This window comes from Streptomyces sp. NPDC102462 (assembly GCF_044765425.1).
Classification (GTDB): domain Bacteria; phylum Actinomycetota; class Actinomycetes; order Streptomycetales; family Streptomycetaceae; genus Streptomyces.
The window spans coordinates 48849-105784 of sequence record NZ_JBIWKB010000033.1 but is presented as its reverse complement, the minus strand read 5'-3'; the positions used below and the strand labels follow the sequence as shown (position 1 = coordinate 105784).

Annotated in this window: 49 protein-coding genes and 1 pseudogene (1 of these 50 only partly in view); 20 read left to right on the top strand and 30 right to left on the bottom strand. The window is 72.8% G+C overall.

Features of this window, described 5'->3' with window-relative positions:
• The 7 genes from ACIRFL_RS26500 to ACIRFL_RS26470 all read right to left on the bottom strand — a co-directional run.
• On the bottom strand, positions 1-612 hold the 5' portion of the coding sequence (locus ACIRFL_RS26500; protein ID WP_404033102.1) for a phosphotransferase family protein. The gene continues 333 nt to the left of window position 1, outside the view; 612 of the gene's 945 nt are visible here — the first part of the coding sequence; the start codon lies at positions 610-612; the stop codon falls past the left edge of the window.
• A gap of 63 nt (positions 613-675) precedes the next feature.
• On the bottom strand, positions 676-1803 hold the full coding sequence (locus ACIRFL_RS26495) for an aminopeptidase P family protein (RefSeq protein ID WP_404033099.1): 1128 nt from the start codon (positions 1801-1803) through the stop codon (positions 676-678).
• 164 nt (positions 1804-1967) lie between these two features.
• On the bottom strand, positions 1968-2531 hold the full coding sequence (locus tag ACIRFL_RS26490; protein ID WP_404033097.1) for a PDZ domain-containing protein: 564 nt from the start codon (positions 2529-2531) through the stop codon (positions 1968-1970).
• A 158-nt stretch (positions 2532-2689) separates the two neighbouring features.
• Positions 2690-2815 (bottom strand): hypothetical protein, encoded by a 126-nt coding sequence (locus ACIRFL_RS26485; protein ID WP_404033094.1) that lies wholly within the window; start codon positions 2813-2815, stop codon positions 2690-2692.
• Between the two features lie 239 nt (positions 2816-3054).
• A complete protein-coding gene (gene cyc2, locus ACIRFL_RS26480; protein WP_404033091.1) occupies positions 3055-5214 on the bottom strand; it encodes a germacradienol/geosmin synthase Cyc2 in 2160 nt (719 codons plus the stop codon).
• 741 nt (positions 5215-5955) lie between these two features.
• Positions 5956-6663 (bottom strand): alpha/beta fold hydrolase, encoded by a 708-nt coding sequence (locus ACIRFL_RS26475; protein ID WP_404033089.1) that lies wholly within the window; start codon positions 6661-6663, stop codon positions 5956-5958.
• A gap of 120 nt (positions 6664-6783) precedes the next feature.
• Positions 6784-6984 carry a hypothetical protein gene (locus tag ACIRFL_RS26470; protein WP_404033086.1) on the bottom strand — a complete coding sequence of 67 codons (201 nt, stop codon included), beginning with the start codon at positions 6982-6984 and terminating at the stop codon, positions 6784-6786.
• Positions 6985-7758: 774 nt separating this feature from the next.
• Between ACIRFL_RS26470 and ACIRFL_RS26465 the strand changes: the two genes are divergently transcribed.
• The gene (locus ACIRFL_RS26465; protein WP_404033083.1) at positions 7759-8514 is read left to right on the top strand and encodes a DUF5919 domain-containing protein; all 756 of its coding nucleotides are present in this window, start codon (positions 7759-7761) and stop codon (positions 8512-8514) included.
• Positions 8507-8974 (top strand): NUDIX domain-containing protein, encoded by a 468-nt coding sequence (locus tag ACIRFL_RS26460; RefSeq protein WP_404033080.1) that lies wholly within the window; start codon positions 8507-8509, stop codon positions 8972-8974. The genes ACIRFL_RS26465 and ACIRFL_RS26460 overlap by 8 nt, the downstream gene beginning before the upstream one ends.
• Positions 8975-9072: 98 nt before the next feature.
• Here ACIRFL_RS26460 and treZ read toward each other — a convergent pair whose 3' ends face one another.
• Positions 9073-10818, bottom strand: coding sequence for a malto-oligosyltrehalose trehalohydrolase (treZ, locus tag ACIRFL_RS26455; RefSeq protein WP_404033077.1), 1746 nt, complete (start codon positions 10816-10818; stop codon positions 9073-9075).
• A gap of 185 nt (positions 10819-11003) precedes the next feature.
• On the opposite strand from treZ, the gene ACIRFL_RS26450 reads away from it, so the two are divergent.
• Complete coding sequence (locus ACIRFL_RS26450; RefSeq protein ID WP_404033075.1) at positions 11004-11555, top strand: FHA domain-containing protein; 552 nt, start codon at positions 11004-11006, stop codon at positions 11553-11555.
• An 89-nt stretch (positions 11556-11644) separates the two neighbouring features.
• Here ACIRFL_RS26450 and ACIRFL_RS26445 read toward each other — a convergent pair whose 3' ends face one another.
• The 3 genes from ACIRFL_RS26445 to glgX all read right to left on the bottom strand — a co-directional run bounded on the left by ACIRFL_RS26445 (position 11645) and on the right by glgX (position 18023).
• Entirely contained in the window at positions 11645-12895 is a 1251-nt protein-coding gene (locus ACIRFL_RS26445) for a M14 family zinc carboxypeptidase (RefSeq protein WP_404033072.1), read from the bottom strand.
• Between the two features lie 488 nt (positions 12896-13383).
• Entirely contained in the window at positions 13384-15762 is a 2379-nt protein-coding gene (gene treY / locus ACIRFL_RS26440; RefSeq protein ID WP_404033069.1) for a malto-oligosyltrehalose synthase, read from the bottom strand.
• Between the two features lie 152 nt (positions 15763-15914).
• Positions 15915-18023: a glycogen debranching protein GlgX gene (glgX, locus tag ACIRFL_RS26435; RefSeq protein WP_404033066.1), complete on the bottom strand. Its 2109-nt coding sequence runs from the start codon at positions 18021-18023 to the stop codon at positions 15915-15917.
• A gap of 199 nt (positions 18024-18222) precedes the next feature.
• On the opposite strand from glgX, the gene ACIRFL_RS26430 reads away from it, so the two are divergent.
• The 4 genes from ACIRFL_RS26430 (at position 18223) to ACIRFL_RS26415 (ending at position 22816) form a co-directional block, all read left to right on the top strand.
• Positions 18223-19068, top strand: a complete 846-nt coding sequence (locus ACIRFL_RS26430) for a Tat pathway signal sequence domain protein (protein WP_404033063.1) — start codon at positions 18223-18225, stop codon at positions 19066-19068.
• A gap of 97 nt (positions 19069-19165) precedes the next feature.
• Positions 19166-20485: a copper amine oxidase gene (locus ACIRFL_RS26425; RefSeq protein ID WP_404033060.1), complete on the top strand. Its 1320-nt coding sequence runs from the start codon at positions 19166-19168 to the stop codon at positions 20483-20485.
• Between the two features lie 103 nt (positions 20486-20588).
• Positions 20589-21830 carry an SAV2148 family HEPN domain-containing protein gene (locus tag ACIRFL_RS26420; RefSeq protein ID WP_404033057.1) on the top strand — a complete coding sequence of 414 codons (1242 nt, stop codon included), beginning with the start codon at positions 20589-20591 and terminating at the stop codon, positions 21828-21830.
• Between the two features lie 272 nt (positions 21831-22102).
• Entirely contained in the window at positions 22103-22816 is a 714-nt protein-coding gene (locus tag ACIRFL_RS26415) for an exonuclease domain-containing protein (RefSeq protein ID WP_404033054.1), read from the top strand.
• 45 nt (positions 22817-22861) lie between these two features.
• On the opposite strand, the gene ACIRFL_RS26410 is transcribed toward ACIRFL_RS26415, so the two are convergent.
• Positions 22862-23725 (bottom strand): phosphotransferase enzyme family protein, encoded by an 864-nt coding sequence (locus tag ACIRFL_RS26410; RefSeq protein ID WP_404033051.1) that lies wholly within the window; start codon positions 23723-23725, stop codon positions 22862-22864.
• Between the two features lie 163 nt (positions 23726-23888).
• Here ACIRFL_RS26410 and ACIRFL_RS26405 point away from each other — a divergent pair, with 163 nt between their 5' ends.
• The 4 genes from ACIRFL_RS26405 (at position 23889) to mgt (ending at position 28497) form a co-directional block, all read left to right on the top strand.
• Positions 23889-24812: a carbohydrate ABC transporter permease gene (locus ACIRFL_RS26405; protein WP_404033048.1), complete on the top strand. Its 924-nt coding sequence runs from the start codon at positions 23889-23891 to the stop codon at positions 24810-24812.
• Positions 24809-25642, top strand: coding sequence for a carbohydrate ABC transporter permease (locus ACIRFL_RS26400; RefSeq protein WP_404033045.1), 834 nt, complete (start codon positions 24809-24811; stop codon positions 25640-25642). Before ACIRFL_RS26405 ends, ACIRFL_RS26400 begins: the two co-directional genes overlap by 4 nt.
• Positions 25642-26919 (top strand): ABC transporter substrate-binding protein, encoded by a 1278-nt coding sequence (locus ACIRFL_RS26395; RefSeq protein ID WP_404033042.1) that lies wholly within the window; start codon positions 25642-25644, stop codon positions 26917-26919. Before ACIRFL_RS26400 ends, ACIRFL_RS26395 begins: the two co-directional genes overlap by 1 nt.
• Positions 26920-27285: 366 nt before the next feature.
• Positions 27286-28497, top strand: a complete 1212-nt coding sequence (gene mgt, locus ACIRFL_RS26390) for a macrolide-inactivating glycosyltransferase (RefSeq protein ID WP_404033040.1) — start codon at positions 27286-27288, stop codon at positions 28495-28497.
• 315 nt (positions 28498-28812) lie between these two features.
• Here mgt and ACIRFL_RS26385 read toward each other — a convergent pair whose 3' ends face one another.
• A complete protein-coding gene (locus tag ACIRFL_RS26385; RefSeq protein WP_404033037.1) occupies positions 28813-31056 on the bottom strand; it encodes an MMPL family transporter in 2244 nt (747 codons plus the stop codon).
• 241 nt (positions 31057-31297) lie between these two features.
• On the opposite strand from ACIRFL_RS26385, the gene ACIRFL_RS26380 reads away from it, so the two are divergent.
• The 3 genes from ACIRFL_RS26380 (at position 31298) to ACIRFL_RS26370 (ending at position 33553) form a co-directional block, all read left to right on the top strand.
• Positions 31298-31846: a DUF1697 domain-containing protein gene (locus tag ACIRFL_RS26380; protein WP_404033034.1), complete on the top strand. Its 549-nt coding sequence runs from the start codon at positions 31298-31300 to the stop codon at positions 31844-31846.
• A 112-nt stretch (positions 31847-31958) separates the two neighbouring features.
• A complete protein-coding gene (locus ACIRFL_RS26375; RefSeq protein ID WP_404033031.1) occupies positions 31959-32567 on the top strand; it encodes a TIGR03086 family metal-binding protein in 609 nt (202 codons plus the stop codon).
• Positions 32568-32650: 83 nt separating this feature from the next.
• Positions 32651-33553 (top strand): sigma-70 family RNA polymerase sigma factor, encoded by a 903-nt coding sequence (locus ACIRFL_RS26370; protein WP_404033116.1) that lies wholly within the window; start codon positions 32651-32653, stop codon positions 33551-33553.
• A gap of 65 nt (positions 33554-33618) precedes the next feature.
• On the opposite strand, the gene ACIRFL_RS26365 is transcribed toward ACIRFL_RS26370, so the two are convergent.
• The 15 genes from ACIRFL_RS26365 to ACIRFL_RS26295 all read right to left on the bottom strand — a co-directional run bounded on the left by ACIRFL_RS26365 (position 33619) and on the right by ACIRFL_RS26295 (position 48593).
• Complete coding sequence (locus tag ACIRFL_RS26365; protein WP_404033028.1) at positions 33619-34443, bottom strand: sirohydrochlorin chelatase; 825 nt, start codon at positions 34441-34443, stop codon at positions 33619-33621.
• Between the two features lie 8 nt (positions 34444-34451).
• Positions 34452-35342, bottom strand: coding sequence for an ABC transporter permease (locus tag ACIRFL_RS26360; protein WP_404033025.1), 891 nt, complete (start codon positions 35340-35342; stop codon positions 34452-34454).
• Entirely contained in the window at positions 35329-36108 is a 780-nt protein-coding gene (locus tag ACIRFL_RS26355) for an ABC transporter ATP-binding protein (RefSeq protein ID WP_404033022.1), read from the bottom strand. Before ACIRFL_RS26355 ends, ACIRFL_RS26360 begins: the two co-directional genes overlap by 14 nt.
• Positions 36109-36141: 33 nt before the next feature.
• The gene (locus ACIRFL_RS26350; RefSeq protein ID WP_404033019.1) at positions 36142-37254 is read right to left on the bottom strand and encodes an aliphatic sulfonate ABC transporter substrate-binding protein; all 1113 of its coding nucleotides are present in this window, start codon (positions 37252-37254) and stop codon (positions 36142-36144) included.
• Between the two features lie 222 nt (positions 37255-37476).
• A complete protein-coding gene (locus tag ACIRFL_RS26345; RefSeq protein ID WP_404033016.1) occupies positions 37477-38811 on the bottom strand; it encodes a sulfate adenylyltransferase subunit 1 in 1335 nt (444 codons plus the stop codon).
• Between the two features lies 1 nt (position 38812).
• The gene (gene cysD, locus ACIRFL_RS26340; protein WP_404033013.1) at positions 38813-39748 is read right to left on the bottom strand and encodes a sulfate adenylyltransferase subunit CysD; all 936 of its coding nucleotides are present in this window, start codon (positions 39746-39748) and stop codon (positions 38813-38815) included.
• Entirely contained in the window at positions 39745-40281 is a 537-nt protein-coding gene (cysC, locus tag ACIRFL_RS26335; protein WP_404033113.1) for an adenylyl-sulfate kinase, read from the bottom strand. The genes cysD and cysC overlap by 4 nt, the downstream gene beginning before the upstream one ends.
• 26 nt (positions 40282-40307) lie before the next feature.
• Positions 40308-41018: a phosphoadenylyl-sulfate reductase gene (locus ACIRFL_RS26330; protein WP_404033011.1), complete on the bottom strand. Its 711-nt coding sequence runs from the start codon at positions 41016-41018 to the stop codon at positions 40308-40310.
• Positions 41015-41251 carry a hypothetical protein gene (locus tag ACIRFL_RS26325; protein WP_404033123.1) on the bottom strand — a complete coding sequence of 79 codons (237 nt, stop codon included), beginning with the start codon at positions 41249-41251 and terminating at the stop codon, positions 41015-41017. Before ACIRFL_RS26325 ends, ACIRFL_RS26330 begins: the two co-directional genes overlap by 4 nt.
• Positions 41248-42945 carry a nitrite/sulfite reductase gene (locus ACIRFL_RS26320; RefSeq protein ID WP_404033008.1) on the bottom strand — a complete coding sequence of 566 codons (1698 nt, stop codon included), beginning with the start codon at positions 42943-42945 and terminating at the stop codon, positions 41248-41250. Before ACIRFL_RS26320 ends, ACIRFL_RS26325 begins: the two co-directional genes overlap by 4 nt.
• 126 nt (positions 42946-43071) lie before the next feature.
• A complete protein-coding gene (locus tag ACIRFL_RS26315; RefSeq protein ID WP_309486338.1) occupies positions 43072-43155 on the bottom strand; it encodes a putative leader peptide in 84 nt (27 codons plus the stop codon).
• Positions 43156-43282: 127 nt separating this feature from the next.
• Positions 43283-43855: a GNAT family N-acetyltransferase gene (locus tag ACIRFL_RS26310; RefSeq protein WP_404033006.1), complete on the bottom strand. Its 573-nt coding sequence runs from the start codon at positions 43853-43855 to the stop codon at positions 43283-43285.
• A 17-nt stretch (positions 43856-43872) separates the two neighbouring features.
• Positions 43873-45207 carry a hypothetical protein gene (locus ACIRFL_RS26305; protein ID WP_404033003.1) on the bottom strand — a complete coding sequence of 445 codons (1335 nt, stop codon included), beginning with the start codon at positions 45205-45207 and terminating at the stop codon, positions 43873-43875.
• Between the two features lie 186 nt (positions 45208-45393).
• A complete protein-coding gene (locus tag ACIRFL_RS26300; RefSeq protein WP_404033001.1) occupies positions 45394-46671 on the bottom strand; it encodes a GAF domain-containing protein in 1278 nt (425 codons plus the stop codon).
• Between the two features lie 284 nt (positions 46672-46955).
• On the bottom strand, positions 46956-48593 hold the full coding sequence (locus tag ACIRFL_RS26295; protein WP_404032998.1) for an acyl-CoA dehydrogenase family protein: 1638 nt from the start codon (positions 48591-48593) through the stop codon (positions 46956-46958).
• 141 nt (positions 48594-48734) lie between these two features.
• On the opposite strand from ACIRFL_RS26295, the gene ACIRFL_RS26290 reads away from it, so the two are divergent.
• From ACIRFL_RS26290 to ACIRFL_RS26280, 3 genes and pseudogenes are all read left to right on the top strand, one after another.
• Entirely contained in the window at positions 48735-49889 is a 1155-nt protein-coding gene (locus ACIRFL_RS26290) for a YihY/virulence factor BrkB family protein (RefSeq protein ID WP_404032995.1), read from the top strand.
• A gap of 164 nt (positions 49890-50053) precedes the next feature.
• Positions 50054-50989, top strand: coding sequence for an AraC family transcriptional regulator (locus ACIRFL_RS26285; RefSeq protein ID WP_404032992.1), 936 nt, complete (start codon positions 50054-50056; stop codon positions 50987-50989).
• Positions 50990-50999: 10 nt separating this feature from the next.
• Positions 51000-51674: pseudogene (locus ACIRFL_RS26280) on the top strand (helix-turn-helix domain-containing protein); the annotation flags it as partial.
• 174 nt (positions 51675-51848) lie between these two features.
• Here ACIRFL_RS26280 and ACIRFL_RS26275 read toward each other — a convergent pair.
• Entirely contained in the window at positions 51849-52247 is a 399-nt protein-coding gene (locus ACIRFL_RS26275) for a VOC family protein (protein WP_404032989.1), read from the bottom strand.
• Positions 52248-52446: 199 nt separating this feature from the next.
• Here ACIRFL_RS26275 and ACIRFL_RS26270 point away from each other — a divergent pair, with 199 nt between their 5' ends.
• Together ACIRFL_RS26270 and ACIRFL_RS26265 are read left to right on the top strand one after the other, a co-directional pair.
• On the top strand, positions 52447-53310 hold the full coding sequence (locus ACIRFL_RS26270) for an oxaloacetate decarboxylase (RefSeq protein WP_404032987.1): 864 nt from the start codon (positions 52447-52449) through the stop codon (positions 53308-53310).
• On the top strand, positions 53307-53564 hold the full coding sequence (locus ACIRFL_RS26265) for a hypothetical protein (protein WP_404032984.1): 258 nt from the start codon (positions 53307-53309) through the stop codon (positions 53562-53564). Before ACIRFL_RS26270 ends, ACIRFL_RS26265 begins: the two co-directional genes overlap by 4 nt.
• 183 nt (positions 53565-53747) lie before the next feature.
• On the opposite strand, the gene ACIRFL_RS26260 is transcribed toward ACIRFL_RS26265, so the two are convergent.
• On the bottom strand, positions 53748-54788 hold the full coding sequence (locus ACIRFL_RS26260; RefSeq protein WP_404033111.1) for a LacI family DNA-binding transcriptional regulator: 1041 nt from the start codon (positions 54786-54788) through the stop codon (positions 53748-53750).
• A 317-nt stretch (positions 54789-55105) separates the two neighbouring features.
• Here ACIRFL_RS26260 and ACIRFL_RS26255 point away from each other — a divergent pair, with 317 nt between their 5' ends.
• Positions 55106-56674, top strand: a complete 1569-nt coding sequence (locus tag ACIRFL_RS26255) for a carboxylesterase/lipase family protein (protein ID WP_404032981.1) — start codon at positions 55106-55108, stop codon at positions 56672-56674.
• Positions 56675-56936: the final 262 nt, after the last annotated feature.

Below are 56936 nucleotides of genomic sequence, written 5' to 3'. Positions count from 1 at the left end.
CAGGTGCTCGCCCTTGAGGTCGTGGTGGACGAGGACGGCGGTGCCGGACTGGGCGGTGAGCTGCGCCGCGCCGGCCCGGGTGAGCTGCCGCAGCAGCACGGGATCGAACTCGTCGGCGGCGCCCAGGCGTTCGGCGGCGGGCACGGCCATCCGGCGCAGCGCCTCCAGCGAGCGCGGCGCGGCGCGCGGCACGCCGAGGTTCTGGGCCTGCCGCAGAGGCACCTCGCGCAGGCCGGTGAGCAGCCCGGCGAGGTCGGCCTCGCCGAGGGCGGACACGTCGCGGTCCTCCGCGAAGCCGCCGGGCAGTCGGGTGTCGAGGGTGTACGTCAGTCCCGGCGCCCACTCGCCGTGCGCCACGCTGACCGGGACGCCGACCGGCAGGTGCGGGCGCACGAGGTCGCGCACGCGCAGTTCGCGCCGCTGCCGGGCGGAGGCGTCCCGGTCGGGGGCGAGCCGCAGCACATAGCCACTGCCGACCCACCACGTGGCGTGCTCGCCGCCCTCGGCCACGGGCCGCACCTCGGGTCCTGCGGCGCCGGCCGCGCCCTCCTGGACGAGCGCGCGGATCAGCCGGCGGACGGTGTCCGTGCTGGGGGTCGGTGCCTGGGTCATGATCGCGCCGTTGTCGTCCGGGTGTCGTCGAGGGGTTCTCTCCTGCTCGCGGGGGCGGTGCCCTCACTCCACTATGACCATCTCGCGGGTGGTGTCGTTGAGCCGGCGCCCACCGTCCGCGGTCACGGTGACGATGTCCTCGATGCGCACGCCGAACCGGCCGGGCAGGTAGACGCCGGGTTCCACGGAGAAGCACATGCCGGGCACGAGGGGCTGCTCCTCGCCCTCGATCATGTACGGCGGCTCGTGCGTGGTGACGCCGATGCCGTGCCCGGTGCGGTGGATGAAGTACTCGCCGTACCCGGCGTCCTCGATCACCGCGCGGGCCGCGCGGTCGATCTCCTGGCAGGCGACGCCGGGCCGTACCGCGCGAAAGCCCGCCTCCTGGGCGGCGCGCACGATGTCGTGGACCGCGCGTTCCTCGTCGGTGGGCTCCCCCACGTGGACCGTGCGCGTGGTGTCGGAGCCGTAGCCGTCCTTCAGGCCGCCGAAGTCGAGGACGACCATGTCGCCGCGGCGGATGACGCGGTCGCCGACCTCGTGGTGCGGGTCGGCGCCGTTCGGCCCTGAGCCGACGATGGTGAAGTCGACCTGGGAGTGCCCGAACCTCCGCAGCAGATCGGCGAGGTCGCCGCCCACCTCGGACTCGCGGCGGCCGGCGAAGGGTGCCTTGCGGATCTCCTCGAACGCCGCGTCGGCCGCCGCTCCCGCCGCCGCCAGCAGCTCCAGTTCCGCGGCGTCCTTGACGGCGCGGAGCATCGGCAGGGCGTCGGTGAGGGCGGCGTAGGAGGTGCCGGGCAGCGTCTTCTGCAGGCCGAGCAGGTGCATCGCCCAGGCGTTGTCGCTGACGCCGAACCGGCCGCTCGGGGCGAGCAGGTCACCGGCCACGGCGTAGGGGTCCGCGCCGTCCCTCCAGTCGCGCAGGGCCAGCGCGGGCGCGCCGGGCGCCTGCCGGGCGTCCGGGGCCTCCAGAGCGGGCACGACGAGCACCGGGTCGCGGCCTTGGGCCAGCACCAGCAGGGTGAGCCGTTCGGTGACGGCGGTGGGCGCGTAGCCGGTGAGCCACACCAGGTCGGGGCCCGGCGCCACCAGCAGTCCGGCGAGTCCCGCGTCGGCCGCGGAGCGCGCCGCGCGTTCCATGCGGGCCCGGTAGTCGTCGGCGGTGAAGGGAGCGGGCGGGCTACCGGACATCGGGGCCTCCGGGTACGCGTGCGCGGGCAGGGTGGACAACCACGGGAAGCATCCTGCCCGGACCCGGAGGGCGACGCGAGCCGTTACCGGCTCGCGTCGCGGTGACGGCGGTGTGCCGGCGCCGGCCGGCCTCCCCGCTGCCGTCGGCGGGCCGCTCGCGGCGGTCAGGTGACGACACCGGGTACGGCGGTCATCTGCCGGTAGCCGCCGCCGTGGTGGCGCACGCCGAGGGTGACCTGCTCCCCCGGGCGGGCGCGGGAGACGGCCCGGGCGAGGTCGGCGGCCGTGCCGATGCGGCTCTGCCCGAACTGGAGGATCACGTCGCCGCGTGCCAGGCCCGCCGCCTGGCCGGGGCCGGGGTCATGGACGGCGATGATCTGCGCGCCCCCTTGCTCGGCGTCCACGGCCTCGACCCCGAGGGTCGCGCCGGCCGGTGCCCCGGGCCCCGGAGCGGTGGCGGGGGTGACCGGGTTCGACGACGGGTGCGGGTGCGGCGCCTGCCGCTGGAGCTGGGCCAGCTTGCCGGTGCCGACCGCGGTGGCGCCGACCGCGCCGAGTCCGACGCCGGACAGCACCAGCACCGTGCCGGCGAACAGTCCGAACAGCATGGCTCTGAGCCGCCTGCCGCGTCGTCGCGCGGCGTGCGGGCGCGGGCCGGAACCGGGCGCGGGTCGGGCCGGCCGCTGCTGACCGGGCACTGGCTTGGTACGCAACGCAGTCTGTTCCATGGATCGCCTCCGGCAGATGCTCTACCCGGCGGGCTCGGACGCGACGAGCCACGAACGAGTGAGACTGCCGGAGGGACGAGCGCGGAAGGGTCATGCGGGCCGCTCGGGCAGGCCCGTGCCGGACAGCCGGCGCGTGCGGCTCCGCGGGGCGTGCCCCTCTACGCCGGTTCCCTGCGGTGTACGACCGGGGGCCCGGTGAGCGGTACGGCGACCGTGCCGGGCAGCCCGGCGGCCGCCGGGCCGGGCAGCGGGCTCAGGCCGTGGCCCGCGGTGAGAGCGCGCACGTCGGTGCCTTCGTAGCACAGGGCCGGCCGGAAGGCGCCGCCTCCGTCGGCAGTGCGGGCCGAGCCGAGTCCGTGATCGGCTCGGCCCGTACGGTCGGGCGGTGCTTCTGCGCGTGCGGCCGCCCGGCACCCGGACAGGCCCGCGTGCGCACGGGCCCCGCTTCACCGGTCGCGGACGAGGACGGCCACGTCCGCGCCGCGAGCCGCGCGGGACCGCGCGCGTCGGGTGGTGGCGGGCTTCAGGCGACGGGCAGGGCGGGGGCCGGTGGCCGGTCGGGCAGGAAGCGGTGGGCGCGGCGGGCCAGATAGCCGGACTTGTACCGGTCGACCGTGCGGTGCCAGTTCAGGATGCCGGCCAGCCAGTTCCGCAGGTCGGCCACGTATCCGTCGAGCGCCCGGCCTGCCTCGTCCGACAGGCCGAAGTCCGCCCGCACGACGGGGAGTTCGTTCGCGATGACGTGCTGGAACTGCGCCATGCGCTGGGTCATCAGATCGTGTACGACGCCCAGCGCGGCCGGGTAGTCGACGCCGAAGAAGTTCTGCACGACGAGGACGGCGTTGTGGATCTCGCCCTCGTACTCGATCTCCTTCTGGTACGAGAAGACGTCGTTGAGGAGGCACGCGTAGTCGACGGCGGCGTTCTCCATCGAGCGCACCGGGCCGCTGCGGTAGACCTCCGGCGGGATCGCCGGGCCCTGGCCCATCCGGCACAGGCTGAGGGTGAGGTCGGCTCCGAAGGTGGCCCGCCGCATCTCCAGGTAGTCGACCGGGTCGGGGATGCGGTTCTGCGCCTGGTTGGCGAGTTCCCACAGCCAGCTCTCGGTCATCACGTCGACGGACGCCTTCACGGCGCGCCGCTGTTCGGCGGTCATGCCGGCCGTCGTGCGCGCCCACAGGTCGATCAGGCCGCGCTCCAGTCCGTTCACCGGGGCGGGGGCCTGCGCGCCGTCCAGGGGCATGCACGCCGACAGCCGCGCCGTGGTGACCCGGGCGGCGGCCAGGTCCCGGCGGTGGCCGAACAGCAGCGGGTAGTAGTCGTCGCCGTAGGTCCCCCAGGCGAGCCAGGCGGAGCCGAGGTCAAGGGCCTCGGGCGTGGCGTCCGGGTCGAGTCCCGCGGCGCACAGCGCGAGGTCGGAGGCGGCGAACCGGTCCTCGTCCCAGACGCCCTCGGCCAGCATGCCCATGCGGTGCGTCCAGGCGGTGAGCCGGCCGCGGGCGGCGTCGAGGTGGGGGCTCAGCTCCACCTGGAAGGGCATGTGGAAGTCGGGCAGCAGGGACGGGCCGACCTTCTGGAACGGCGTGTGGGAGTAGGCGCGCAGCCGTTCGGCCGCGGCGGACGCGAGCAGCGCGCCGATGTCCGCCGCGCCGGTGCCGGGTCCGGCCGGCACCTGCCACGGGGAGCGGGTGGCGGCGCCCTCGTTCATGTAGCGGCTGGAGCGCAGATGCCATTCGTGGCCGCCGGACTGCCAGTCCTGGAGGCCCTTCGTGTAGGCCGCCACCGCCGCCACCTGGTCCGGGGTGAGGCCCTTGTCCAGGGCGAGCGCGGGCACTTCGGTGAGCGCGGTGTGCTCGAACTGGTGCAGGCGGGAGGTGAGGATGTCGTTGACGGTGTCGGCGGCCTCCTGTGTGGTGCAGTCGAAGAAGGTCTCCAGGACGAGCACGCCGTTGCTGTTCTCGCCCTCGTCCTCCACCTCGCGCTGGTAGGAGAACAGGTCGTTGCGCAGGTGTACGGCGTCGGCGAAGGTCTCCATGAGCACGCGCAGCGGCCGTGAGCCCGCGACGACGGCGGGTACCTCCGCGGTCGCGTACTCCACGAGCCCCGCCGACCAGGGGGCGCCGCCCACCTTGCGGCGCATCTCGATGTACTCGACGGGGTTGGCGATCCGCCCCTCGTTGATGTTGGACAGCTCCCACAGGGACTCGTTGAGCAGGTGCTCGGTGGCGACGGCGAACCGTGCGCGCCAGTCGGCCGACATCGACGGCACCGTGCGCGCCCACAGGTCGGCGAGGCCCGCCTCGACGGGGTTGTCCGGCTCCGGCACGGGGGCCGTCACGTCGAGCGGCATGAACAGCGGCAGCCGGTCGAGGTGGGCCTTGCCCGCGGTGCGGTCCTGGCTGCGCTTGTACTTCTCCAGGAAGTGGTCGTCGAAGAAGAACACCCACACGTACCAGTCGGTGATCAGCGAGAGGGCCGGGGCGTCGCAGTCGGGGTGCGTGTAGGCGCACAGCAGACCGTAGTCGTGCGCCTCCAGGTCGGCCTGGTCCCAGACCCCGGAGCCCTCCAGCATGCCCATCTCGCGCGCCCACGCGGTCGAGTGGGCACGGGCCTCGTCGACATGCGGGTTCAGCCGCGCGGGGTACGGCATGTAGAAGTGCGGGAGTTCGAAGGGCTGCGTCATGGCCGGGCCCTACCCGCGCCCTCCACCCCCCATCCACCCCCCGACACATGATCCCACCATCGCGTGAACCCCACCCGAACACCGGGACCTTCACAGTACGGAGCTGTCCGCGCGGAGTTGCCGGTGCACGCCGGCGTGGTCCGGCCGCTCAAGGACGCGACGGCCAACTCGTCGTACGCCGACGGGCGCTCGCCCGGGAACCGGCCCGCACCCTGCTCACCGGCGCGCTGCGAGCGGCCCGGGACGGGGACGGCACGGTCGCCGTCGACGAGTACGCGCTGCTCGGCCTCGCGGTCCTGAGGGGCGTACCGGCGGGCGACCGCCGACTGCTGCTGCGCCGGAGTCGCGCGTCAGTCGACCGCGGCGACTGGGGTCCGGTCCACCCGGCCGGTAGTCGCCTGGGCCAACCGCACGAGTGGAGCGGCCGACCCCGGACAATTCTGCGAGGGCGGCGTGCGGGAGCTGAGTCCGCAGGCGGACCAGCGCGACCAGCACTCCGTCGGTGAACACCAGCTCGTGCTTGCGGCCGGCCCCAGCGGCAGGGTGACGCTTCCCTCCCCGACGCTGATGCAATGCCGATTCACGCCGGGCCTCCACGGCCCGGCCAACTCCTCGATCAAACACACATGTGCAGGCGAGACGCCGGTGAACGCAGGATGGGACAAAGCCGCACAGGCCCACTTCCTGGTCACACTCGAAGAACTCGTACGGCAACCCCCACGTCACGGTCTGTGACCGTGCTCACGCTTGGCGGGCAGGACAGAAGGTCTCCCCCAGGAACGCCGAAACCGCCTCGGTGAACGCCTCCGGCGCTGCGTGGTGAATCAGGTGTCCGACCGGGATGGTGACCACTCGCCCCACAGGGATGCGACGGGCGAGCTCGGCGACACCGTCCTGGGGAACATGACTGTGTGGGCCGCCGGCGAGCACGAGGGTCTCGGCGGTGATCTGGCCGAGTCGCTCCAGCCACCTGGGATCGGGCTGGTCGATCTGCCGCCTGACGGCCAGCACCATCTCCCAGTCGAAGGTCAGAGGGCCGTCCGGCCTGGCCGGCGTGCTCGGCTCCCGGGGACGGGGGACCGGCACATCCTCCAGAACGAGCCGACGCACCCGCTGCGGATGGTCCTCCGCGAGCAGGTAGGCCACGACCCCGCCCATGGAGTGCCCGATCAGATCCACTGGTCCAAGTCCCAGCGCGTCCAGGAGCCGGAGCACATCGGCCTGCATGAGTTCGAGTGAGTAGTCCCCCGGCCAGTCGCTTCGGCCGTGACCGCGAAGATCGAGGGCATACACCCTTCGACTCCGGGCGAGGGCAGGCAGAACCACCTGCCAGTCGGTGGCATCCTCGCCCAGCGCGTGCAACAGGACGAGTGGCGGAGCATCCGGAGGACCCGACACCTGATAAGCCAGCCGGACTTCGCCCACGTCGACCGAGCGTTGATCAATCATGTCCGGAGGATATGCGGACGGGTCCTGCCGGAGATTGGCATTCACCAGCAGCCGAACCACCACCCTCAGTCAGCAACTCAGGTTCTCAGCCACACGGTTCTGGCCCAGGTGGCGGAGTCTTCATACGGCCGTGAGCTGTGCGACCCGGGTGAACTCTTCCTCCAGGCGGTCGTGGCCGAGGGCTGCGAACTCGCGGTCGAGGTCCGCCGGTGTCACTCCGCGGAGTTCCACCATGGTGCGGGCGGCCCGGACCCAGGGCGCCCACTGCGAGCCGTACTTCACCTGCTCCATGTGGCACCCGGGGATGGGCTGGAGCGTCACGGGGTGATGGAGGGGACCGACGACTCCCCAGGCGGGCACGCGTCTCGCCCATGCCGCTACGAACCGCCCACCGCGTAGGGCGTGGCAGAGCTGGATGGAGATCCCGGCGCAGGGCACGCATACCGGCGGGCTCGTCGTACGCTCGCCTTCCCGGACCGCACCGCAGGAGTCCCGCAGGAGAAACAGGTGCGGGCCGTGTGGGTCCGGCGGCATGCGGGAGCAGACCTGGCACATCATGTTCAGCATCGCCCTACGCTGCCGGTACGGATGGACGTTCCGGAGTTGTGGGCTGCCCCGGCGCCGCTTGGGCCGCAGGGCGTACCTAGCCCACAGCACACCGAAACTGTCCCGGTCGTACGGCGTCTCATCCACGTACCCGATCCCCGGGACCACGCGGCGACGGGTGATCGGACACGACAGGAGCCGTTCCTCACTCCATCCGGCGATGTAGGGGACGACGCCTGGCGGTGGGGGAGGCAACACGATCGAGAACCTTCCTATGTCGAGACGAGAGTGGTGGGCCCGCCGGCCCCGCTGGGGAGAGTCGGGAGCGGGAAGCGGGCGGGAGTCTCGGGGGCTCCGGTCACTCCCTGGGGCGCGTGCGGAGCCGGTCCGATCGGTGGCCACGCCCCCGGACCGTCGCCACGGTCGCGGGGGCCTGTCGGTGACTCACCACACTTCCGCCTCTGGCGGCGCGTTCCTACTTCGTTCCGTGAACGTTAGGTACGGAGTACGCCTACCGTGAGAAGCGTGCCTAACGTCCCAGGGGTACTTGTGAATGAAGCGCTGAGTCGTGCGATGCTTCGGGCGCGCATGACAGATCGTCAATTAGCGGAAAAGTGCGGCGTCGACATCAAGACGGTCGGCCGATGGATCACCGAGGGCGGACGGGTTCCCCGTGCCCGCCATCGATGGGCCATCTGCGAGGCACTTGGGGAGGACGAGGTGATGCTGTGGCCAGCCGCCACAAAGAAGGCGATCAAGGTCGGTCCCGACCGTGAGGTCGTTTCCGTCTATCCGTACCGGTCAAGCTGCCCGGCTTCCCTATGGCGGTCGTTGATCGCCAAAGCCGGGCGAGAGTTGACCTTCGCCGGTTACACCAACTACTTCCTGTGGCTCGAACAGGCCCGGTTCGGCGCTGCGTTGCGACGCAAGGCCGCTCAGGGGTGTCGGGTTCGTTTCCTGCTCGGTGACCCTGACAGTGATCTCACGCGGTCCCGCGAGCGGGACGAAGGTGTTGCGCTTACGCTCTCGACGCGTATCCGCGTGACCCTGGCCGAATTGGAGAAGATCAGAAGCCAACCGGGCATCGCCGCAAGGTTCAGTGATGGGCACGCGTACCTGTCAGTGTTCCGCTTCGATGACGACATGATCGTCACGCCGTTGCTGACGCACAGCGTCGGCCACGATGCTCCTACGCTGCATCTGCGCCGCCATCAGGACGACGGCATGTTTGATCGCTTTGCTGCGCACACCGAGGAACTGTGGAAGCGGGGCACCCCGGTATGGGCGGAGGAGAGGCATGAGTAGGCGCGACTACGAGGACGACCCGAACGCCCCGGCCGCGAACAGCTTGGTTCCGGCTGCCTCCGTCGTCGTTGTCGACGGCTCCGGGCGCATTCTGCTCCAGCGTCGGCGCGACAACGGCATGTGGGCACTTCCCGGTGGCGCCATGGACATCGGTGAGTCGCTGCCGGACTGCGCGATCCGGGAGACCCGCGAGGAAACCGGGCTTGACGTTGAGATCACCGGCATCGTCGGGACCTACACCAACCCCCGTCACGTCTACGCCTACGATGACGGCGAGGTCCGGCAGGAGTTCTCCGTCTGCTTCCTGGCTCGGCCCGTGGCCGGGCAGTTGGCCGTGTCCGAGGAATCCACCGATGTCCGCTGGTTCGAGCCCGAGGCGGTTGACGCGCTCCCCATGGTCGCCGGCATCCGGAAGCGGGTGAACGACTGGCGTGACGGCACTATGCCCGCAGCCCGATAGCCGGGCCGAGCGGCCAAGCCGCGCGGCGCGCCCGCAAGGCGCGCCCTTGAAACCAGTAGGGAAAAGTTACCGGCCCGGCGCCCCCGCGGGGTGGTCTGTCAGCCCTGGGTCAGTACGGCGCATGACTGGCCGGGGAGGTGCAGGGTGCCGTCCGGGCCCGGGGGTCGGGTCGGGGTCCAGGCGGCCAGTACCTGGGCGCCGCGGGCGCCCAGCGGGATCGCCGCGGGTTCGGGACCGAGGTTCACGGCGACCCGGACGTCACCGCGGCGGAAGGCGAGCCAGCGTGCCTCCTCGTCGTACGCCACCTTGGTGTCGGCGAGGTCGGGATCGGTGAGGTCCGGCTGCTCCCGGCGCAGCGCGATGAGCCGGCGGTACCAGGCCAGCACGCGCGCGTGTGGCTCGCGTTCCGGTTCCGACCAGTCCAGGCAGGAACGCTCGCGGGTCGCCGGGTCCTGCGGGTCGGGCACCTCGTCCTCGGCCCAGCCGTGCGCCGCGAACTCCCGTCGCCTGCCCCGCCGTACGGCCTCCGCCAGCGCGGGATCGGTGTGGTCGGTGAAGAACTGCCACGGCGTGAGCGCCGCCCACTCCTCGCCCATGAACAGCATCGGCGTGAACGGCGCGGTCAGCGTCAGCGTGGCCGCGCAGGCCAGCAGACCCGCAGGGAGGGCGGCCGACAGCCGGTCGCCCTGGGCCCGGTTGCCGACCTGGTCGTGGGTCTGGGCGTAGCCGAGCAGCCGGTGCCCGGCCACGCGGGTGCGGTCCAGCGGCCGGCCGTGGTGCCGGCCCCGGAAGCTCGCATACGTGCCGTCGTGGAAGAAACCACCCGTCAGGGTCTTGGCGAGGGCGGCGAACGGGGCTCGCGCGAAGTCGGCGTAGTAGCCCTGGGACTCGCCGGTCAGCGCGGTGTGCAGGGCGTGGTGGAAGTCGTCGTTCCACTGCGCGTGCACACCGAGCCCGTGCTCCGCGCGCGGGGTGATGAGCCGCGGGTCGTTGCGGTCGGACTCGGCGATCAGGAACAGCGGCCGGCCCAGCTCGGCGGCGAGGCCGTCCACGGCCGCGGACAGCTCCTCCAGGAAGTGCAGCGCACGCGTGTCCCGCAGTGCGTGCACCGCGTCCAGCCGCAGCCCGTCGATCCGGTAGTCGCGCAGCCAGGCCAGCGCGCTGCCCACCAGATAGCGGCGCACCTCGTCGGAGCCGGGAGCGTCGAGGTTCACGGCCGCGCCCCAGGGCGTGTGATGGGTCTCGGTGAAGTACGGACCGAACGCGGGGAGATGGTTGCCGGCCGGGCCCAGATGGTTGTGCACGACGTCCAGGACCACGCCGAGCCCGAGTTCATGCGCCCGGTCGACGAACCGTTTCAGTGCCTCGGGTCCGCCGTACGGCTCGTGCACCGCCCACGGCGACACGCCCTCGTAACCCCAGCCGTGCCGCCCGGGAAAGGGACACAGCGGCATCAACTCCACGTGGGTCACGCCCAGTTCCGCCAGATGCCCGAGCCGCCCGGCCGCCGCGTCCAGGGTGCCCTCGGGGGTGTACGTCCCCACGTGCAGCTCGTACAGCACGGCGCCCGGCAGCGCGCGGCCCGCCCACGGGGCCCGCCACGCGTACCGCGCGTGGTCCACGACGGCGCTCGGCCCGTCCGGTCCCTCCGGCTGGCGGCGGGAGCGGGGGTCGGGCAGCACCGGGCCGTCGTCCAGCGCGTACCCGTACCGCGCGCCGTCGTCCGCCGCCGCCTGGACCGACCACCACCCCGCCCGGTCCGGATCGCGTTCCAACGCGCGCGTTGTGCCCTCCACATGGAGCGTCACCCGGTCTGCCAGCGGTGCCCACACCTCGAACTGCACGGACGGTTCCCCTTCGTCTGCTCACCGTGATGTAGCCCGTCCATGGTGCCGTGGGCGGGGTGGATCCGCTTTTGAATCTTGGCTTTTCCAGGCGCATGTCGCCCGAAGTACGCGCGCGTGGCGGGCACTTTCCCCGCACCGGGGTCTCCTGGACACCCGGGGTTCACTGTCCGACAATCACCAGCGTGACGTCGTCCTTCGAGCACCACACGTATCCAGCGCGGCTGTCCGACGCCGAGCGCGACAAGGCGTTGAAGGTGCTGCGCGACGGTGTCGTAGCAGGCCGGCTGTCGCACGACACGTTCGTGCGCCGCATGGGGCTGGCGCTCGCCGCGCGGCGGCCCGAAGAACTCGCCGTGCTCACGGCCGACCTGCCCCGGGAGGGCGGCCTCATCCGCGGCGTCCTCGGCGCCGTCGAGGCGGTCTCCGGGTTCACCGTACGGCTGCGCAGGGCCTGGCACGCGGAGCGGCTGCCCAAGCTGCTGCTGCCCCACCCGGCGGCCGGCCACCCGCTGCGCATCGGCCGTGACCCGGCCAACGGGCTGCGGCTGAACCATGAGACAGTCTCCCGGGTGCACGCCGAACTCAGCCGGCAGGGCGGCATGTGGGTGCTCAGGGACCTCGGCTCGACCAACGGCACGAGCGTGAACGGGCGCCGGGTGCTCGGTGCCGTCGTGGTCCGCGCGGGCGACCAGGTCTCGTTCGGCCGGGTGGCCTTCCGGCTCGCGGCGGGCTGAACGGGCCGGGGCGGGCTCATACGCCCCGGACTTGCCCGAGCGCCGTTCGCCTTGGGCTTCAGGCGCCCCGGGCCTCACATCCCCCGGCTTCACATGTCCCGGTCGCGTGCGTGGTGGGCCGCTGCCAGCACCGTGCGCGACTGGTGTTCCACCTGGTGCTCCAGGGGCACCCAACGAGCGCGGAAACGTTGCGCGAAGGCGTCGCACCAGACCGCGACGAGGTGTTCGAGGCCGGGCGCGGCACGGTCGTCGGCGGCCCGGAGCACCCGCAGCAGCATGGCCGCGGCCCGCAGCGGCAGCCGCCGCCCGAACGCGTCCACGCTCCCGACGTACGCCATCGTCGTGTCGACCGGCGGCGTGTCGATCCAGTCCGCGGCCAGCCCCGGGATCAGCTCAAGCGCCCACCGGGCGGACCGCAGCAGCGGACCCCCGGTGCCGTCCAGCCGCGGCAGCGCCTCGGCCAGCACCCGCTCCACCTGGAGCGCGTCCCGCCGCAACCGGTGCGCCAGCCGGCGTATCGCCGCCGCCGGGGCGGGATGCGGCGCCGGGTCGTCCACCAGGTCGCTCGCCCACATCGGCACCTCCACCACGGCCGTCAGACCGCCGTACCGGTGCGCGTGGTACCAGGTGCTGCGCCGCGCGTCGTCCGGCATGCTCGGGTACGCGGCACCGGAGTCCGGCCCCGGCATCACCCGCACCCCGGGTCCCGAGGCGGGCCACCCGGCCGCGTCCGAGGCGCCCGTCTCCACCGGTATGCGCAGCTCCGCGGCGGACTTGGCGAACGGCTCGGCGAGCCCGGGCACGTCCCTGGTCAACTGCACCCAACTGCCGCCCAGATCGGTGCCGTGCAGCGTCACCTGGAGATAGGGCCGCAGCTCGTCGATCACCCCGGTCAGGGTCCGGGTCTCGGGCGGCAGCCGGTCCGGCGGCAGTGCGGCGGGCGACCACTCCGGCTGCTCGGGCCCGGCGGGGCGGTAGAAGCCGAGGTGGTAGTCGAGCAGGCTGCGCGGCGCGGGCGCCACATGCAGACTGGCCCCGTCGGGGTCCGCGCACAGCAGGAAGTGCCAGGAGGTGGCGGATCGCAACTGCCGCTCGTACAGCACCCGTTCGGCGAGGGCGAGGAGGGTGGAGCCACCGGTCGGCTCGTTGGCGTGGGCACCCGCCACCACCAGGACGGCCCGTCGGGCATGCCCCACGGAGAGCAGGTGCAGGGGTCTGCCCGCGCTGGAGACACCCACCTGTCGCAGCGCGCACAGGCCTGGCCGCTCCCTGGCCAACGTCCGTGCGACCGCGGTGAGTTCGGAAACGCTGGGGTAATGCAGCTCCGGCAGCAGACCCACCCCCGACTTGTCCGCCTGACTTCGCCATCCCCAGTGCCGCACGCCGGGAAGCAACTGTCAAGCAGGACGCGGCGGAGCCACCGAGTCCGGGTTCGCCTCCGGTGCGTGCCGCGCCCGCCGAGTGCCGGGAGCCGGACGCGGGCCGCCTCCGGGAGTGGCACCGGGGTGGCACCGGTGCGGTACGCGTCTGGCCGCGCGGAGCCGGTGGGTGACCCGCGGCTGCCGCGCCAAGCGTGCCGCACCCGACGGGCCGCACACCCGGCCGCCCGCCCGAACGCGTCACCCGACGGGCCGCACCACCCGGCCGCCCGCCCGAACCCGTCGCCCGGCCCCGAACGCGTCGCCCGCCCGAACGCGTCACCTGCCCGAACGCGTCGCCCGCCGTGCCGCTCAGGCGCCACGCGGGGCCCGCGCCGAGGGGCAGCCCCCGAGACGAGGCCGCCCTGCCGCCTGTGACAACCCGTGTCTTCCTGCCGTTGGTGCTCGGGTCAGTCCATCGCCGCGGCTCGCTCCAGCAGGGCCACCGGGCGGGGGCCGAACAGTTCGGGCACGCGCGCGTGCCCGGTGAACGTGCGGTCCGGGTCCAGCACGTCCGCCCAGCGGCCCGGCGGGAGCGCGAGCCGCGTGTCGCGCCAGCCGCCCGCCTCCGCGAGCCGCAGCGACAGCCGCGTCACCGCGGTCACCACCTCCCCGGACCGCGCGAACGCCAGGCAGTGCGCCGCGGCCGGGCCCTCCGCGGTCAGCGCCGCGTACGTCCCCGCCGCCCCGAACACGTCCGGCCGGCGTGCGCGCAGCCGCAGCGCCGCCGCCGTCACCGCGGCCTTCTCCCCGGACCCGCCCGCCGCCCCGGTCGGGAACCGCACCGGCCGCCGGTTGTCCGGGTCCACCAGCGCCCGGTACTCGTCCTGCGTGCCCTGGTACAGGTCCGGCACCCCGGGCATCGTCAGATGGACCAGGGCGGCGCCGAGGACATTGGCCCGTACGTGCGCCGCCAGCGCGTCCCGGAAGGCGGCCACGCGCTCGCCGGGCGGCCCGCACGGCCCGGCCGCGACGAACTCCGTGACCGCCTCCTCGTACGCCGTCTCCCGCTCCGTCCAGCTCGTGTGCAGGCCCGCCTCGCGCGCGTGCTTCAGCAGCGCCCGCCCGACCCGCTCCGGGTCCGCCGGGCCCAGCCCGAACACCGTCTGCCAGGCCGCCCAGGCGAGCTGCGCGTCCGGCGCCGCGCCGTCGCGACGCACTTCGGCGAGGACGTCCGCCCACCGCGACGGGCACTCGGTGAGCACGGCCAGCGCGGCCCGCACGTCGGCGCTGCGCTTGGTGTCGTGGGTCGACAGCACGGTCCCGGTGCCCGGCCAGTCGCGCTGCACGCGCGCGCAGTACGCGTGGAAGTCCTGCGGGGACACGGCCGGGCCGCCCGGGTCGCCGCCGACCTCGGTCGCGGACAACAGCGGCACGTACCGGTAGAACGCGGTGTCCTCCACGGACTTGGCGCGCAAAGCCGACGCGGTCTGCGCGAACCGCGTACGGAACTCCGCGAGGGCCGGGCCGGCACCGGGCGTGCCGTCCCCGTCCGGCCGCAGCAGCAGGCCGCGTACGACGTCCACCGCCTCGCCCTCCTCGGGCACGGCGAAGGCGCGCCGGGCCTCGGCGGCGGCCCCCTCGGTGATCACGCGTGCCGCGTCTTCGCAGGCGTAGGGCCGGTACACCCGCAGCCGGACGAGCAGTTCCCGCAGCGCGGTGCGCAGCGCCCAGGGCGCCCGGTCGCGCAGGGCGGGGTCCGGCGAGGCGGCGCACAGCCGGCTCACCACCCGGGTCAGCCGGTCCGCCTCGGCGGCCAGCTCATGGGTGAGCACCTGGTGGGCGGCCCGCCGCACCGTGGCCTCCCAGTCGCCGCCCCGGTCCGCGCGCGGTGCCGCGAGGCGCCGGTAGTGGCCGAGCAGTTCCTGCGCGCCCGCCGGATCCGTGAACACGCCGTCGACGTGCCGGAGGGCGTCGTAGCCGGTGGTGCCGGCGACGGGCCAGGCGGCGGGCAGATGCTCCCCGGCGGCCAGGATCTTCTCGACGACGGTCCAGCGCCCGCCGGTCGCCTCGTGCAGCCGCCGCAGATAGCCGTCGGGGTCGGCGAGGCCGTCGGGGTGGTCGACGCGCAGCCCGTCGATCACGCCCTCGCGCAGCAGCTGGAGGATCTTCGCATGGGTGGCCGTGAACACCTCCGGGTCCTCCACCCGCACGCCGATGAGTTCGGAGATGCTGAAGAAGCGCCGGTAGTTGAGTTCTGTACGGGCCAGCCGCCACCACACCGGCCGGTACCACTGGGCGTCCAGCAGCAGCGGCAGCGGCAGGTCTTCCGTGCCCTCGCGCAGCGGGAAGGCGTGGTCGTGGTAGCGCAGCACGTCGCCGTCGACCACCAGGTGCTCGGCCTCCGCGCCGAGCGGGCCGCCGAGGACCGGCAGCAGCAGCTGCCCGCCCTGCGCCTCCCAGTCGATGTCGAACCAGCGCGCGTACGGCGACTTGGGGCCCTTGCGCAGTACCTCCCACAGGGCGCGGTTGTGCCGCGGGGCCATCGCCATGTGGTTGGGCACGATGTCCACCACGAGCCCGAGCCCGTGCTGCCGCGCGGTGCGCGCGAGCGCCCGCAGGCCCCGCTCACCGCCCAGCTCGTCCCGTACGCGCGCGTGGTCCACCACGTCGTAGCCGTGCGTGGAGCCGGGCACGGCCTCCAGGACGGGGGACAGATGCAGGTGCGACACGCCGAGCGAGGCCAGATGGGGCACGGCGGCCTCGGCCGCCGCGAACGGGAACTCGGGCTGCACCTGGAGCCGGTAGGTGGCCGTGGGCACCACCGGCCCGGGACGCTCGTCTGCCATGCGGACATCCGTCATGCAGACCTGTGTACCCGTCCCATCCCTTTTCGTGTCACGGTCCCCCCACACGCACTCACGCGCGCGTGGAAGGCTTCGGCCTGCGGCGCCAGGCCGGGCGGGGCGTCCACACGCACCCGCGCGCGGCCGGTGCCCGGCTAGGCCGGGCGTTGCAGCACCGTGAGGCTGCGGTCCGGGAGGGTGAGGCGGGTGCCCGCGGCCACCTTCGGGCCGGGCTGCGGCGGTACGCCGTCCGGGTGGGACGTGTCGACGGTGATCTGCCACTGCCGGCCGTGATCGACCGGCACGACGAAGTCCAGGGTGTCCGGTGAGGCGTTGAACATCAGCAGGAAGGAGTCGTCGGCGATGTGCTCCCCGCGCGGGCCCGGCTCGGAGATCGCGTTGCCGTTGAGGAACACCGTCAGCGCCGAGGCCTGTGCGAAGTCCCAGTCCCGCTGGGTCATCTCGTGGCCCTCGGGGGTGAACCAGGCGATGTCGGACAGGTCGTCGTGGGTGCCCTCGACCGGCCGGCCGTGGAAGAAGCGGCGCCTGCGGAAGGCCGGGTGGTCCTTGCGCAGCCACACCATCGCCCGCATGAAGTCGAGCAGTTCGTGGCCGTCCTCGGGCCACTGCACCCAGGACAGCTCGTTGTCCTGGCAGTAGGCGTTGTTGTTGCCGCGCTGCGTGCGCGCGAACTCGTCGCCGTGGCTGATCATCGGCACGCCCTGGGACAGCATCAGCGTGGCCGTGAAGTTGCGCATCTGGCGGGCCCGCAGTTCCCGCACGCCCGGGTCGTCGCTCTCGCCCTCCACCCCGCAGTTCCAGGACCGGTTGTGGCTCTCCCCGTCCCGGTTGTCCTCGCCGTTGGCCTCGTTGTGCTTGTGCTCGTACGACACCAGGTCGCGCAGTGTGAAACCGTCGTGGCAGGTCACGAAGTTGATCGAGGCGAGCGGGCGCCGTCCGTCGTCCTGGTACAGGTCGGACGACCCGGTCAGCCGGGAGGCGAACTCGGCGAGCGCGCGCGGCTCGCCCCGCCACAGGTCCCGCACGGTGTCGCGGTACTTGCCGTTCCACTCGGTCCACAGCGGCGGGAAGTTGCCCACCTGGTAGCCGCCCTCGCCCACGTCCCACGGCTCGGCGATCAGCTTCACCTGGGAGACCACCGGGTCCTGCTGGACCAGGTCGAAGAACGACGACAGCCGGTCCACCTCGTGGAACTGGCGCGCCAGGGTGGCCGCGAGGTCGAACCGGAAGCCGTCCACGTGCATCTCGGTGACCCAGTACCGCAGCGAGTCCATGATCATCTGCAGGACGTGCGGGGACCGCATCAGCAGCGAGTTCCCGGTGCCGGTGGTGTCCGTGTAGTAGCGCGGGTCCTCCGCGAGACGGTAGTAGCTCGGGTTGTCGATGCCCCGGAAGGACAGCGTCGGACCCAGGTGATTGCCCTCCGCCGTGTGGTTGTAGACCACGTCGAGGATGACCTCGATCCCGGCCTCGTGCAGCGCACGGACCGCCGACTTGAACTCCAGGACCTGCTGTCCCCGGTCGCCCCAGGAGGCGTACGCGTTGTGCGGGGCGAAAAAGCCGATCGTGTTGTAGCCCCAGTAGTTGCTCAGGCCCAGGTCGGCGAGGCGGTGGTCGTCGACGAACTGGTGCACCGGCATCAGCTCGAGGGCCGTCACCCCGAGCCCCGTCAGATGGTCGATCACCGCCGGGTGCGCGAGCCCCGCGTAGGTGCCGCGCAGTTCCTCGGGCAGCGCCGGGTGCCGCATGGTCAGGCCCTTGACATGGGCCTCGTAGATCACCGTGTGGTGGTACTCGGTGCGCGGCCTGCGGTCGTCGCCCCAGTCGAAGTACGGGTTGACCACGACGGACGTCATGGTGTGCGGTGCCGAGTCCAGGTCGTTGCGCTCGTCCGGCGCGCCGAAGTGGTAGCCGTAGACCTCCTCGCCCCAGTCGACGCTGCCGCTGACCGCCTTGGCGTACGGGTCGAGCAGCAGCTTCGCCGAGTTGCAGCGCAGCCCGCGCCCCGGGTCGTACGGCCCGTGCACCCGGAACCCGTACCGCTGCCCCGGCATCACGCCGGGCAGATACGCGTGCCGCACGAACGCGTCGCTCTCGCGCAGTTCCACCGCCGTCTCCGAGCCGTCGTCGTGCAGCAGACACAGCTCCACTCGGTCCGCGGCCTCGGTGAAGACCGCGAAATTGGTCCCGGCGCCGTCGTAGGTGGCGCCGAGCGGATATGCCTCTCCAGGCCAGACCTGCATGGATACGACTCTTGCAGGTGTGCCGTGCCGCCGGGGGCGCCTTGGCCCCGAGTCGCGGCACAAAGTGAGGGAACCCGCCGCCACTTGGGTCCCTCTTACCGGGCGACCAAGGCACACGAGCGACGCATGTGACGCCGTGTGCGAAACCAGTGGGGCAGACACGTACTCCCGGGACCACAGGGGGAGTAGGGGGAAAGAAGTGCGCGAGACAGTGCACAGACATCTGGGCAAGGTGGTGGCCGGCGCGGCCATAGCGGTGGCGGCGACCGCCGCGATGATCGGGATCACCCTGCCGGGCACGGCGGGAGCCGAGGGGGCGGGCGACGGCGCGGCCGGCGGCCGGACCACGGGGCAGGCCGCGCCCGGACAGACCGCGCCCGGACAGACCGCGCCCGGGCAGGACGGGGCGGTCGCGCCGGGCGTGGTCGAGCAGGCGCCCGAGCAGGGCGCGCGGGGCAGGGGGACCGACCCGCTCACCGACGACGAGATCGCCCGGGTCGAACGGATCGCCCTGGACCGGCAGCACCTCGGTACCGCGCAGGACGTCGAGGGCGAGCGCGGCCCGCAGCGCCTCACCGTCGACCTCGCCGACCCGGACGCCGCCGAGGTCGACGACCCGGCCGCGCCGCGCCGCGCGGACGTGACGTACTACGACTACCGGGACGACACCCTCGTCACCAGGACCGTCGACCTGGACGCCGGGAAGGTGGTGCGCACCGGCGTCCAGCACGGCGTCCAGCCGCCGCTGAGCCGTGCCGAGAACGCCGAGGCGGCCCGGCTGCTGATCGCCGACCCGCTGGGCGCGGGCCTGCGCGCCGACTACCGGGACGCCACCGGCCGGGAACTCACCTCCCCGGACCAGCTGCTGCTCAACGGGGCGGTCTACCGTGCCGCGCCGGGCGCCCAGCCCGCGGCCCTTGACCGGTGCGGAGAGCACCGCTGCGTACGGCTGTTCCCGAAGGTCGTCAACGGGCCCTGGATCGACACCCGTCACCTGGTGGTCGACCTGAGCGCGCGCAAGGTCGCCGCGCTCGACCGCGGCTGAGCCGCGGCCCGCCCGGCGCCCCGGACGCCTCCGTGAACCCCGGTACCTCCCGAATCCCGGTACCTCCCGCACCTTCCTGCAAGGGAGTCATTCCTTCATGCGTGTGAACAGAATCAGCCGTGCCCGCACACGGGCGGCCGTCGGACTGTCCGTGGCCGCGCTGGTCGCCGGTGCCACCACCGGCACGGGCCCGGCCGTCGCCCAGCCGCGCACCGCGGCGCCGGCCGCAGCCGAGTGCAGCGCCGCCTACCGCATCGAGCAGAAACTCGCCGGCGGCACCACCTGGCGGATGTGCTGGCGCTACGACAGCAAGGCCGGACTGGTCCTCGACGACGTCTCCTACCAGCCCAAGGGCGAGACCAAGCCGATCAAGGTGCTGAACAGCGCCCGGCTGGGACAGATCCACGTCCCCTACGACGACGGCAGCGTCGAGTACGACGACCTGACGGGCTTCGGCTTCGCGCAGGGCCTGATGAACCTGGCGCCCGGCGAATGCCCCGGCGGCACCATCAAGACCGTCAAGGTGCCGGACGCCTGGGACCCTCGGCACCCGGACGTCAAGGGCCTGTGCACCACCACCCGCACCCGCGGCCACGCCTACCGCATGCAGGGCGACAGCGCGACCAAGGTCTACCAGGCCCAGGGCAAGGACCTGCTGGTCTACACGGTCAACCAGGTCGGCTGGTACGAGTACATCTCCGAGTGGCGCTTCCAGGACGACGGCACGATCACCATGAACGTCGGCGCGACCGGCAGTCTCTCGTACGAGGACTACGACGCGGGCGACGGCCGCGGCTGGCCGATCGGCAAGGGCGCCAAGGCCTACGCCACCAGCCACAGCCACAACGTCTTCTGGCGGCTGGACTTCGGCCTCGACGGCTCGTCCAAGACGAAGATCGAGCAGTACGACTCGACCGTCACCGCCCCGGCCCGCGGCCAGGAGGCCCCGACCGCGAAGACCACCCGCACCAAGGTCACCAAGGAACTCGCCGGGGACCACAAGACCTACCGCTGGTGGCGGGTGGTCAGCGCCACCGGCAAGAACAAGGACGGTCACGCCCGTTCGTACGAGATCGTCCCCGGCGCCACGACCAGGTACCCCGGGCGCAGCTACACCCGGCACGACGTCTACTTCACCCAGTACAACAAGTGCGAGCAGTTCGCCAGCAACAACACCGGCAACTGCCCAGCCGGAGCGGGCAAGTCCGTCGACAAGTGGGTCAACGGCCAGACCCTCACCCACCCCGTGGTCTGGATGAACGTGGGCTTCCACCACATAGCGCGGGACGAGGACCAGCAGCCCATGCCCGTCCACTGGCAGGGGTTCTCCCTCGCTCCCCGGGACGTCACCGCCATGAATCCGCTCACCCCCGACCAGCTCTCCTGGCAGAACGGACACTGGCAGCCTCGCAGTTGAGCAACGACCCTGTCCATCCGGCTGCACCGCCGACCGCTCCCGGAGTACCCTTCCTTGATCGTTGGGACGGGGATGCCCGGGGGAAGCGGAAGGCGGTGCACGGGTGGGCTCGGGAGGGCTGGAGCTGCCCCCTGGTGACGAGAGTCACGAGGGGAACTCCGCAGACGTCCCGCCCGGCGCGGTGTCCCTGGCCCGGCCGATGGACGCGGCGGGCGCCATCGGACCGGAGCTGGACTGGGACGCCGACGCCTGGCTCGAGGTGCGCACCCGGGCCCAGCGGGCCGGCCGGGCCTACATCTGGCTGAACCTGGTCGAACAGCGGCTGCGCGCGGTCGTGGCCGCCGTCCTGCGGCCCGTCTACGAACCGGTCCACGGCGACGACTGGGTGGTCGCGGCGGCCGGACCCGCCGGGCAGGAGTGGGTGCAGCGCGCGGTCGCCGTGCGCGAGGTCAGCCGCCGCAAGGGCTATCTGCTCGACCCGGCCGACGACAACGTGCTCAGCTTCCTCACCCTGCCGCAGCTGCGCGAGCTGATGGTGCAGCACTGGCCTTGCTTCGAGCCCTACTTCGACGAGCGCCGTGACGTCGAACTCGCGCTGGACGAGCTGGAGGTCACCCGCAACGTCGTCTCGCGCAACCGCGCGCTGTCCGAGGCCGTCCTCGGCCAGGCCGAACGGGCCTCAGCCCGGCTGCTGGAGATGCTCGGCACGGGCGGTGACGTGCCCTCGGCACGGCGGCTGCCCGTCGACGCGGTGGAGGACCTGGTCGGCGACCGGTACGCGGACGTGGTCGCCGTGCACCCGGACCGGGTGCGGCTGCTGCGCCAGTTCCCCGCCGAGGACATCTTCGGCGGCGCCCGCCGCCTGGACGCCATCGGGATCGGACTCAACCTGCTCGTGCAGAACTTCTCCGGGCGGCGCCTGGTGCGGATGGCCGAGTCCGGCGGCCGGGTCCGGCTGCTCTTCCTGAACCCGGCGTCCAGCGCGGTCAAGCGGCGGGAGCGCGAACTGGGGATGAAACGGGGCGAGCTGAGCCGGTCGGTGGAGATGAACATCCTGCACATGCGCCGGGTGCGGTCCCGGCTGCGCGACCCGGGCGCCTTCGAGATCCAGGTGTACGACGAGACGCCGCGCTTCACGGCCTATCTCGTGGACGGCGACGGCGCGGACGGCATCGCGGTGGTGCAGTCCTATCTGCGCGGGGCGCGGGGGATGGAGTCGCCGGTGCTGGTGCTGCGGGGCGGCAGCCGCCTGGTCAAGCCGGACGATGTGGTCGAAGCCGGGCTCTTTCCGACCTATCGCGAGGAGTTCGAGCTGGCTTGGGCGGATTCGCGCCCGGTGTCCTGAACCGTCCCCGGGCGCAAGCGGAATGCGGTCCTCGGATTGTCAGTGGCGCATGCGATCGTAAGAACCACTGGGGGAACGCACCATCAGGAAGGGGGACCGCCCATGGGCCGGCACCGGGAGCCGCTGATCGGCTCCGACCTGGAGACGACCGGGAGAACACCGCGCGAGCGGCACGCCGTCACACCCGTCGCCGATGTCAACGCGGCCTTGCGTGCGCGCGCTTCGGCAGGGCACCGGAGCGTCCGTGCCGCGGCGGTGAGCGAGGTTACGCGATGAGCTGGATCAGCGGACCGCTGGTCGCCTTCGACCTGGAAACCACGGGGACCGACATCGAGACCGACCGGATCGTCACCGCCGCGGTCGTGGCCGTGGACGCGGACGGACGCCCGCCCGAGCCCCGGACCTGGCTGCTCGACCCGGGCATCACCATCCCGCACCAGGCGTCCGCCATCCACGGCATCTCCACGGAACACGCCCGCAGACACGGCGTGTCGGCGGCTCCCGCGATCGAGGAGATCACCTCGACGGTGGCCGACGTGCTCAACTCGGGGACGCCGCTGGTGGTGATGAACGCGCGGTACGACCTCTCGCTCCTGGACCGCGAATGCCGGCGCCACGGCATTCGGCCGCCGGCGGCCCGGCTGCGGGCAGGGGCGTCGCCCGTCATCGACCCCCTGGTCCTGGACAAGCACGTGGACCGTTACCGGAAGGGATCACGCAATCTCCGGGCGCTGTGCGAGCACTACGGGGTGCCGCTCGACGACGCGCACAACGCGGTCGCGGACGCGGTGGCCGCGGCCCGCGCTGCGCGCTCCATGGGCGCCAGACACGCGGTCATAGGCACGCTGGCCCCGACGGAGCTGCATGACCTCCAGGTCCGTGCCGCGGCCGAACAGGCGGTCTCGCTCCAGAGATACCTGCGCCGCACCTCGAACCCCGCCGCGACGGTCGAGCCCGCCTGGCCGGTCGTGCCCTACGCCCACTGACACCCGCGCCGGCGGCAGGCGGGGCGGAGCCCGGTCGGCAGCGGCTCAGAAGGAGTGCCAGCGCACCGTTTCGTCGCCGTCGCGCAGCGACGCCACCCGGCGGCGGAACTCGGCCAGGGCCCTGGGGTTGGCCGGGGCGTGCTGGGCGACCCAGGCACAGCTGGCCGTCTCCCGGGCCCCGCGCAGCACCGAGCAGCCCTCCCAGGCGCGCACGTCCCAGCCGTACGTCTCGGTGAAGGAGTCGTAGGCCGCGGCGGGCAGGCCGTAACGGTCGTGGGAGAGGGCCATGACCACCAGGTCGTGCTCGCGCAGGTCGGCGGAGAAGGTCTCCAGGTCGACCAGGACCGGACCGTCCGGGCCGATGTGCACATTGCGGGGGAGCGCGTCACCGTGGATGGGGCCCGGCGGCAGCCGGGGGGTCAACGCGGCCGAGGCCACCGCGAAACCGTCGCGCCGCGCACGCAGATACGCCGCGTCCGCCGGGTCGATCGTGTCGCCCGCGAGCCGCAGCCAGCGCTCCACACCGGCCAGCAGCTCGCGCGGCGGCAGCTCGAAGGGAGCGGCGGGCAGGGCGTGCACCAGCCGCAACACCTCGGCCAGGTCCCGCGGTTCGGCGGGGCGCAGGGCCGCGGGCAGCCGGTGCCACACGGTGACCGGGTGCCCGTCCACCAGCCGGGCCTCGGCGTCGGCAGCCCGCACCGCCGGAACGCCCGCCTCGGCCAGCCATCCGGCGATCCGCAGCTCGCGCCGCGCCCGCTCCAGCAGGCCGGCGTCCCGGCCCACCTTGACCACCAGATCACCGGCGGCGAACACCGCGTTCTCGCCCAGGGCGAGCATCCGCGCGCCCCGGGCCGGCCCCGGCAGCACCCCTGCCGTGGCCAGTACGTCCCGTGCGCGTGCCTCGTCCATCGTCCGCCTCCGTGTCGGTGCCCAAGGCGTCGCCCGGTGGCGTCGCCCGTCGGCCAGTCTCGCATCCGTACAGGTCGCGGCCCGTGCGCGATGCCTTGACGAGGCCCGCAGCCATCACGACCATGACGGGGCCCGCACGGGCCGCGCAGAGGGGGGAGACGCCGTGGCAGTGCCGACCGAGGCGAGAGGGCGACCGGCGGCGCGGCCCGCGCGGCGGGCCGCAGGGCACGGCGCATGGTTCCTGGTGCTGCCCGCGCTGATCCCCATCCTCGTGCTGAGCGTGGGACCGCTGCTGTACGGCATCCTGCTGGCGTTCACCGACGCCCAGTCCGGCCGCACCGCGCCCACCCGGTGGATCGGCGGGCTCAACTTCCGGGACCTGCTCCAGGACACCCTGTTCTGGGAGTCGTTCCGGATCGGCCTGGTGTGGGCCGTCGCGGTGACCGCCGCGCAGTTCCTGCTCGCGCTGGGCCTTGCCCTGCTGCTCGACCAGGACCTGCGGCTGCGCTGGCTCGCCCGCGCGCTGGCGATCGTCCCGTGGGCCATGCCGGAGGTCGTCGTCGGCCTGATGTGGCGGCTCGTCTACAACCCGGACGCCGGCGTCCTCAACGAGACCCTGCGCGACCTGGGCCTCGGCGACGGCCGGGACTGGCTCGGCGGGCTCGGCACCGCCCTGCCCGCGGTGGTCGTCGTCGGGGTCTGGGCCGGCCTGCCGCAGACCACGGTCGCCCTGCTCGCCGGGCTGCAGAACACCCCCCGCGAACTGCACGAGGCGGCGGCCGTGGACGGCGCGGGCGCCTGGCGCCGGTTCCGCACGGTCACCTGGCCCGCCCTCAGACCGGTCGCCCTGGCCATCACCGCCCTCAACCTCATCTGGAACTTCAACTCCTTCGCCCTGGTCTATGTGCTGACCAACGGCGGCCCCGGCGGACGCACCCGGCTGCCCATGCTGTTCGCCTACGAAGAAGCCTTCCGTTACGGGCAGTTCGGCTACGCGGCGGCGATGGGATGCGTGATGGTCGCGGTGATCTCGGTGCTCCTGGCCGTCTTCCTGGCGGGCCGGCTACGGGGAGGTGACGAGGCATGAGGACCCGTACCGGCGTGCGGCTCGGGCAGTACGCGGCACTGCTCGGCTATCTCGCGTTCCTCGCCCTGCCGTTCCTGTGGCTGGTCTCCACCGCGTTCAAGTCGCCGCGGGAGCTGGGCAGCGCGCACCCCACCTGGATCCCGCAGGATCCCACCCTGGCCAACTTCCGGCAGGCACTCGACGAGCAGCCGCTGCTGCACGCGGCACTCAACTCCCTGCTCGCCGCGCTTGGGGCGGCGCTGATCGCCGTACTGATCGGGACGCCGATGGCGTACGTGGTCGCCCGCCGCCGCACGGCGCTGTCCCGGGCGGCCACGGGATGGGTGGTGGTCAGCCAGGCGTTCCCGTTCGTCCTGGTCATCATCCCGCTGTTCCTGGTGCTGAAGAGCCTGCGGCTGATCGACTCCCTGGCCGGGCTTGTCCTGGTCTACGTGGTGTGGGCGCTGCCGTTCGCCCTGTGGATGCTCACCGGCTATGTGCGGGCGGTGCCGGCCGAACTGGAGGAGGCCGCGGCGGTCGACGGGGCCGGGCGGCTGCGGACCCTGGTGTCGGTGACCGCGCCGCTGCTGGCACCGGGGATCGTGGCGACGGCGCTGTTCGCGTTCGTCACCGCGTGGAACGAGTTCTTCTTCGCGCTGGTGCTGCTGAAGACCCCGGAGAAACAGACCCTGCCCGTCGTCCTCACCCACTTCGTCGGCGCGGAGGGCGCCGTGGACCTGGGGCCGCTGGCCGCCGCCGCGTCCCTCGCGACCCTGCCGTCCCTGCTGGTGTTCGCCCTCATCCAGCGGCGGATCACGAGCGGCATGCTCGCCGGGGCGGTGAAGAGCTGATGCGGACCCGGACGGCGACGCTGCTCGGCGCACTCCTGCTGTTCCTCGCGGGCTGCTCCTCCGCGGGAGGCGACGGCACCGGCCCGATCCGGCTGCGGTTCCAGTCGCTGGCCTGGCAGCAGGAGTCCGTGGCCGCCACCAGACAACTGGTACGGGAGTGGAACACCACGCATCCCGGTGTCCAGGTCGAGTACGTCCAGGGAAGCTGGGACAGCGTCCACGACCAGTTGCTCACCGCCTTCGAGGGCGGCGAGGCCCCGGACATCGTCCACGACGCCTCCGACGACCTCGCGGACTTCGCCTACGGCGGCTATCTCGCCGATCTCACCGGCCTGCTGTCCGACCGGCTCACCTCGGACATCCCGGAGCGGAGCTGGCGTACCACCACGTTCGGGGACGGCGTCTACGGCGTGCCGTTCCTTCAGGAGCCGCGGGTGCTGATCGCGAACGCGGCCTGGCTGCGGGCGTCCGCTGTGCGCATACCGACGCCCGAACACCCCTGGAGCTGGGCCGAGTTCCGGGAGGTGACCGCGCGGCTGAGCGGAGGGGACAGGTACGGGGTGGCCTGGCCGCTCAAGGAGCCCGTCTCCGCCACGCTCAACCTGTCCCTGTCCGCGGGCGGCCGGCTCTTCCACCGGGGCGCGGACGGCCGGGTGACGGTGCGGTTCGCGGCGGGCGACGCGGTGGTGCCGCGCACCGTACGCGACCAGGTCGCCGACCGCAGCGCGCCCGGATCGACGCTGGGCAGCGGCGGCTCCGACACGCTGCCCGGCTTCTTCGGCGGCCGGTACGCGATGGTCCCGCTGGGCTTCTCCTACCGGCAGCAGGTCGCGCAGCAGGCGCCCGAGGGCTTCGAGTGGCAGGTGCTGCCCGCGCCGGCCGGCGCCGAAGGGCTCACCCAGGGGGTCAGCCCGCAGACGCTGTCCATCGCCGAGGACAGCCCGCACAAGAAGGAGGCCGCAGCGTTCGTCGACTTCCTGCTGCGGCCCCGGAACATGGTGCGGCTGGCCCTCGGCGACTGGATGCTGCCCACCGGCACCCGGGCCCTGCGGGACCCGGCGCTGCACACCGCCGAGGACGGCTGGGCGGTCGGGGCTGCCCTGGCCGCTCACCTCAGCCCGGCACCCGCCCAGTCCGTGCGCGGCTACCCGGAATGGAAGGACAAGGTCGCCACCCCGGCCCTCCAGGAGTACTACAGCGGAGCCATCGACCTGGCCGAACTCCGCCACCGCCTGGAACACGACGGAAACCTGATCCTCTCCCGCTACCAACGCTGACCCGCACCACAGGGCCACGGGCCGCAGGCCGGCGGGCCCGTGCTCCCGCGAGCACCGGGCTCGGGGCACGGATGTCTCGGCGCGGGGCCGCCTCGGGGCGTCCCGCCGCACGCGGGGCGGTTTCGCGGGCGGTGGGCCGGCCGGCGCCCGCATGCTGCCGAAGGCCCGGTGACGCGGGGCGCCCTGGCTCGCGGCACGTTCGGGCGTCCCGTGTGAGGTGCGGTGTCCTGTACCAGCGGCACCAAGCCGACCCGCGCCATCGCCGGTGCCCCGCGCCACCGGCGGTGACCCGCTGGGCGTCGGCGGCGGAGCAGGGCGGTGGAAACCTTGTTGCACGAGACGTATCGTCTTGTTTAGCCTCGCGGCATGACCACTCCCGCGCATATCGCCATGTTCTCCATCGCCGCCCATGGCCATGTGAACCCCAGCCTGGAGGTGATCCGCGAACTCGTCGCGCGGGGGCACCGGGTGACGTACGCGATCCCACCGGTCTTCGCCGAGAAGGTGGCCGCGACCGGGGCCCTGCCGGTGCGTTACACCTCCACGCTGCCCGGCCCGGACGCCGACCCCGAAGCCTGGGGGAGCACCCTGCTGGACAACGTGGAGCCGTTCCTGAACGACGCGATCCAGGCGCTGCCACAGCTGATCGAGGCGTACGAGCACGGCGGGCACGGCGTACCCGACCTCGTCCTGCACGACATCGCCTCCTACCCGGCCAGGGTCCTCGCCCACCGGTGGGGCGTGCCCGCGATCTCCCTCTCGCCGAACCTGGTCGCCTGGGACGGCTACGAGGAGGAGGTCATGGAGCCGCTGTGGGCCGAGCCGCGCAAGACCGAGCGCGGCCGGGCCTACTATGCCCGCTTCGCGTCCTGGCTCGCGCAGAACGGGATCACCCAGCACCCCGATCCCTTCGCCGGCCGCCCCGCACGCTCCATCGTCCTGATCCCGAAGGCGCTCCAGCCGCATGCCGACCGGGTCGACGAGCGCGTCCACACGTTCGTCGGCGCCTGCCAGGGCGACCGCTCCACCGAGGGCGGCTGGCAGCGGCCGGCCGGCGCCGAGAAGGTGGCGCTGGTGTCGCTCGGCTCGGCGTTCACCAAGCAGCCCGCGTTCTACCGGGAGTGCGTCGCCGCGTTCGGGGACCTGCCCGGCTGGCACCTGGTGCTCCAGATCGGCCGGCATGTCGACCCCGGCGACCTGGGCGTCGTACCGGCGAACGTGGAGGTGCGCAGCTGGGTTCCGCAGCTGGCGATCCTGAGGCAGGCCGACCTGTTCGTCACGCACGCCGGCGCGGGCGGCAGCCAGGAGGGACTGGCCACGGCCACGCCGATGATCGCCGTACCGCAGGCCGTGGACCAGTTCGGCAACGCCGATGTGCTCCAGGGGCTCGGCGTGGCCCGGCGCCTGGACACCGAGCAGGCGGACGCCGCGACGCTGCGGGCCACGGCCCTGGCCCTGGTCGACGACCCAGAGGTGGCCCGGCGGCTCAAGCGCATCCAGTCCGACATGGCCGAGGAGGGCGGCACCCCACGAGCGGCCGACCTCATCGAAGCCGAACTCCCCACCCACCGCCACTGACGCGCCTGCGCCGCACGCGAGCGGGACCGCACACCCGCACGGACTCCGGTCCGGGCAACGGGGGACCGGGGCGCGGGTGCGTGTCGGCGTCGCGTCCAGGAGGAGCCACGCACCCGGACACCGCGTCCGGGTGCGGGTGCGGGTGCGGGGTCCGGGCGGGAGCCTGCGGTGACCCGCTTCGGCGCGGACCGAGGGGCCCGCGGCGCCTCGGCTCGGGCGCGGGACGGGCTCGTGCGGCTTTCGCGGGCCGGGACGGGGGAGGGCCCGCTGCTCCCCGGGGGAGCGGCGGGCCCTCGTGGAGGGGGTGGGGTGGGGTCAGACCCGTACCGGTTCGCCCTCGGCGCGGTGTGCCGGGGCCGGTGGCTCCGGGGACTCGTCGTGGGTGAGGTCGGGCAGCCGGTGCAGCCACTTCGGCAGGTACCAGTTCCGCTCGCCCAGCAGCGCCATCACGGCCGGCAGCAGCACACCGCGGATCACGGTCGCGTCGATGAGCACCGCCGCCGCGAGGCCCACGCCCATCTGCTTCATGGACTGCATGGACAGCGTGCCGAAGATCGCGAACACGGCGACCATGATGACCGCGGCACTGGTGACCACCCCCGCCGTGGTGACCACCCCGTGCTGGATCGCCTCCTTCGTGCCGCGCCCGCGCAGCCGCGCCTCACGGATCCGGGAGACCACGAACACGTGGTAGTCCATGGACAGCCCGAACAGGATCACGAACAGGAACAGCGGCAGCCAGGTGACGATCGCGCCGACGCCCTCCGCGCCCACCAGCGAGGCACCCCAGCCGTGCTGGAAGACGGCGACCAGAATGCCGTAGGCCGCGCCCACCGACAGCAGGTTCAGCACGATCGACGTGATGGCGACGGTCAGCGAGCGGAACGACAGCAGCATCAGCAGGAAGGCGAAGACGACCACGAACGCGAAGACCGGGATGACGGAGCCGGCCATCTGGTCGTTGAAGTCCTTGGAACCGGCGACCTGTCCGGTGATCGGCGCCTTGAGACCGTCGACCTTGCCGAGCGTGGCCGGCCGCACCTCGTCGCGCAGCTTCTCCAGACTCCTGCCCGCCTTGTCCATGTCGGAGCCGCCGACCAGCGGCACGGACACCAGGGCGACGTTCTGCGCGTCGTGCAGCGTGATGTCCACCGGGCCGCGCGAGGCACCCGAGTCGACCGCCTGCCGCTTGAAGTCGGCCAGCGCCTGCTTGACCTCGGGCGCGTTGATGTCCCGCGCCTCGACGACCACCTCGGCCGGTTCGGAGCCGCCCGGGAACGCCTCGTTGACCCGGTTGTACGTCTGCACGATGGGCAGCCCGTCCCCGAACTCCTGGTCCAGTGTGAGCTGCGAGGTCTTCATGCCGAGCGCGGGCGCCGCGAGGGCCAGCAGCGCGCCCGCCGCGACGACGACGGACACCATGGGCCGGGCGAGCACGCCCCGCAGCACGGCGGTCCAGAACCGGCTCTCGGCGGGCACGCCACGGCTGCGCCGGCGCAGGAACGGGATCCGCCCCTTCTCGACCCGCTCGCCCAGCAGCGACAGGAGCGCGGGCAGCACGGTCACCGACCCGACCATGGCGACCGCCACGACCATCAGCGAGGCCAGGCCCATCGCCTTGAACTCGGCGATCCCGGTGAAGAGCATGCCCGCCATCGCCACGCACACCGTGACACCGGAGACGATGATCGCGCGCCCGCTGGTCGCGGCGGCGATCCTGAGCGCCGTGCCCGGGTCCCGCCCGGCGTCCCGCTCCTCGCGCTCCCGGCGCAGATAGAACAGGCAGTAGTCGACCCCGACCGCCAGGCCGACCAGCAGCATCACGGAGTTGGCGGTGTCGCTCATCGGCTGGAGGTGGCTGACGAGACCCATCAGACCCATCGTCGCCATGATCGCGGTGAGCGCGAGTGCCACCGGCAGCAGCGCGGCCACCAGCGCGCCGAAGGCGATCAGCAGGATGCCGAGGGCGACCGGCACGGCGGAGTACTCGGCCTGCTGGAAGTCGGACCCGAAGGCGTCCTGGTACTGCTTGTTCATGCTGGCGCCGCCGATCTCCTCGATCCGCAGCGACCCGTGGTCCTTCTGCACGCCCTCGACGGCCTTCAGCACCGGCTCGACCCGGTCGGCGGCGGTCTCCGCGTCGCCGCGCATGTCGAACTGCACCAGTGCGCTGCGGCCGTCCTTCGAGATCGTCCCCGTGTCGTAAGGGGATGTCACGTCGGTGACCTTGCCGGTGGCCCCGACCGCCTCGACGACATCGGCGACGGCCGCCTTGAACGCGGCGTCGGTGGCCTTGACCGAGCCGTCCCGGGCCTGGATTAGCACGGTCTCGCCGGCCGGCTCCTTGATCCCCGCGTCGTCGATGATCTGCGCCGCGGTGTGTGTCTCGCCCCCCATCTGATCGCTGGCGTTGACGTCGACCCGTCCCGCGGCCGAACCGAGCCCCATGGCCAGGACCACGAACAGCACCCAGATGCCGACGGCAGCCCATCGGTGGCGTGCGCTCCAGCCGCCGGCCCGGGCGGCCAGGCCCCGCACCCGCGAATCTCCGTTCCCCATGACGGGCTTGCCCCCTCGTGTGCGGTGACGGCCCCGGCCGCCACACGTTCGCTACGTGTCGCTTCGAAGGTATGGGCGGGATAAGCGCGTCTCGTCGTGCTGCCCGGTGAACTGCGGCCGTCCCGGCTCATTCCGTGGGACCCCGGGGGCTCATCGCCCAGGAGTACGGTTGTCCCCTACATGTATCCGGGACCGCGCGGAGCGGGATCAGGGTCGCCGAACGCGTCGCTATCGTGTGCGGATGACGACGTACGCGGCGCTGCTGCGCGCAATCAACGTGGGCGGCAGAAAGCTCCCGATGGCCGACCTGCGCGGGCTCCTCGAGGACCTGGGCCATGACCGCGTGCAGACCTATCTGCAGAGCGGTCAGGCGGTCTTCGCGGCGGACCACGGCGACGAGGAGTCGCTGGCCGCGGAGATCAGCCAGGCGTCGAGGGAGCGGTTCGGCTTCGCCGTGGACGTGATCGTGCGCGACCACGCCTATCTGAAGGCGGTCGCCGACGCCTGCCCCTTCCCGGCCGCCGACCTCGAAGGAAGGCAGCTGCACGCCACCTACTTCTCCGCCCCCGTCGACGCGGCCCGCTACGCGGACATCGACGCGGCCGCCCACCACCCCGAGGAGTTCCGGCTCGGCGACCGCGTCCTGTACCTGTACGCGCCCGACGGCCTCGGCCGTTCCAAGCTGGCCGAGGCCCTGTCCCGGCCCCGCCGGACCAGGGACGTGATCGCCACCAGCCGCAACTGGAACACCGTCCGCAGACTCGTGGAGTTGACCGCCGCGGCCAAGTGACCCGGCGCGACCCGGGGAACCCTCGACCTGCGGGGGCGAGGCCACCTTGCCGGCCGGTGGGCTGTCGCGTTTGTTCAAGAGGCCCGCGCCGGGCGCTCCCTAGCGTGGCCGCATGACGTACGACGCCCTGTACCCGTACCTGACCGAATGCGCCGCCGAGGCGGCCCGCGTCGCGCGCGGGGTGCCCGCTGACCGGCTCGACGACCGCACGCACTGCCCCGACTGGACCGTCCGCGCCCTCGTGAACCACTGGGTGCTCTACACCTCCCACGGCCTGGAGCACCGCGCCCTGCGCAAGCCGCTGCCCGAGGAGCTGACGGCCCGCGACTTCACCGCCGACGCCGACTGGGCCGAGGCGTACGCCGCCCAACTGGACCGCGCGGTCGCCGCCTGGGCGGACCCCTCGGCGTGGCAGGGCGAGATCGACCTCGGCCTGGCGAAGATGCCGGCCGTCGAACTCACCGGGATGATCATCAAGGAGACGGCGGTGCACGGCTGGGACGTGGCGGTCGCCACCGGCCAGGAGTTCCGCGTCTCGGCCGGCGCCGCCCGCCTGGTCCTCGACGTGGTGGAGAAGCACGGCGACCTCTACCGGCAGTACGACGGCTTCGCCGACCCGGTGCCGGTGCCCGAGAACGCGCCCGTGTTCGAGCGGGCGCTGGCGTCGAGCGGCCGGGACCCGGGGCAGGGGGCGGCCGGCCGCTCCTCCGCCGCCATCTGATCTTTCGCCCGGCTCGGCGAGTTCCGTATCCTTCGACGGTCCGGACCGCCCGGACGGGGGAGGAAGCGCGGACGGTGAACGGGATCACGGGCGAAGCCGGCCGGCTGGCGGCGCGTTTCGAACAGGACCGGCCGCATCTGACGGCCGTGGCACGCCGGCTGCTCGGCTCGGCCGCCGAGGCGGACGACGCGGTGCAGGAGACCTGGCTGCGCGCGGCCCGCACCGACCTCGGCGAGGTCGAGAACCTGACCGGCTGGCTCACCACCGCGGTCAGCCGGGTGTGCCTGAACCTGCTGCGGGCGCGCCGCACCCGGCGCGAGGAACCGCTCGCGGCCCAGCGGCCCGACGAGCAGGCGCCGGGCGACGCGGAGGCCGCGGACCCGGCCCGGGAGGCGCTGCTCGCCGACGAGGTCGGCGTGGCCCTGCTGGTGGTGCTCGACGCGCTGGGCCCGGCCGAACGGGTCGCGTTCGTGCTGCACGATCTGTTCGCGGTGCCGTTCGACGAGATCGCCCCGGTGATCGAGAAGTCGTCGGCCGCGACCCGGCAGCTCGCCAGCCGCGCCCGCCGCCGGGTCCGGGGCCGCGCCCCCGTATCCGGCGACGACCAGGGGCGGCGGCGGGCGGCCGTCGAGGCGTTCCTGGCCGCCACCCGCGGCGGGGACTTCGCGGCGCTCTTCGCGCTGCTCGACCCCGAAGTGGTGCTGCACGCCGACCGGTTCGTCGTGCCCACCCCGGAGCCGATCACGGTACGCGGCGCCGAGCCGGTCGCGCAGGGCGCGATGGCCGCCGTGGCACGCGCCCGCTTCACCGGACCCGCCCTGCTGGACGGCACACTCGGCCTGGTCATGGCCCCGCACGGCCGTCTACGCCTGATCCTGACCTTCGCCTTCGACGAGGCGGCCCGCATCACCGAAATCCAACTGACAGCAGACCCCCAACACCTCCACCAGATCGAGCTAACTCCCTGCCCGCCCAGCGCCCCATAGGGGCGCGGGGAACTGCGCGCTCAGCCCCCACGCACCCGCACCCGACGGTCAAGGTGATCCGCGCCCTATAGGGGCGCGGGGAACTGCGCGCCAAGCCACGACGCACCCGCACCCATACCCACACCCGCACCCGACAGCTGAAGCCCCGCAGCGGAACCCGCGGAGCCATACCGTTCCAGCACAACCCGGGCCACCTCAGGCGCCGCACCCAGCACATCGGCCAGCACGTCAGCGTCCGCGTCCCGCGCGCCCCGCACGATCCGGTCCGGCAGGAAGCCGGGCGCGAGGACGTACGGCGCGACGGCCACCCGGGCGCAGCCCAGCCCGCGCAGCTCCCGCACCGCCTCCTCGGTCGGCGGGAACCCCGCGGGCGATCCGGCGGAGGCGAACGCGGGCCGCACGGCGCGCCATCCGCTGCGCCGCCACTCCCGCGCGATGGAGGCGATCACCGCGATCGCCTCGGGGTCAGTGGACCCCGCCGAGGCCAGCACGACCCCGGTCGAGGGCTTGTCGGCGGGCGCGACCCCGGCCTCCCGCAGCCGCCGCTCCAGCGCCGCCAGCAGCAGCGGCGACGGCCCGAGCACATCGGCCTGCCGGATCCGCAGCCGCGGCGGGGCCTCCCGCAGCACCGCGGGCACGTCCGCCTTCGCGTGGAAGGCGCGGGTGAGCAGCAGCGGCAGCGCCACCACGTCCCGTACGCCCTCCGCCGCCAAGGACTCCAGCACCGTGTGCACGGACGGCGCGTCGAAGTCCAGGAAACCGGTCGCCACCCGCAGCCCCGGCCGCAGCGACCGCACCCGCCGCACCAGGGCGTGCACGGTCGCGGCATGCCGCGGATCGCGGCTGCCGTGGGCGATCACCACGAGCGCGGGGCGGACCGGGGTGCGCATGCCGCCTCTCAGCCCTTCACCAGCAGCCCGCGGCTGCGCAGCACCCACCGCTCCAGCGGGCTGAAGATCAGCAGGTCGATGGCGATGCCGACGAACAGGATGAGCAGGATGGCCTCGAACACCATGGCCATGTCGCTGGCGTTGCGGCCGTTCTCCAGCAACTGACCGAGGCCCACGCCGAGGTCCGGGAACGACGCGATGATCTCGGCGGCCATCAGTGAGCGCCACGAGAACGCCCAGCCCTGCTTCATGCCGGCCACATAGCCGGGGAGCGCGGCGGGCAGCGTGATGTGCCAGGTGCCCTTCAGACCCGTCGCGCCCATCGTGCGGCCCGCGCGCAGGAACAGCGGCGGCACCTGGTCCACGCCGGACACCAGCCCGTTGGCGATGGACGGGACCGCGCCGAGCAGGATCACCGCGTACATCATCGAGTTGTTCAGGCCCAGCCAGATCACGGCCGGCGGCACCCACGCCACCGACGGCAGCGACTGGAGCCCGGACAGGATCGGGCCGATGGCCGCGCGCACGAACCGCACCCGCGCCACCAGCAGTCCGAGCGGGGTGCCGATGAGCAGCGCGAAGCAGAAGCCGAGCAGACCGCGCGAGACGCTGGTCCAGATGTAGTCCAGCAGCGTGCCCCGCAGCCAGGCGTTCTGGATCTCGTGCCACACCGCCGCCGGGGAGGGCAGCTTGGTGGGGTCGTCGACGATGCCGAGGGATATCAGGCCCTGCCAGACCACCAGGACCACGACGATCGCGGTGACCGGCGGCACGACCTTGTCGACGAGGGTCTTGCGCAGCGGTGTACGGCCCGCGGTGGAGGTCTCCAGCGCGTCGAGGCCCGCCTCGATGCCGGGCAGTTCGGCGGAGTCCGCCGTCTTCGTCTCAGTGCTGGCCATGGCGGCGGATCTCCCCACGCAGTACTTCGGTGATCTCGACGGACAGTTCCGCCACGGGAGCGTCCTCGATGCGCCGCGGCTGCGGAATGCCGACGGTCCACTGCCGGGCCACCCGGCCCGGCCGGGAGGACAGCAGGACGACGCGCTGGGCGAGCCGTACGGCCTCGCGCACGTTGTGCGTCACGAACAGCACGGACACGCCGGTCTCGGCCCAGATGCGGGTCAGCTCGTCGTGCAGCACGTCCCGGGTGATGGCGTCGAGCGCCGCGAACGGCTCGTCCATCAGCAGCAGTTTGCTTTCCTGGGCGAGCGCGCGGGCCAGCGCCACGCGCTGCCGCATACCGCCGGACAGTTCGTGCACGCGTTTGCCGTGCGCGCCCTTCAGCCGGACGAGTTCGAGCAGTTCCTCGGCCCTGGTGCGGCGCTCGGCCTTGGCCAGGCCCCTCAGTCTGAGGGCGAGTTCGATGTTCTTGCCGGCGGTCAGCCAGGGGAAGAGGGCGTGCTCCTGGAACATCAGGGCCGGGCGGCCGTCCGTCGTGATCGAACCCGCGGTGGGCTCGTCGAGGCCCGCCACCAGGTTCAGCAGCGTGGACTTGCCGCAGCCGGAGGCCCCCAGGAGGGTGACGAACTCGCCCGGCGCGACATCGAGGCTGATGTCGTCCAGGACGAGCTGCTGCCCGCCCGGCCCCGCGAAGGACTTGGAGACATGCTCAAGGCGTGCCGCGTGCTCGACGGCCTCGGCGGCCTTGGCGTACGTCGTGGCCATGGTCGTCACCTCCTGGGAACTCGTCGGAGCGGGTCAGCTGGTGCCGAGACCGGCGGCGTCGACGGGGCTCTCGCCCGCGGCCTTGAGCACCTTGTTGAGGATCGTCAGGTCGTAGATGCCGGCCAGGTCGGGCTTTTCCAGCAGTCCGGCCTTGACCGCGTGCTCCGCCTCGGTGTCGAGCGTGGAGGCCAGCGGGTCGTCGGTGATCTGGATCGACTTCCACGCCGGGTCCAGCACCTCGGCCGGCAGCGCCTTGCCGGAGTCCCGCTCCAGCTGCTTGTTGGCCGCCGCCTTCGCCTCTTCCGGGTTCGCGTTGATCCACTTGTTGGTCTCGACGGATGCCTTCAGCACCGCCTCGACGGCCTTCGGGTGCTCCTTGAGGAACTTCTGCGACACGATGATGTTCGTGATCACGAACTTCTTGTCCGGCCACAGCGTGGCCTCGTCGAGCAGCACCTTGCCGCCCTCGGCGACCAGCTTCGACGCCGTCGGCTCGGGCACCCAGGCGCCGTCGATCGAGCCGGCCTTGAACGCGTCCGGGGTCACCTTGTTGTCGCTGCGGACGACCGTGACGTCGCCCTTGCCGCTCTGCGCGTCGACCTTCCAGCCCTGGTCCGCGATCCAGTTGAGGAACGCCACGTCCTGCGTGTTGCCGAGCTGAGGGGTGGCGATCCGCTTGCCCTTGACGTCCTTCAGGGAGGTGATCTTGTCCGGGTCGACCACGAGCTTCACCCCGCCCGAGGCCGAACCGCCGATGATCTTCAGGCTCTTGCCCTGGGACTTGGTGTAGCCGTTGATCGACGGGGAGGGGCCGATCCAGCCGATGTCGATGGAACCGGCGTTCAGCGCCTCGATCTCGGAGGGCCCGGCGTTGAAGGTGGCGTACTGGGCCTTGGTGGCCCCCAGCTCCTTCTGGAAGAAGCCCTTCTGGTTGCCGACCAGCGCGGTGGCGTGGGTCAGGTTCCCGAAGTAGCCGATCCGGACGGAGTCGAGGCCGTCGATCTTCTCGGAGCCTGCGGCGACCTTCTGGTCGGACGAGCTGTCCTTGGACTCGGAGCCGTAACCGCAGGCGGCGAGTGCGAGGAGGGGGAGCGCGGCGGCCACGGCGAGGCCGCGGCGGAGTGCGAAGGAGCGGTTGGCAGGCACGGGAGGTGTTCCTCTCGTTGGCCCGGCGGTCACGGTCTCTCAGGGCGTGGCCGGGAGTTCGGCAGGTCTTCGGTCAGGGGGTGGGGGGTGAGGGCGCGCCGGCAGTGCGCGTACGTCAGCGCACACATCGCGCCACTCCGCCCTGCCCGCTGCCGAGGGCGCCGCTGCCGACACGGCCGCCCTCCTTGGCGAACGTCGAGAAGAAGTCCGTCGTGGTCATGTTCAGAAGTCCCAGCCGTCGTCCTCGTCGGCGTCCTTGACCGGCTCGGGCGCGGCGAAGGACTCGCCGACCATGCCGGCGGTGAGGGTCGTGCCGTCGCCCGGGTCGATCAGGATGAACGAGCCGGTGCGGCGCGAGTCGGCGTACGAGTCGAGCGGGAGCGGTTCGGCGGTGCGGATCTTGACCCGGCCGATGTCGTTGGCGACGAGCTGTCCCGGGTGCGGGTGCAGGGAGAGGTCGTCGAGGGTGAGCCGGGACGGGATGTCCTTGACGATCGCCTTGACGGTGCGGGTGCCGTGCCGGAGCAGCACCCGGTGGCCGACGGTCAGCGGCTGGTCGGCGACGTGGCAGACGGTCGCCTCGACGTCCTGTGTGGTGGCCGGGGCGTCCTTGCTGGGCACGATCAGGTCGCCGCGCGAGATGTCGATGTCGTCCTCCAGCAGGATCGTCACCGACTGGGTGGTCCAGGCCGTCTCGACCGGGGTGCCGAGCAGGTCGATGCCGCTGATCCTGGAGGTCAGGCCCGCGGGCAGGATCGTTACGTCGTCGCCGACGCGGAAGGTGCCGGCCGCGATCTGTCCGGCGTAGCCGCGGTAGTCGGGGTGCTCGGCGGTCTGCGGGCGGATGACGTACTGGACGGGCAGCCGGGCGTGGCAGTGCGCCAGGTCGTGGCTGACCGGGACGGTCTCCAGGTGCTCAAGGACGGTCGGGCCGCCGTACCAGTCCATGGTGGCGGAGGGCTCCACCACGTTGTCGCCGGCCAGCGCCGAGATCGGGATGGCGGTGACCTCCGGGACGCCCAGTTCCTTCGCGTACGCGGTGAACTCCTCGGCGATCGCGGCGAAGACGGGCTCGCGGTAGTCGACGAGGTCCATCTTGTTGACGGCGAGCACGACGTGGGGCACGCGGAGGAGGGCGGCGATCGCGGCGTGGCGGCGGGTCTGTTCGACGACGCCGTTGCGGGCGTCGACGAGGATGACGGTGAGTTCGGCGGTGGAGGCGCCGGTGACCATGTTGCGGGTGTACTGCACATGGCCGGGGGTGTCGGCGAGGATGAAGCGGCGGCGGGGGGTGGCGAAGTAGCGGTACGCCACGTCGATGGTGATGCCCTGTTCGCGTTCGGCGCGCAGTCCGTCGGTGAGCAGGGCGAGGTCGGGGGTGTCCTTGCCGCGGCTGAGGGAGGCGTGTTCGACGGCTTCGAGCTGGTCGGCGAGGACCGACTTGGAGTCGTGCAGCAGGCGGCCGACGAGGGTGGACTTGCCGTCGTCGACGGAGCCGGCGGTGGCGAACCGCAGCAGGGTGGTGGCTTGACGTTCCTCGGTGGTCGTCGTGGTCATCCTAGAAGTACCCCTCGCGCTTGCGGTCTTCCATCGCGGCTTCGGAGAGTTTGTCGTCGGCGCGGGTGGCGCCGCGTTCGGTGAGCCGGGATGCGGCGATCTCGGCGATGACCTTGTCGATGGTGTCGGCGTCGGAGTCGACGGCGCCGGTGCAGGACATGTCGCCGACGGTGCGGTAGCGGACCTGCCGTTTCTCCACCTGCTCGCCGTCCTTCGGGCCGCCCCACTCACCGGCCGTCAGCCACATGCCGTTGCGCTGGAAGACCTCGCGTTCGTGCGCGTAGTAGATCTGCGGCAGGCGGATGTTCTCGCGGGCGATGTACTGCCAGACGTCGAGTTCGGTCCAGTTGGACAGGGGGAAGACGCGGACGTGTTCGCCGGGTGCGTGGCGGCCGTTGTAGAGGTTCCAGAGTTCGGGGCGCTGGCGGCGGGGGTCCCACTGGGAGAAGGCGTCGCGCAGGGAGAAGACGCGCTCCTTGGCGCGGGCCTTTTCCTCGTCGCGGCGTCCGCCGCCGAAGACGGCGTCGAACTTCTGCTGCTGGATCGTCTCGGTGAGGGGGAGCGTCTGGAGGGGGTTGCGGGTGCCGTCGGGGCGTTCCTTGAGCACACCGCGGTCGATGTAGTCCTGGACGGAGGCCACATGGAGGCGCAGGCCATGTGCGGCGGCCACATGGTCGCGGTAGTCGAGGACTTCGGGGAAGTTGTGTCCGGTGTCCACATGGAGGAGGGCGAAGGGTACGGGCGCGGGGGTGAATGCCTTCAGCGCGAGGTGGAGCATGACGATGGAGTCCTTGCCGCCGGAGAAGAGGATCACCGGTCGTTCGAACTCGCCCGCGACCTCGCGGAAGATGTGCACCGCCTCCGACTCCAGCGCGTCCAGATGCGACAGCGCGTACGGCGTGCCCGTGCCCTCGCCGGCCTTCGCGACGGTCGTCATGCCAGTCCCCTCTCGCTGAGCAGGGCGTACACCGACGCCGCGGACTCCTGCACGCTCTGGTGCTGCGACTCGATCCGCAGATCGGGCGCCTCGGGCTCCTCGTACGGGTCGTCGACGCCCGTCAGGCCGGTCAGTTCGCCCGCCGCCTGCCGGGCGTACAGGCCCTTCACATCGCGCTCGGAGCACACCTCGACCGGGGTCGCCACATGCACCTCGACATACGACGTGCCGTTCTCCTCATGGCGCTTGCGGACCGCGTCGCGGCTGTCGGCGTAGGGCGCGATCACCGGGACGAGCGCCTTGACGCCGTTACGGGCCAGCAGTTCGGCGACGAAGCCGATGCGCTGCACATTCGTGTGCCGGTCCTCGCGGCTGAAGCCGAGCCCCGCCGAGATGAACTCGCGGATCTCGTCGCCGTCGAGCACCTCGACGAGGTGTCCCGCCGCGCGCAGCCGGCCGGCCAGTTCGTACGCGATGGTGGTCTTGCCGGCACTCGGCAGACCCGTGAGCCAGACGGTGGCTCCGGTCGTCACGTGCGTCTCCTGGGTCTCGGTGATCGTCATTGGTGCAGCCCGCACTCGGTCTTGGCGCGTCCGGCCCAGCGGCCGGCGCGCGCGTCCTCGCCCGCGAGGACCCGGCGGGTGCAGGGCGCGCAGCCGATGGAGGCGTAGCCGTCCATCAGCAGCGGGTTGGTGAGCACGCCGTGCTCGGCGACGTACGCGTCCACGTCGTCCTGGGTCCAGCGGGCGATCGGGGAGACCTTGACCTTCTGCCGCTTCTCGTCCCAGCCGACGACCGGAGTGTTCGCCCGGGTCGGGGACTCGTCGCGGCGCAGCCCGGTCGCCCAGGCCAGATAGCCCTTCAGGCCCTCCTCCAGGGGCTGCACCTTGCGCAGTCGGCAGCACAGGTCGGGGTCGCGGTCGTGCAGCCTCGGGCCGTGCTCGGCATCCTGTTCGGCGACCGACCGGCGCGGGGTGAGGGTGATGACGTTGACGTCCATCACCGCCTCGACCGCGTCCCGGGTGCCGATGGTCTCGGGGAAGTGGTAGCCGGTGTCGAGGAACACCACGTCGACGCCCTTCATGACCCGCGAGGCCAGATGGGCGACCACCGCGTCCTCCATGGAGGACGTCACACAGAAGCGGCGGCCGAACGTGTCCGCCGCCCACTGGAGGATCCGGAGCGCGGGCGCGCTCTCCAGCTCACGGCCCGCCTGCTCGGCGAGCGCCCGCAACTCGTCACTCGTACGCTCTTGCTGAGCGGTCGTCATATGCGATCGTGCCCTCCGTCGTCGGCATGCCGAAGGCCGCCCGTGCCAGGGGTGTGAGCAGGAGAGCCGACCTCGGCGCTCCTGCTGACGCCCCGGGCGAGCAGTCCGAGGAACTTCAGCTGGAAGGCGCGGTTGCAGGCCGCGCACTCCCAGGCGCCGTGGTTCTGCTCGCTCGGGCGCAGATCCTCGTCGCCGCAGTACGGGCAGTAGAAGGGGGCGGCCCGCTCGCTCATGACAGGGCCTCCTCGTCGGCGCGGGCGGCCCAGGCGGCGAACCGCTCGCCGTCCTCGCGTTCGGCCGCGAAGCGCTTGAGGACCCGCTCCACGTAGTCCGGAAGTTCCGCGGAGGTCACCTTGAGTCCGCGCACCTTGCGGCCGAACCCGGCCTCAAGGCCGAGCGCGCCGCCCAGGTGCACCTGGAAGCCCTCGACCTGGTTGCCGTCGGCGTCGAGGACCAGCTGGCCCTTGAGACCGATGTCCGCGACCTGGATACGGGCGCACGCGTTCGGGCAGCCGTTCAGATTGATGGTGATCGGCTCGTCGAAGTCGGGGAGACGGCGCTCCAGTTCGTCGATGAGCGCGCTGCCGCGCGCCTTGGTCTCGACGATCGCCAGCTTGCAGTACTCGATGCCGGTGCAGGCCATGGTGCCGCGCCGGAACGGCGACGGGCGCACCGTGAGGTCCAGCGACTCCAGGCCCGCGACCAGCGAGTCGACCTGCTCCTCGGTGACGTCCAGCACGATCATCTTCTGCTCGACGGTGGTCCGCACCCGGCCCGAGCCGTGCGCCTCGGCGAGGTCGGCGATCTTGGCCAGCGTGGCACCGTCCACCCGGCCGACCCGCGGGGCGAAACCGACGTAGAACCGGCCGTCCCGCTGCCGGTGCACCCCGACGTGGTCGCGCCAGCGCTCCACGGGCTGGGCGGGCGCGGGGCCGTCGGTCAACTGCCGCTTCAGGTACTCGTCCTCCAGCACCCGCCGGAACTTCTCCGCGCCCCAGTCGGCGACCAGGAACTTCAGCCGTGCCCTCGTGCGCAGGCGCCGGTAGCCGTAGTCACGGAAGATCGACAGGACGCCCTCGAAGACGTCCGGGACCTCGTCGAGCGGGACCCAGGCGCCCAGCCGCTGCCCGATCTTCGGGTTGGTGGACAGCCCGCCGCCGACCCACAGGTCGAAGCCGGGTCCGTGCTCGGGGTGTTCGACGCCGACGAACGCGACGTCGTTGATCTCGTGCGCCACGTCGAGCAGCGGCGAACCGGAGATCGCGGTCTTGAACTTGCGGGGCAGGTTCGAGAAGGCCGGGTTGCCGATGACCCGGCGGTGGATCTCCTCGATGGCCGGGGTGCCGTCGATGATCTCGTCCTCGGCGATGCCGGCGACGGGCGAGCCGATGATGACGCGGGGCGTGTCACCGCAGGCCTCGGTGGTGGACAGCCCGACGGCCTCCAGGCGGTTCCAGATCTCGGGGACGTCCTCGATCCGGATCCAGTGCAGCTGGACGTTCTGCCGGTCGGTGATGTCCGCGGTGCCCCGCGCGAACTCCTGCGAGATCTCGCCGATGACCCGCAGTTGCCGGGTGGTGAGGCGTCCGCCGTCGATCCGCACCCGGAGCATGAAGTAGGAGTCGTCCAGCTCCTCCGGCTCCAGGATCGCGGTCTTGCCGCCGTCGATCCCGGGACGGCGCTGGGTGTACAGCCCCCACCAGCGCATCCGGCCGCGCAGGTCGTTGGGGTCGATCGAGTCGAAACCGCGCTTCGCATAGATCGTCTCAATGCGCGTCCGCACATTGAGACCGTCGTCGTCCTTCTTGAACTGTTCGTTGCCGTTGAGCGGGGTGAAGTGCCCCGCGGCCCACTGACCCTCTCCGCGGTGACGGCTCACCTTGCGGCGGGGCGCGGAGGCAGCAGGGTTCGGCGGAGTGGCGGCCATGGTGAGTACGTCCTTCGGGACAGGCGGAAACGGCTCTGACCTGCGCTGCGGGCGCGTAGCGGCATTCGAGCGCATCATTGCGCACGAAGCGGGGGAAAGCGGGGAATGTCGGCTGCGCTGGGGCTCTCAGCTCGCCGGACAGATGGCGCTGGACATGCGGCCGAGGTCGACGTGCCGCCGACTCACCAAGGCAATTCCAGTTCCAGACATGACGGAAGCGTGTCACGGCGTTCTGGACACAGTCCAGCTTCGTCCGTCATGCGGACACCCTGGTCCCGACATGCGAGACGAGGGTGTCATCGGTCACACGTTCCGCGGGGACCCTTGTCGACGCAGGTCAGACAGGGTAGGCGCCGGGCCAGGGCCCGGGTGTGGGGACCTCCCGTTCCTCCTCGACCTTGGTGTCGAACAGCCGGAACCCGCGGCGCAGATAGTTGTCCATCGCGTACGCCCCGTCCTTGCTGCACGTGTGCAGCCACACCCGCTTCGTCGGGGCCCGCCCGGGCCAGCGCTCGGCGAGGTCCCAGGCCCGGCCCGCGCCGTACGACAGCAGATGGCCGCCGATCCCGCGCCCCCGGAACGCCGGGATCAGCCCGAAGTAGCCGATCTCCACGACACCGTCGTCCTGCGGGTCCAGTTCCACATAGCCGGCCGGGGTGCCCCGGTCCAGGGCGACCCAGGTCTCCACGCCCGGCCGGTCCAGATGCTCCAGCCAGCGGGCGTGGCTCCAGCCGAGCCGGTCGGTCCAGCGGATGTCACCGCCGACCGAGGCGTACAGGAAGCGGCTGAACTCGGGGGAGGGGACCTCGGCCCGGACGATCCCGACATCGCCGTCGGGCGCGGCGGCGGACAGCAGGTCGGCCGGTGAGGTCTGTTCCAGGGACCAGGTGGTGACGGTGACGGTGCTCATGCGGGTCAGCGAATCATCTAACCCAGCGACCTGTCGATGGAGGTCAGCGGGACGGCGAAGAGCATCCGGTCGGTCACCGACCATACCTCGCCGGTCGGCTGCGCGTAGGACAGCGACCCGGCGTGCTCCGCCCAGCAGTGGTGCGCAGCGTCCGAGCCGCAGCGCGCCGCGCGCGCCCCCTCGGTGTCCTGGCGCCACAGGCTGCCGTGGCCGTCCAGGTCGCCCGGCGGGTGCGTGAGGTACCAGGCGGTGCGGGCCGCGCCCGGCGGCCGGTGGGACAGCACCCCGCGGATGCCGGCGGCCCGGGTCGTGTACGCCTCCACCGCGTCCGCGTGTCCCGCGGCATCGGTGGCGAGCAGTCCGCTGCGGGCCGGGTCGGAACTGAACGAGTAGCGCCACAGCCGGGCCCGCCGGTCGCTGCCGGTCGCCGTCTCCTCGCCGACGACCAGGCTGTCCGGCGCCGTGCCGCGGTCCAGGGAGATCGTGCCCGGGCACGGGGAGCCGGTCGCGGTGCACCGCCCGGCCGGGTAGCGGTAGGCGGCGACGGCGGGCATCACAAACCGGTGGCCGCCGGCCGACCAGCCGCCCGGTACCCGGCCGATCGCCCTGCCGTCGACCGAGGTGCGCTGGATTCGGTTCAGGTCGTACACATAGAGCGCTTCGGTGCTGTCGTCATCCGTGGTGACCAGCAGCTTGTCCTGGTACCAGACCATGCCGGACACCGGCGAGGACAGGCCGCGGTAGTCGCGGCCGTCGGCGGTGGGCACCACGAGGAGCACCCAGCGATAGGCGGGCCGTGCCGGGTCGTCGGCGTCCACGAACGCGACCCGGGCCAGGCCCCGTTCGGCGGCCGGCCCGTCCGTGGTGCTGTGCGTCGCGCCCGCGAGCAGCACACGGTGCCGGCCCCACAGCCCGTCGTCGTCCGCGTCCGCCGAGGTGGTCACCGAGGCGGTCCGCCAGTGCGGCACGGCGGTGTCGGCGGCGTCCCAGCAGTACGCGCGCCGGGGCGCCGGCGCGACCGGCAGCGCGTCCCGGTCGCCGGCCGGGCACTCGGCCGCGGTGCGCAGCGTGCGGTCGGCGCTCCTGAGGACGGCGTCGACACCGACCGGACGGCCCATCGCGGAGGCCAGCCGGTCCAGGGCCCGGCGCGGCACCGGGTCCTCCCGGAGCCGCAGCTTCGCGGTGTCGTCGGCGGAGGCCGGCCGCTTGAGCGCGCCCGGGTCGTCGGCGACCGTGGCCTGCGAGGCGCTGATCAGGGTGGCGGTCGCGGTGAGGGCGAGCGCGGCCCCGGCCAGGACGGCGCGCAGCGCCTGGCCCCGCCTGCGCCGGCGATGTCTGCCGCGATGCTTCATAGTTCCTCCCGAGGCGGGCCAACTGCGCCTGATGGTCCGTACGTTGACCAAGGAGCAGGTGGGGAGCCCGTAGGGGGATGCTACGGCAGGAGCGGGCCGCGGCGGCCGAAGACCCTGCAAATATGCGGAAGATACCGCCGGATGTGCCGAATCGGATGCGCCGCATATGCCAACGGCCGTACCCTTTCACCGCCCGCGTGCCGCCGTAACCGCCGGAGCCGTCGAGTGCGGCAGCAGGTCGCGGCCGCGGTCGGGGAGCAGCACCTCGACCTCGGCGTCCTCGCAGAAACGATACGGCCGATGGCACAGGAGCGCCCCGAGATAGCGCCGTATCCGCGACAGCTCCGCGCGCACCGTCACCGTGCGGGACGGATCGCCGAACACGTCCTCGGCCAGGTCCGCCGCGCTGCGCCCGTCCCGGTGCACGGCCAGCAGATACAGCAACTCGGCGTGCCGCAGACTCAGTTCCCGCGACCAGGAGGACGCACCCGCGGACACCGTCACGGACCGGCGGTGCGGCCGCGCCAGATCCAGCACCACCCGGGTCGCGGTGGGTGACGGCTGCCCGTCGACCGTACGCACCAGCCAGCCCCCGGCCAGCGGCTCCACCGAGCAGGCGCCCAGCCCCGGCAGCCAGCGCCGCCCCGCCGTCAGCGACTTGGGCAGCGCCACCCGCCGGGTGTACGGCATCCCCGTGACCGCCGCCGTCCAGCCGTTCCCGTCCACCACCAGGGCCCGCTCCGCCAGCCGCGCGAGCACCGGCGCCCCCACCGCCCGCAGCCGCTCCAGCGACCCGTGATGCTGCTCCCGCAGCCGCGCCTCGGCCAGCTTCGCCACCGAGGCGACCCACGCCAGCGTGGCCGGATGCATCGTCTCCAGCGGGCCGCTGACGTCCACCACGCCGAGCGGCCGGCCGTCGCGCGGATCGGTGATCGGGGCGCCCGCACAGGTCCAGGAGGCGTGCGTGCGCACGAAGTGCTCGGCGCCGAACACCTGGACGGGCCGGCCCACCACCGCCGGGGTGCCCACGCCGTTGGTGCCGACGACGTCCTCCCGCCAGTCGGCACCCAGGTCAAAACCGATACCGTCGGCCTTGCGCAGCACCGACGCGGACCCCTCGCGCCACAGCACCCGGCCGTCCGCGTCCGCCACCACCATGATGTGGTGGGCCGTGTCCACGGCCGAAAGCAGCCCCTCGCGCAGCACCGGCAGGATCTGCGCGAGCGGCGAGCCCTCCCGGCGGCACCGCACCTCGTCGGCGCTGAGCGGCTCCGGTCTGAAACCGTGATCCGGGTCGACGCCACCGCGCAGCATCCGCCCCCAGGACTGCTCGATCACCGGACGGGGCGCGAGCCGCGCACGCCGGCCCGCCAGCGTGGCCTCGCGCACCTCGCTGAGCAACCGCGCGGCCTGCGCGGCGTCCACGGCGGCGAGCTGGGCCACGTTCATCGGCGGGTTCGCCACTGGGATCCTCCCCGCGAGCGTCGAGCGGTCGTCGGCAGGTCACCCGGACGTTCGTCTCCGGTCCGACTGCCGTTTCCCATACTGCCGCTTCGCCCGTGCCGGAGGTATACACTCCGCGCACAGGCGCCGACAAGTTGCAACCCCCTGCAACCCTGGTGGACGGCCCGAGGGTGGCCAAAACTTGAGGTGCGTCGCCCAGAGCGGCGCTCGTGGCCCGTCACGGGCCCGGGACGGGGGTGGTGCCGTGTCGGCGCAGCACCACCCCCGCGATGCGTGCCCGCCATTCAGGACGCCGGCCGCGCCCGGTCCACCACCGACGCCAGGTCCAGCGTGGGCGGCAGGGTCCCGAAGGCGGAGCCCCAGTCGCCGCCCAGGCGCGACGCGCAGAACGTGTCGGCGACCTCGGGCGGCGCGTACCGGACGAGCAGCGATCCCTGGAGCACCAGCGCCATCCGCTCCACCAGCCGCCGCGCCCGGCCCTCCACGCTCTCCAGGTCACCGAGTTCGGTCAGCAGGGCCTTCACCGCCGCGTCCAGCCGGTGGTCCGCGCCGCGCGCCCGGCCGACCTCCAGCAGGAAGGCGTCCAGCGCCTGCGGTTCGCGGCGCAGCGCCCGCAGCACGTCCAGCGCCTGCACGTTCCCTGCGCCCTCCCACACGGAGTTGAGCGGCGACTCGCGCACCAGCCGGGGCAGCCCCGACTCCTCGACATAGCCGTTGCCGCCCAGGCACTCGGCCGCCTCCACCACCACCGGCGCACACCGCTTGGTCACCCAGTACTTGGCGGCCGGCACCGCGAGCCGCAGCAGCGCCCGCTCCTGCTCGCCCCCGTCGTCACAGGCGGCGGCCAGCCGCAGCCCGAGCGCCGTCGCGGCCTCCGACTCCAGGGCGAGGTCGGCCAGCACATTGCGCATCAGCGGCTTGTCGACCAGCTTGCCGCCGAAGGCCACGCGGTGCGCGCAGTGGTGCACCGCCTGGGCCACCGCCTGCCGCATCAGCCCCGCCGAGCCGAGCACACAGTCGATCCGGGTCGCGGCGACCATCTCGATGATCGTCGCCACCCCGCGCCCCTCCTCGCCCACCCGGCGCGCCCAGGTCCCCGCGAACTCGACCTCCGCGGACGCGTTCGAGCGGTTGCCCAGCTTGTCCTTGAGGCGCTGGAGGAGGAAGACGTTGCGGCTGCCGTCGGCCAGCACCCGCGGCACGAGGAAGCAGGTCGGACCCTGCGGGGCCTGCGCCAGCACCAGGAAGGCGTCGGACATGGGCGCCGAGCAGAACCACTTGTGCCCGGTCAGCTCGTATGTCCCGGCCTCGGCGAGCGGCCGGGCCAGCGTCGTGCCCGCCCGTACGTCGCTGCCGCCCTGCTTCTCGGTCATGCCCATACCGAAGACGGCGCCGGGCTTCTCCCCGGCCGGCCGCAGCTCCCGCTCGTAGACCGTGGACGTCAGCCGGGGCTCCCACTCCGCCGCGAGCGCGGGATCGGCGCGCAGCGCGGGCACCGCGGCATGGGTCATGGACAGCGGACAGCAGTTGCCGGCCTCCGCCTGGGTCCACACCAGGAACCCGGCGGCCCGCCGCACATGCCCGGCCGGTCGGACCCAGGCGGTGGTCAGCCCACCCGAGATCCCCTTGCCCAGCAGCCGGTGCCAGGCCGGGTGGAAGTCGACCTCGTCGATCCGGTGGCCGTAGCGGTCGTGCGTGCGCAGCCGCGGCGGGTTCTCGTTCGCCTGCGCCGCCCACTCCTGCACCTGGACCGAGCCCGCGGACCGGCCGAGCGCGGACAGTTCGGCGCGCACCTCGTCGAGCAGGGCGGGGTCGGTGTGCCGCTCGACCGCCTCGGCGAGGGCGCGGTCCGCGGTGAACAGGTCGTAGCCGACCAGCGGGGGAGGCTGGTTCGTCACGGTGTGGGTGGTGATGCCTGCCATGTCTGCGAACCTATCCGGGACGACGGCGGAGGGCACCACAGTGACACAAGGGCGGCGCCGGACGCCCTGCCCGGCCGCCGCCCGCCCCGGCCGCACCCCCGGAAGGTGAGGGCGGCACGGCGCGGCGGATACCTTTGGGTCGTGCAGCCAGCAAGTGAGATCCCCGAGCGGCCTTCTGGGCGCCTCCACCGGGCACGCGCCCTCTACCGGAACGTCTCCAAGCGGAGGACCGCCTGGCTGCTGCTCAAGGACACCGTCAACTCGTGCCTGGAGTACCGCATCCTGGGCCTGGCGGCCGAGGCGGCGTTCTTCACGCTGCTGTCGGTGCCGCCGCTGCTGCTGAGCCTGATCGGACTGCTCGGCTACGTCGACGACTGGACCGGCGCCGACACCATCCAGAGCCTGGAGACCAATCTGCTGGACGCCTCCCGCACGGTCCTGTCGGACAAGGGCGTCAAGGAGATCGCCGAGCCGATCCTGCACGACGTGATGCAGGGCGGGCGGCCCGACGTCATCTCCATCGGCTTCCTGTTCGCGCTGTGGTCCGGCTCCCGCGCGGTGAACGTCTTCATCGACACGATCACCGTGATGTACGGCCTCGACGGCGTCCGCGGCATCGTCCGTACCCGGCTGATGGCGTTCCTGCTGTTCATCGTCGCGCTGCTGATCGGCTCGGTGGCGCTGCCGCTGATGGTGGCGGGGCCGGACGCGGTGGTGCGGATCGTGCCCTGGTCGGAGACGGTGGTGCAGGTCCTGTACTGGCCCGTCGTGATCGTGCTGTCGATCGCCTTCCTGACCACGCTGTACCACGTCTCCGTGCCGGTGCGCTCGCCGTGGATCGAGGACGTGCCCGGGGCGCTGGTGGCCCTCGCGATGTGGGTCCTCGGCAGCTTCCTGCTCCGCATCTATCTGACCCACACGATCGAGGGCGCCACCATCTACGGCTCCCTGGCCGCCGCGGTGGCGGTCCTGCTGTGGGTCGGGGTGTCGGCGTTCGCGGTGCTCGTCGGCGCCGCCGTGAACGCCGCGATCGACCGGGTCTGGCCGGCCGCCGCCACGGCCGCGGCCCGCGCCGCCAACGAGCGGCAGCGGGAGGCCCAGGTCGCCGAGTACGTGGCCAGGGCCGCCGCCGTCCGGGACCCCGATGACCCCGACGATCCCGACATGCCGTCCGAGTTCCCCGAACGCTGGTCCCGCTTCCTGCCACCGGAAGACGTGACCGCACGCCTGCGCACCCACCCCAAACACACCCCCCACCCCAAACCGTCCGAGCCCACCTCCCCCCAGGACAAGTAACACGCCCCCCACACCGTGGACTCCGGCCCCGGAGGGCTCTGCGGCTGGGGGGAGGCGGTCCACGGACACCCCGTCGCCACCGGCACGCCGCGTCAACTCCCCTGTGCCGAGGGCGGACAGCCCGCGTCGACCGGTCGGCCGAGCGGCGCGTCTACGCTGGGCCCATGGACGCACTCGCCGGACTGCTGGAGGGTCCACGCGCGCGTGGTGCCTTTATGATCCGCGCGTGTTTCGACCCGCCGTGGGCCGTGCGGGTGGCCGACCGGGCGCCGCTGACGGTGATGCTGATGGTCCGCGGCGACGCCTGGATCACCCCGGACAGCGGCGAGCGCGTACGGCTGCGCGCCGGGGACCTGGCCATCGCCCGCGGCCCGGCCCCGTACACCTGCGCCGACGACCCGGAAACCCCGCCACAGGCACTGATCCTGCCGGGCGGCGAGTGCCACTACCCCGACGGGACCTCCCTGAAGGGCTCCATGGACCTCGGCGTCCGCACCTGGGGCGACCGCGTCGACGGGGCCACGGTGATGCTGATCGGCACCTACCCGGTGCTCGGCGAGATCGGCGGCCGGCTGCCGGCCGCGCTGCCGCCGCTGCTCACCCTCGGCGCCGACGTGTGGGAGTGCCCGCTCACCCCCTTCCTCGCGCAGGAGATCGTGCGCGACGAACCGGGCCAGGAGGTCGTCCTGGACCGGCTGCTCGACCTGCTGGTCATCGCCGCGCTGCGGGCCTGGTTCGCCCGCCCGGACGGCGCGGCCCCGGCCTGGTACCGGGCGCTCGCCGACCCGGTCGTCGGCCGCGCCCTGCGGCTGCTCCAAGACGAACCGGCCCACCCCTGGACGGTCGCGTCGCTGGCCGCCAGGACCGGGGTGTCCCGGGCGGCGCTCGCCCGCCGCTTCACGGACCTGGTCGGCGAGCCCCCGATGTCCTACCTCACCGGCTGGCGGCTCGCCCTCGCATCCGACCTGCTGCGCGACACCGACGACACCCTCGCCGCCATCGCCCGCAAGGTCGGTTACGGCAGCTCGTTCGCGCTGTCCACCGCCTTCAAACGGGTCTACGGGGTCAGCCCGCAGGCGCACCGGGGGCGGGCGGCGTAACCTGACCCGCGTGTACGAGGAACGGGCGTCACGGCTGACCGGCGCGGTGGTGTGGCACATCACCCCGGACGGCGCCGCCGGCCGGCCCGTGCTGCCGGACGGCTGCATGGACCTGCTGTGGAACGAGGGCCGGCTGCTGGTCGCCGGCCCGGACACCCGTGCGTACACCTCCCACGGCCCGGCCCGCCGCTGGGCCGGCCTCCGCTTCCGGCCGGGCACCGCGCCCGCGTTCTTCGGCGTGCCCGCACACGAACTGCGTGATATGCGGGTGGAGTTGGCCGACCTGTGGCCCGCCGCGCGGGTGCGCAGCCTGGCCGCCCGGATGGACGCGGCGGCCGACCCGGTGACGGGGCTTGAGGACATCGCCCTGGAGCGGGCGGCGGACCTGGCGCCCCCCGAGCGCTGGGTGGCCCGCCTGGTCGAGGCGCTGGAAGCGGGCCGCCCGGTGGCCGCCATCGCCGACGAACTCGGCGTCGGCGCCCGCCAGTTGCACCGCCGCAGCCGCAACGCCTTCGGCTACGGCCCGAAGACACTGGCCCGCGTGCTGCGCCTGCAACGGGCCCTGCGGCTGGCCCGGTCCGGGGTGCCGCTCGCTGAGACCGCGATCCGGGCCGGCTACGCCGACCAGCCCCATCTGTCCCGTGACGTACGGGAGTTGGCGGGGATGCCGCTGGGGCGGCTACTAGGCCCTGTCGTCAAACCCCCGTCTGCCCCGCGACGCCATGCACGCACTCTCGCCGCACCGGGCACAGGCCCAAGTACGTCCAGTACGAGGGCCTGCGCCCGGCACACCGAGAGCACGCACCTGACGCCGCAGGGCCCGCCCTCCGGGCGAACGACGGGAGTTTGACGACAGGACCTAGGCGGCGGGTAGCGGCGCGAACAGGTCGACGCCGTTGCCGTCGGGATCGTGCACGGTCGCGTACCGCTGCCCCCAGAAGGCGTCCCACGGCTTCAGCTCGCCGTGGTACCCGGCGTCCACCAGGTCCTGGTACACGGCGTCCACCTCGGCCGGCGAGCCGCACCGGAAGGCGAGCGCGACCCGGCCCCCGCCGGCCGGCGGGCGCCATCCGGGGTGGAAGGAGCGGATGGTCTCCTCGGTGTCCAGGGCCAAGGTCAACCCGCCGGGCAGCTCCGCCTCTACGTGCGGCTGCTCCTCGGCCCCCGCGGGGAAGTCCAGACCGAGGCGGCGGTAGAAGGCGAGCGAGGCGGCCAGGTCGGAGGCGACCACGCCGATCACGGCGAATCGTGGAGTCATGCCGCCACCGTAGGCGGGCCGCGGACCACCGGTCTTGAACGAATCGGACACCTCCCCGGGCGACGGCCAGTGACGTTTCTCCGGTGAACCGCTTGAGCCGATGGGGTGAGTAAAGCGCGCGCACGGTGAAGGTCATGCGCACCCATAGACATCCTCTTGTCCTGGTAAAGGACCACCCCCTACGGGAGGAAGTCAGACCGTGACGCACGGGAAGAAACTGCGCGAGCGGATCGCCGCACCGGGGACCACTCCGCTGATCGGCGTGTACGACATGTACTCGGCGTCGATCGCGGCCCAGCACTACGACGGGATGTTCGTCTCCGGCTTCGGCTTCGCTGCCTCGTACTACGGCCTGCCGGACATCGGGTTCATCGCCTGGCCCGACATGGTCGCGTTCGTCCAGCGGCTGCGGGGCGCGTTCCCGCACCACCACCTGCTGGTGGACATCGACGACGGCTACGTCGACCCCGAGGTCGCCTGCCATGTCGTCGAGGGCCTGGAACGGATCGGCGCCTCCGGGGTGATCCTGGAGGACCAGAAGCGCCCGCGGCGCTGCGGCCACGCCGACGGCAAGCAGGTGCTGCCGCTCGACGAGTACCTGGAGAAGCTGGAGAAGGTCCTGGCGACCCGTCGGGACCTGGTCGTGGTGGCCCGTACGGACGCCACCGACGAGCACGACATCCTGCACAGGGCCGAGCGGCTGGCCGCCACCGACGCCGATGTGGTGCTGGTCGACGGGGTGCGCAGCGTGGCGTGGATCCGCCGGATCCGCGAGGTCGTCGGCGGCAAGCCGCTGCTGTTCAACCAGATCGCGGGCGGCAAGTCCCCCCGGCTGTCGCTGGGCGAGCTGACCGACCTCGGCGTGGACGTCGCGATCTACAGCACGCCGTGTCTGTTCGCCGCCCACGAGGCGATGGACGCCGCGCTCACCGAACTCAAGGCGGCCGACGGCCGGTTGGCCGAGGTGGACGTGGCGAGCGGGGTCGGCGTCAAGGCGTCCACCCGGCTGCTGGAACAGAACATCGCCCGGGACCGGCTGATGCCCGAGAGCGTGGGCGCGTGACGCGTGCCCTGCCCGGGCTGCGCGCGGCGGTGGCGTTGGCCGCGGCGCTGCTCGGGGCCGCGGCCACGCCCGCGGTCGCGGACGGGGGCCTGATCACCGTCCTCGACAACTCGCGGTCGGACTCGATCCTGGAGGTCGACCGCACGGCGAACCTCCAGACCGGCCGCGGCACCGCGGGCAGCGATCACGACGGCAGCGCCGTCGACGCCATCCAGGCCCTCATGGGCGAGGGCGACACGGACGACGAGGACTGACCCCGCCCCGCCGGAACCGCAGGCCGGGCGCCCAAGGGCGCCCGGCCGCACCTTCGCACCGCGCGGTTCCCCGCGCCCCTTCGGGGCGACGGCGCTTCTGTGTGCCGTGGTGCCCGGGTCCGCCGGTCGCTGCCGCTGCCGCGGGGGTCCGTCCGCTGATGGGGCGGCACGGCGGGAGGTGGGTCAGTGGGCCGGGCCGGTGCTGGTGCGGTGGACGAGTCGGGTGGACAGTTCCGTGCGGGTCCCCTCCGGGCGGTCGCCGCGCGTCATCCGCACCAGGAGCCGCAGCGCCGTCGCCGCCATCTCCGCCAGCGGCTGGCGGACCGTGGTCAGCGCCGGCACGGACCAGCGGGCCACGGGCAGATCGTCGAAGCCGACCACGCTCACCTCGTCCGGCACCGCGAGCCCCCGCTCGGCCAGCGCCCCGTACACCGCGGGCGCCATCCGGTCCGAGCAGACGAACACGGCCGTCGGCGGCTCGGGCAGATCGAGCAGTTCCCGCACGCACAGCCGGACCGCGCCGTCCTCGGGGTCCGTGCGGCGCACGTACTCGGCGCGGTGCCGCACCCCCGCCGAGGCGAGGGCGGAGCGATAACCGGCCACCCGCGCCGCGCCGCTCATCGTGTCCGGGTGCCCGGCGAGCACGGCGATCCGTTCATGGCCGAGCGCCAGCAGATGCTCGGTCGCGGTCACCCCGCCCTGCCAGTTCGCCGCGCCGACCGAGACCACACCGGGCGGCGGCTCGTGCGCCGGGTCGATCAGCACATACGGGATGCGTTGCCGGTCCAGCCAGGAGTACTGCGCGGGCGAAAGCCCGGCCAGGTCGAACAGCACCCCCGACGAGCCGCGCGCGGCGAGCCGGTCGAGCCACCCGTGCTCCGGCGGGTCGCCCGGGGTGTGGCCCGGACGCGCGGACACCACCACCTCCAGGCCCGCCTCGTCGGCCGCCTCCGCCACCCCGCGCAGCACCGCGCCCGCACCGGGGCCGTCCGGCGAGTCCATGACGAGGTCGACCAGAGCGGGCGGCCGACCGGCGTCGAACCGCGGCCGGCGGACATAGCCGAGCCGGTCCAGGGCCTCGGTCACCCGGCGGCGGGTCTCCGGCGCCACGTCCTCGCGGCCGTTGACCACCTTCGACGCGGTCGGCACCGACACGCCGGCCTCGCGGGCCACCACGGCCAGCGTGGGACCGGCCGCCGCGTGCGCATCCCCCGTACGGACCATCGCGGAACCCGCCTCTCCGGCCCGCCCGAGGGCCATCGAACGTTGCGAACAACGCTGCTTCCGTGGCCTGTCAGGGCATCATCGAGAAAGCGCTTCCTACGATAGATGTGCTCCAGGACGGCGTGAAGACCGGAGAATTCGCGGATTCACGGGCGGGTGGACTTTCGAAACCCGGAACACAGCACACACCGTCGCACGGGCACGCCGGCGTACGCCGAACAGCCCTCCGGGCGCTGCACGGCCCCGGAATACCGGCGGACGATGGAGTGCTCTGAAGTCACCGGTGCAAGCGCGCGGCGGGAGGAGCTGGTGGGCGGATGACGGCAGACCAGGCGGGCCCCGTGGTCACCACGCCGTACGGGGCGGTACGCGGCAGATACGAGCGCGGCGTCGCGGTGTTCCGCGGCATCCCGTACGCGGCCCCGCCCTTCGGGCCCCGCCGGTTCCGCCCGCCCGAACCGCCCGCACCCTGGGACGGCGTGCGGGACGCGGGAACCTTCGGGCCGACCGCGCCGAAACCGCCGTACTCGGAGGCGTTCGCGCACTACCTGTCCGACCCGGACGTGCCCGGCGACGACTGCCTCAACCTCAACGTATGGACCCCCGAGCCGGGGCCCGGCGCCCGGCTCCCCGTCCTGGTGTGGCTGCACGGCGGCGCCCTGACCAGGGGCTCCTCCGCGGTGCCGGTCTACGACGGACACGCCTTCGCCCGCGACGGAGTCGTCCTCGTCTCCCTCAACTACCGGCTCGGCGTCGAGGGGTACGGACTGTTCCCGGACGCGCCCGCCAATGCCGGACTGCGCGACCAACTGGCCGCGCTGCAATGGGTGCACGCGTCGATCGCGGCCTTCGGCGGCGACCCCGACCGGATCACCCTGGCCGGACAGTCGGCGGGGGCGATCAGCATCGGCGCGCTGATCGCCGCACCGCAGGCCCAGGGTCTGGTGCGCCGGGCGGTCCTGCAGAGCGGGCCGCCGGAGGCCGCCGAGCGGGACAAGGTACGGCGCATGGTGCGCCGCATGGCCACCCGGCTGAAGATCCCCGCCACCGCCGAGGCCTTCGCCGCCGTCGACCGGGACCTCCTGCTGCGCACCCAGGCCGAGGTGGGCCGGCTGAGCAGCCCCGTCCTGGGCGGCCCCGCCTTCGGCATCGTCGTCGACGGCGACATCGTGCCGCGCGACCCGCTGGAGGCGCTGACCGAGAAGACCGCCGCCCGCGACGTCGACCTGCTGCTCGGCTGGACCCGCGACGAGTACCGGCTGTGGCTGGTACCCGGCGGGCTGATGGACCACGTGGACCGGCTCGGGCCGGTCGCGCTGGCCGGCGCGATGGCCCGCTGCCACTGCGGCCACGAGGTGCCGCGCGGCTACCGCGCCCTGCACCCCGGTGCCCGCACCGCCGAGATCGTCGGCCAGTTGGTCACCGACCACCTGCTGCGCCGCCCGCTGCACCGGCTGGCCGACTCCCGCCCCGGCTCCAGCCACGTCTACGAGTTCGCCTGGCCGTCCAACCTCCCCGGCCTCGGCGCCTGCCACGCCCTCGAACTGGGCTTCGTGTTCGACACCGGGGACATCCCCGAGTCACGGAAGCTGGCGGGCGAGGGCGGCCCGCGGGAACTGTGCGACGCGATGCACGGAGCCTGGGTGCGGTTCGCCTCCGGCGGTGATCCCGGGTGGCCGGCCTGGGACGACCGTCACCCGGTGCGGGTCTTCGGGGACGGCGATCCGTACACCGCGTACGGTCCCCGTGATCGTGAACTCGCCTTGTGGACGGCCGGTGACGCTGGTGAGTCCGTCCCCGTCGGCGGTGCGCCGCCCGCACGCGGCACGGAAGTGGCCTCCGCGGTACGCCGCCTGCGCCGCACGATGCGCGCCCGCCCGCACTGACGCCGACGGCGGCGGGGGCGCGGGTTGCGCTGCAAGTGGCGGGGCCGGGTGCGCGGGGTTGTGCCGGGGCCGGCGGGGCGGAGCCGGAGTTCGACGGCGGCGGGGTTGTGCGTGGGACGCTCAGGCCGGTGTGAGGGTGCGGGTGGTCGAGGTGAGGGTCCGCTATCCCACTCGGCGGCAGCCGCCGATCGGGCGGGCGCCTGCCGCCCGCCGTTCCTCGGCCTGGTCGGCGCGGTTGCGCCCGGCGCGGTGGTGGGTGCGG

Excerpts from the sequence above, each read along its gene's own strand:
- ACIRFL_RS26495 (WP_404033099.1), bottom strand. The coding sequence starts at position 1,803 with ATGTCCGGTAGCCCGCCCGCTCCCTTCACCGCCGACGACTACCGGGCC.
- ACIRFL_RS26490 (WP_404033097.1), bottom strand. The coding sequence starts at position 2,531 with ATGGAACAGACTGCGTTGCGTACCAAGCCAGTGCCCGGTCAGCAGCGG.
- cyc2 (WP_404033091.1), bottom strand. The coding sequence starts at position 5,214 with ATGACGCAGCCCTTCGAACTCCCGCACTTCTACATGCCGTACCCCGCG.
- ACIRFL_RS26475 (WP_404033089.1), bottom strand. The coding sequence starts at position 6,663 with ATGATTGATCAACGCTCGGTCGACGTGGGCGAAGTCCGGCTGGCTTAT.
- ACIRFL_RS26460 (WP_404033080.1), top strand. The coding sequence starts at position 8,507 with ATGAGTAGGCGCGACTACGAGGACGACCCGAACGCCCCGGCCGCGAAC.
- treY (WP_404033069.1), bottom strand. The coding sequence starts at position 15,762 with ATGGCAGACGAGCGTCCCGGGCCGGTGGTGCCCACGGCCACCTACCGG.
- glgX (WP_404033066.1), bottom strand. The coding sequence starts at position 18,023 with ATGCAGGTCTGGCCTGGAGAGGCATATCCGCTCGGCGCCACCTACGAC.
- ACIRFL_RS26425 (WP_404033060.1), top strand. The coding sequence starts at position 19,166 with ATGCGTGTGAACAGAATCAGCCGTGCCCGCACACGGGCGGCCGTCGGA.
- ACIRFL_RS26415 (WP_404033054.1), top strand. The coding sequence starts at position 22,103 with ATGAGCTGGATCAGCGGACCGCTGGTCGCCTTCGACCTGGAAACCACG.
- ACIRFL_RS26410 (WP_404033051.1), bottom strand. The coding sequence starts at position 23,725 with ATGGACGAGGCACGCGCACGGGACGTACTGGCCACGGCAGGGGTGCTG.
- ACIRFL_RS26400 (WP_404033045.1), top strand. The coding sequence starts at position 24,809 with ATGAGGACCCGTACCGGCGTGCGGCTCGGGCAGTACGCGGCACTGCTC.
- ACIRFL_RS26395 (WP_404033042.1), top strand. The coding sequence starts at position 25,642 with ATGCGGACCCGGACGGCGACGCTGCTCGGCGCACTCCTGCTGTTCCTC.
- mgt (WP_404033040.1), top strand. The coding sequence starts at position 27,286 with ATGACCACTCCCGCGCATATCGCCATGTTCTCCATCGCCGCCCATGGC.
- ACIRFL_RS26385 (WP_404033037.1), bottom strand. The coding sequence starts at position 31,056 with ATGGGGAACGGAGATTCGCGGGTGCGGGGCCTGGCCGCCCGGGCCGGC.
- ACIRFL_RS26380 (WP_404033034.1), top strand. The coding sequence starts at position 31,298 with ATGACGACGTACGCGGCGCTGCTGCGCGCAATCAACGTGGGCGGCAGA.
- ACIRFL_RS26375 (WP_404033031.1), top strand. The coding sequence starts at position 31,959 with ATGACGTACGACGCCCTGTACCCGTACCTGACCGAATGCGCCGCCGAG.
- ACIRFL_RS26365 (WP_404033028.1), bottom strand. The coding sequence starts at position 34,443 with ATGCGCACCCCGGTCCGCCCCGCGCTCGTGGTGATCGCCCACGGCAGC.
- ACIRFL_RS26360 (WP_404033025.1), bottom strand. The coding sequence starts at position 35,342 with ATGGCCAGCACTGAGACGAAGACGGCGGACTCCGCCGAACTGCCCGGC.
- ACIRFL_RS26355 (WP_404033022.1), bottom strand. The coding sequence starts at position 36,108 with ATGGCCACGACGTACGCCAAGGCCGCCGAGGCCGTCGAGCACGCGGCA.
- ACIRFL_RS26345 (WP_404033016.1), bottom strand. The coding sequence starts at position 38,811 with ATGACCACGACGACCACCGAGGAACGTCAAGCCACCACCCTGCTGCGG.
- cysD (WP_404033013.1), bottom strand. The coding sequence starts at position 39,748 with ATGACGACCGTCGCGAAGGCCGGCGAGGGCACGGGCACGCCGTACGCG.
- ACIRFL_RS26330 (WP_404033011.1), bottom strand. The coding sequence starts at position 41,018 with ATGACGACCGCTCAGCAAGAGCGTACGAGTGACGAGTTGCGGGCGCTC.
- ACIRFL_RS26325 (WP_404033123.1), bottom strand. The coding sequence starts at position 41,251 with ATGAGCGAGCGGGCCGCCCCCTTCTACTGCCCGTACTGCGGCGACGAG.
- ACIRFL_RS26320 (WP_404033008.1), bottom strand. The coding sequence starts at position 42,945 with ATGGCCGCCACTCCGCCGAACCCTGCTGCCTCCGCGCCCCGCCGCAAG.
- ACIRFL_RS26315 (WP_309486338.1), bottom strand. The coding sequence starts at position 43,155 with ATGTCTGGAACTGGAATTGCCTTGGTGAGTCGGCGGCACGTCGACCTC.
- ACIRFL_RS26310 (WP_404033006.1), bottom strand. The coding sequence starts at position 43,855 with ATGAGCACCGTCACCGTCACCACCTGGTCCCTGGAACAGACCTCACCG.
- ACIRFL_RS26305 (WP_404033003.1), bottom strand. The coding sequence starts at position 45,207 with ATGAAGCATCGCGGCAGACATCGCCGGCGCAGGCGGGGCCAGGCGCTG.
- ACIRFL_RS26295 (WP_404032998.1), bottom strand. The coding sequence starts at position 48,593 with ATGGCAGGCATCACCACCCACACCGTGACGAACCAGCCTCCCCCGCTG.
- ACIRFL_RS26285 (WP_404032992.1), top strand. The coding sequence starts at position 50,054 with ATGGACGCACTCGCCGGACTGCTGGAGGGTCCACGCGCGCGTGGTGCC.
- ACIRFL_RS26275 (WP_404032989.1), bottom strand. The coding sequence starts at position 52,247 with ATGACTCCACGATTCGCCGTGATCGGCGTGGTCGCCTCCGACCTGGCC.
- ACIRFL_RS26260 (WP_404033111.1), bottom strand. The coding sequence starts at position 54,788 with ATGGTCCGTACGGGGGATGCGCACGCGGCGGCCGGTCCCACGCTGGCC.
- ACIRFL_RS26255 (WP_404032981.1), top strand. The coding sequence starts at position 55,106 with ATGACGGCAGACCAGGCGGGCCCCGTGGTCACCACGCCGTACGGGGCG.